51 protein-coding genes (1 of these 51 running past the window's edge) are annotated in these 56,695 nt (G+C 75.8%); 18 read left to right on the top strand and 33 right to left on the bottom strand.

What is annotated here, in order from left to right; all coding sequences use genetic code 11:
- Positions 1-224 precede the first annotated feature (224 nt).
- Positions 225-1,259 carry an NAD-dependent epimerase/dehydratase family protein gene (locus tag ACSUPT_RS01050; RefSeq protein ID WP_361663675.1) on the top strand — a complete coding sequence of 345 codons (1,035 nt, stop codon included), beginning with the start codon at positions 225-227 and terminating at the stop codon, positions 1,257-1,259.
- 110 nt (positions 1,260-1,369) lie between these two features.
- On the opposite strand, the gene ACSUPT_RS01045 is transcribed toward ACSUPT_RS01050, so the two are convergent.
- Positions 1,370-2,251: a VOC family protein gene (locus ACSUPT_RS01045; protein WP_404143928.1), complete on the bottom strand. Its 882-nt coding sequence runs from the start codon at positions 2,249-2,251 to the stop codon at positions 1,370-1,372.
- Between the two features lie 201 nt (positions 2,252-2,452).
- Here ACSUPT_RS01045 and ACSUPT_RS01040 point away from each other — a divergent pair, with 201 nt between their 5' ends.
- Positions 2,453-3,958, top strand: coding sequence for a DUF6056 family protein (locus ACSUPT_RS01040; RefSeq protein ID WP_436943213.1), 1,506 nt, complete (start codon positions 2,453-2,455; stop codon positions 3,956-3,958).
- A gap of 28 nt (positions 3,959-3,986) precedes the next feature.
- Here ACSUPT_RS01040 and ACSUPT_RS01035 read toward each other — a convergent pair whose 3' ends face one another.
- The 4 genes from ACSUPT_RS01035 to ACSUPT_RS01020 form a co-directional block, all read right to left on the bottom strand.
- Positions 3,987-4,961, bottom strand: coding sequence for a glycosyltransferase family 2 protein (locus ACSUPT_RS01035; protein WP_351965265.1), 975 nt, complete (start codon positions 4,959-4,961; stop codon positions 3,987-3,989).
- 354 nt (positions 4,962-5,315) lie between these two features.
- Positions 5,316-5,525 carry a hypothetical protein gene (locus ACSUPT_RS01030; protein WP_351965264.1) on the bottom strand — a complete coding sequence of 70 codons (210 nt, stop codon included), beginning with the start codon at positions 5,523-5,525 and terminating at the stop codon, positions 5,316-5,318.
- 116 nt (positions 5,526-5,641) lie between these two features.
- On the bottom strand, positions 5,642-6,520 hold the full coding sequence (locus ACSUPT_RS01025) for a trypsin-like serine protease (protein ID WP_351965263.1): 879 nt from the start codon (positions 6,518-6,520) through the stop codon (positions 5,642-5,644).
- A gap of 332 nt (positions 6,521-6,852) precedes the next feature.
- Positions 6,853-7,146, bottom strand: a complete 294-nt coding sequence (locus tag ACSUPT_RS01020; protein WP_351965262.1) for a hypothetical protein — start codon at positions 7,144-7,146, stop codon at positions 6,853-6,855.
- Positions 7,147-7,327: 181 nt separating this feature from the next.
- On the opposite strand from ACSUPT_RS01020, the gene ACSUPT_RS01015 reads away from it, so the two are divergent.
- Positions 7,328-8,179 carry a lytic polysaccharide monooxygenase auxiliary activity family 9 protein gene (locus ACSUPT_RS01015; protein ID WP_351965261.1) on the top strand — a complete coding sequence of 284 codons (852 nt, stop codon included), beginning with the start codon at positions 7,328-7,330 and terminating at the stop codon, positions 8,177-8,179.
- 214 nt (positions 8,180-8,393) lie between these two features.
- Here the strand turns inward: ACSUPT_RS01015 and ACSUPT_RS01010 are convergent, their stop codons facing one another.
- From ACSUPT_RS01010 to ACSUPT_RS00995, 4 genes are all read right to left on the bottom strand, one after another.
- Positions 8,394-10,928, bottom strand: a complete 2,535-nt coding sequence (locus ACSUPT_RS01010) for a SpoIIE family protein phosphatase (protein WP_399218128.1) — start codon at positions 10,926-10,928, stop codon at positions 8,394-8,396.
- Positions 10,929-11,042: 114 nt separating this feature from the next.
- Positions 11,043-11,846, bottom strand: coding sequence for a VOC family protein (locus tag ACSUPT_RS01005; RefSeq protein ID WP_399218129.1), 804 nt, complete (start codon positions 11,844-11,846; stop codon positions 11,043-11,045).
- A gap of 244 nt (positions 11,847-12,090) precedes the next feature.
- A complete protein-coding gene (locus ACSUPT_RS01000) occupies positions 12,091-13,791 on the bottom strand; it encodes an FAD-binding oxidoreductase (protein WP_436943211.1) in 1,701 nt (566 codons plus the stop codon).
- Positions 13,792-13,896: 105 nt separating this feature from the next.
- Positions 13,897-15,945, bottom strand: coding sequence for an FUSC family protein (locus ACSUPT_RS00995; RefSeq protein WP_436943209.1), 2,049 nt, complete (start codon positions 15,943-15,945; stop codon positions 13,897-13,899).
- A gap of 184 nt (positions 15,946-16,129) precedes the next feature.
- Here ACSUPT_RS00995 and ACSUPT_RS00990 point away from each other — a divergent pair, with 184 nt between their 5' ends.
- Both ACSUPT_RS00990 and ACSUPT_RS00985 read left to right on the top strand, forming a co-directional pair.
- Positions 16,130-16,339, top strand: a complete 210-nt coding sequence (locus tag ACSUPT_RS00990; RefSeq protein ID WP_403505435.1) for a hypothetical protein — start codon at positions 16,130-16,132, stop codon at positions 16,337-16,339.
- 138 nt (positions 16,340-16,477) lie between these two features.
- Positions 16,478-17,191: a hypothetical protein gene (locus ACSUPT_RS00985; RefSeq protein WP_436943208.1), complete on the top strand. Its 714-nt coding sequence runs from the start codon at positions 16,478-16,480 to the stop codon at positions 17,189-17,191.
- Positions 17,192-17,195: 4 nt separating this feature from the next.
- Here the strand turns inward: ACSUPT_RS00985 and ACSUPT_RS00980 are convergent, their stop codons facing one another.
- From ACSUPT_RS00980 to ACSUPT_RS00935, 10 genes are all read right to left on the bottom strand, one after another.
- The gene (locus tag ACSUPT_RS00980; RefSeq protein WP_351965254.1) at positions 17,196-18,656 is read right to left on the bottom strand and encodes an aminotransferase class I/II-fold pyridoxal phosphate-dependent enzyme; all 1,461 of its coding nucleotides are present in this window, start codon (positions 18,654-18,656) and stop codon (positions 17,196-17,198) included.
- Positions 18,657-18,840: 184 nt separating this feature from the next.
- Positions 18,841-19,137, bottom strand: a complete 297-nt coding sequence (locus tag ACSUPT_RS00975) for a gas vesicle protein K (protein ID WP_351965253.1) — start codon at positions 19,135-19,137, stop codon at positions 18,841-18,843.
- A 104-nt stretch (positions 19,138-19,241) separates the two neighbouring features.
- Complete coding sequence (locus ACSUPT_RS00970) at positions 19,242-19,427, bottom strand: gas vesicle protein (RefSeq protein ID WP_351965252.1); 186 nt, start codon at positions 19,425-19,427, stop codon at positions 19,242-19,244.
- Positions 19,424-20,245 (bottom strand): GvpL/GvpF family gas vesicle protein, encoded by an 822-nt coding sequence (locus ACSUPT_RS00965; RefSeq protein WP_436943207.1) that lies wholly within the window; start codon positions 20,243-20,245, stop codon positions 19,424-19,426. The genes ACSUPT_RS00970 and ACSUPT_RS00965 overlap by 4 nt, the downstream gene beginning before the upstream one ends.
- On the bottom strand, positions 20,242-20,556 hold the full coding sequence (locus ACSUPT_RS00960) for a gas vesicle protein (protein ID WP_351965250.1): 315 nt from the start codon (positions 20,554-20,556) through the stop codon (positions 20,242-20,244). The genes ACSUPT_RS00965 and ACSUPT_RS00960 overlap by 4 nt, the downstream gene beginning before the upstream one ends.
- Positions 20,553-20,789, bottom strand: coding sequence for a gas vesicle protein GvpG (locus ACSUPT_RS00955; protein ID WP_351965249.1), 237 nt, complete (start codon positions 20,787-20,789; stop codon positions 20,553-20,555). Before ACSUPT_RS00955 ends, ACSUPT_RS00960 begins: the two co-directional genes overlap by 4 nt.
- A gap of 2 nt (positions 20,790-20,791) precedes the next feature.
- A complete protein-coding gene (locus ACSUPT_RS00950) occupies positions 20,792-21,517 on the bottom strand; it encodes a GvpL/GvpF family gas vesicle protein (protein WP_351965248.1) in 726 nt (241 codons plus the stop codon).
- Positions 21,514-21,909: a gas vesicle protein GvpJ gene (gene gvpJ / locus ACSUPT_RS00945; RefSeq protein ID WP_351965247.1), complete on the bottom strand. Its 396-nt coding sequence runs from the start codon at positions 21,907-21,909 to the stop codon at positions 21,514-21,516. The genes ACSUPT_RS00950 and gvpJ overlap by 4 nt, the downstream gene beginning before the upstream one ends.
- A gap of 306 nt (positions 21,910-22,215) precedes the next feature.
- A complete protein-coding gene (locus tag ACSUPT_RS00940; protein ID WP_351965246.1) occupies positions 22,216-22,479 on the bottom strand; it encodes a gas vesicle protein in 264 nt (87 codons plus the stop codon).
- A gap of 97 nt (positions 22,480-22,576) precedes the next feature.
- Positions 22,577-22,855, bottom strand: a complete 279-nt coding sequence (locus ACSUPT_RS00935; RefSeq protein WP_351965245.1) for a GlsB/YeaQ/YmgE family stress response membrane protein — start codon at positions 22,853-22,855, stop codon at positions 22,577-22,579.
- 250 nt (positions 22,856-23,105) lie between these two features.
- Between ACSUPT_RS00935 and ACSUPT_RS00930 the strand changes: the two genes are divergently transcribed.
- Complete coding sequence (locus ACSUPT_RS00930) at positions 23,106-23,363, top strand: WhiB family transcriptional regulator (RefSeq protein ID WP_351965244.1); 258 nt, start codon at positions 23,106-23,108, stop codon at positions 23,361-23,363.
- A 162-nt stretch (positions 23,364-23,525) separates the two neighbouring features.
- Here ACSUPT_RS00930 and ACSUPT_RS00925 read toward each other — a convergent pair whose 3' ends face one another.
- From ACSUPT_RS00925 to map, 3 genes are all read right to left on the bottom strand, one after another.
- Positions 23,526-23,963, bottom strand: a complete 438-nt coding sequence (locus tag ACSUPT_RS00925) for a hypothetical protein (RefSeq protein ID WP_361656970.1) — start codon at positions 23,961-23,963, stop codon at positions 23,526-23,528.
- A gap of 73 nt (positions 23,964-24,036) precedes the next feature.
- Positions 24,037-24,414 carry a VOC family protein gene (locus ACSUPT_RS00920; RefSeq protein WP_436943206.1) on the bottom strand — a complete coding sequence of 126 codons (378 nt, stop codon included), beginning with the start codon at positions 24,412-24,414 and terminating at the stop codon, positions 24,037-24,039.
- Between the two features lie 194 nt (positions 24,415-24,608).
- The gene (gene map, locus ACSUPT_RS00915) at positions 24,609-25,391 is read right to left on the bottom strand and encodes a type I methionyl aminopeptidase (protein ID WP_361656964.1); all 783 of its coding nucleotides are present in this window, start codon (positions 25,389-25,391) and stop codon (positions 24,609-24,611) included.
- A 67-nt stretch (positions 25,392-25,458) separates the two neighbouring features.
- On the opposite strand from map, the gene ACSUPT_RS00910 reads away from it, so the two are divergent.
- On the top strand, positions 25,459-25,761 hold the full coding sequence (locus tag ACSUPT_RS00910) for a helix-turn-helix domain-containing protein (RefSeq protein WP_351965240.1): 303 nt from the start codon (positions 25,459-25,461) through the stop codon (positions 25,759-25,761).
- Between the two features lie 138 nt (positions 25,762-25,899).
- Here ACSUPT_RS00910 and ACSUPT_RS00905 read toward each other — a convergent pair whose 3' ends face one another.
- The 8 genes from ACSUPT_RS00905 to ACSUPT_RS00870 all read right to left on the bottom strand — a co-directional run bounded on the left by ACSUPT_RS00905 (position 25,900) and on the right by ACSUPT_RS00870 (position 40,789).
- On the bottom strand, positions 25,900-26,625 hold the full coding sequence (locus ACSUPT_RS00905; protein WP_436943204.1) for a class I SAM-dependent methyltransferase: 726 nt from the start codon (positions 26,623-26,625) through the stop codon (positions 25,900-25,902).
- A gap of 127 nt (positions 26,626-26,752) precedes the next feature.
- The gene (locus ACSUPT_RS00900) at positions 26,753-27,109 is read right to left on the bottom strand and encodes a hypothetical protein (RefSeq protein WP_436943203.1); all 357 of its coding nucleotides are present in this window, start codon (positions 27,107-27,109) and stop codon (positions 26,753-26,755) included.
- Positions 27,110-27,280: 171 nt separating this feature from the next.
- The gene (locus ACSUPT_RS00895) at positions 27,281-29,230 is read right to left on the bottom strand and encodes a hypothetical protein (protein WP_436943201.1); all 1,950 of its coding nucleotides are present in this window, start codon (positions 29,228-29,230) and stop codon (positions 27,281-27,283) included.
- Positions 29,227-33,114 carry a vWA domain-containing protein gene (locus ACSUPT_RS00890; protein WP_436943199.1) on the bottom strand — a complete coding sequence of 1,296 codons (3,888 nt, stop codon included), beginning with the start codon at positions 33,112-33,114 and terminating at the stop codon, positions 29,227-29,229. The genes ACSUPT_RS00895 and ACSUPT_RS00890 overlap by 4 nt, the downstream gene beginning before the upstream one ends.
- A gap of 5 nt (positions 33,115-33,119) precedes the next feature.
- A complete protein-coding gene (locus ACSUPT_RS00885) occupies positions 33,120-34,307 on the bottom strand; it encodes an ATP-binding protein (RefSeq protein ID WP_403505682.1) in 1,188 nt (395 codons plus the stop codon).
- Positions 34,304-39,289 carry a hypothetical protein gene (locus ACSUPT_RS00880; protein WP_436943197.1) on the bottom strand — a complete coding sequence of 1,662 codons (4,986 nt, stop codon included), beginning with the start codon at positions 39,287-39,289 and terminating at the stop codon, positions 34,304-34,306. Before ACSUPT_RS00880 ends, ACSUPT_RS00885 begins: the two co-directional genes overlap by 4 nt.
- Positions 39,286-40,140, bottom strand: a complete 855-nt coding sequence (locus ACSUPT_RS00875) for a DUF4132 domain-containing protein (protein WP_361656945.1) — start codon at positions 40,138-40,140, stop codon at positions 39,286-39,288. Before ACSUPT_RS00875 ends, ACSUPT_RS00880 begins: the two co-directional genes overlap by 4 nt.
- A 169-nt stretch (positions 40,141-40,309) precedes the next feature.
- The gene (locus tag ACSUPT_RS00870) at positions 40,310-40,789 is read right to left on the bottom strand and encodes an Imm63 family immunity protein (protein ID WP_361656942.1); all 480 of its coding nucleotides are present in this window, start codon (positions 40,787-40,789) and stop codon (positions 40,310-40,312) included.
- Positions 40,790-40,855: 66 nt separating this feature from the next.
- Here ACSUPT_RS00870 and ACSUPT_RS00865 point away from each other — a divergent pair, with 66 nt between their 5' ends.
- From ACSUPT_RS00865 to ppk2, 6 genes are all read left to right on the top strand, one after another.
- The gene (locus ACSUPT_RS00865; protein ID WP_436943194.1) at positions 40,856-41,551 is read left to right on the top strand and encodes an acetoacetate decarboxylase family protein; all 696 of its coding nucleotides are present in this window, start codon (positions 40,856-40,858) and stop codon (positions 41,549-41,551) included.
- A gap of 277 nt (positions 41,552-41,828) precedes the next feature.
- Positions 41,829-42,128: a hypothetical protein gene (locus ACSUPT_RS00860; RefSeq protein WP_351965231.1), complete on the top strand. Its 300-nt coding sequence runs from the start codon at positions 41,829-41,831 to the stop codon at positions 42,126-42,128.
- Positions 42,129-42,431: 303 nt separating this feature from the next.
- On the top strand, positions 42,432-43,637 hold the full coding sequence (locus ACSUPT_RS00855) for an FAD-dependent monooxygenase (protein ID WP_399218146.1): 1,206 nt from the start codon (positions 42,432-42,434) through the stop codon (positions 43,635-43,637).
- A 140-nt stretch (positions 43,638-43,777) separates the two neighbouring features.
- Positions 43,778-44,311: a hypothetical protein gene (locus ACSUPT_RS00850; RefSeq protein WP_351965229.1), complete on the top strand. Its 534-nt coding sequence runs from the start codon at positions 43,778-43,780 to the stop codon at positions 44,309-44,311.
- Positions 44,312-44,640: 329 nt separating this feature from the next.
- Positions 44,641-44,811, top strand: a complete 171-nt coding sequence (locus ACSUPT_RS00845) for a hypothetical protein (RefSeq protein WP_436943192.1) — start codon at positions 44,641-44,643, stop codon at positions 44,809-44,811.
- A gap of 168 nt (positions 44,812-44,979) precedes the next feature.
- Entirely contained in the window at positions 44,980-46,038 is a 1,059-nt protein-coding gene (gene ppk2 / locus ACSUPT_RS00840) for a polyphosphate kinase 2 (RefSeq protein WP_436943191.1), read from the top strand.
- Positions 46,039-46,056: 18 nt separating this feature from the next.
- Here ppk2 and ACSUPT_RS00835 read toward each other — a convergent pair whose 3' ends face one another.
- Positions 46,057-46,698, bottom strand: coding sequence for a YczE/YyaS/YitT family protein (locus ACSUPT_RS00835; RefSeq protein ID WP_436943190.1), 642 nt, complete (start codon positions 46,696-46,698; stop codon positions 46,057-46,059).
- Positions 46,699-46,828: 130 nt separating this feature from the next.
- On the opposite strand from ACSUPT_RS00835, the gene ACSUPT_RS00830 reads away from it, so the two are divergent.
- Entirely contained in the window at positions 46,829-48,220 is a 1,392-nt protein-coding gene (locus ACSUPT_RS00830; RefSeq protein ID WP_436943188.1) for a PLP-dependent aminotransferase family protein, read from the top strand.
- A gap of 212 nt (positions 48,221-48,432) precedes the next feature.
- Here ACSUPT_RS00830 and ACSUPT_RS00825 read toward each other — a convergent pair whose 3' ends face one another.
- Positions 48,433-49,662 (bottom strand): glycosyltransferase, encoded by a 1,230-nt coding sequence (locus ACSUPT_RS00825; RefSeq protein ID WP_399218198.1) that lies wholly within the window; start codon positions 49,660-49,662, stop codon positions 48,433-48,435.
- 217 nt (positions 49,663-49,879) lie between these two features.
- On the opposite strand from ACSUPT_RS00825, the gene ACSUPT_RS00820 reads away from it, so the two are divergent.
- The 4 genes from ACSUPT_RS00820 to ACSUPT_RS00805 all read left to right on the top strand — a co-directional run bounded on the left by ACSUPT_RS00820 (position 49,880) and on the right by ACSUPT_RS00805 (position 55,675).
- A complete protein-coding gene (locus tag ACSUPT_RS00820; protein ID WP_399218150.1) occupies positions 49,880-51,052 on the top strand; it encodes a glutamate--cysteine ligase in 1,173 nt (390 codons plus the stop codon).
- 92 nt (positions 51,053-51,144) lie between these two features.
- Positions 51,145-51,291 (top strand): hypothetical protein, encoded by a 147-nt coding sequence (locus ACSUPT_RS00815; protein ID WP_351965223.1) that lies wholly within the window; start codon positions 51,145-51,147, stop codon positions 51,289-51,291.
- Positions 51,279-53,093 carry an N-acetylglutaminylglutamine amidotransferase gene (locus ACSUPT_RS00810; protein WP_436943186.1) on the top strand — a complete coding sequence of 605 codons (1,815 nt, stop codon included), beginning with the start codon at positions 51,279-51,281 and terminating at the stop codon, positions 53,091-53,093. Before ACSUPT_RS00815 ends, ACSUPT_RS00810 begins: the two co-directional genes overlap by 13 nt.
- A complete protein-coding gene (locus ACSUPT_RS00805) occupies positions 53,066-55,675 on the top strand; it encodes a prolyl oligopeptidase family serine peptidase (RefSeq protein WP_436943185.1) in 2,610 nt (869 codons plus the stop codon). Before ACSUPT_RS00810 ends, ACSUPT_RS00805 begins: the two co-directional genes overlap by 28 nt.
- Here ACSUPT_RS00805 and ACSUPT_RS00800 read toward each other — a convergent pair.
- A protein-coding gene (locus ACSUPT_RS00800) for a Cmx/CmrA family chloramphenicol efflux MFS transporter (RefSeq protein WP_403501420.1) crosses the window boundary here: on the bottom strand, positions 55,656-56,695 show its 3' portion. Its footprint extends 112 nt past the window's final position; only the last 1,040 of its 1,152 coding nucleotides appear in the window; the start codon falls outside the window, past its right edge; its stop codon occupies positions 55,656-55,658. The two genes, ACSUPT_RS00805 and ACSUPT_RS00800, sit on opposite strands and share 20 nt — an antisense overlap.

Genomic DNA, 56,695 nt, shown 5'->3' with positions numbered 1-56,695 from the left:
CCGCGCCGCCGATCCGCAGGTCCGGCCCGCGCCGCCGACGCCAAAGGATCATTGCGCCCCGCCGCCGCGCGGAGGTGAACCGGCGCGAACGGGGTACTCGGCACACCCCGCGGCGCGCATCCGCGCGCCGTCCGTGCGCAGGCACGGGAGCAGCCGCGTGGCGCGGGCAGGCACGCGGGACGCGCGGGGGAGCAGAGCCCGGCCCCGACCGAGGAGGAGCATCCGTGACCACACAGCCCGGCAGGAGAGTCGTCGTCACCGGCGCCACCGGCAACGTCGGCACCAGCGTCGTCGCCGCCCTCGCGGACGACCCGCGCGTCGGCTCCGTCCTGGGCGTGGCGCGCCGCCGCCCCGGCTGGTCGCCACCCCGCACCGAGTGGGCGGAGGCCGACATCGAGAAGGACGGCGACCGGGAGCTGACCGCCCTCTTCGACGGCGCCGACGCCGTGGTCCATCTGGCCTGGGCGTTCCAGCCCACCCACGACCCGCTGGCCACCTGGCGGACCAATGTGCTGGGCGGCATGCGGGTGTTCCGCGCGGTCGCCGCGGCCGGGGTGCCCGCACTCGTGTACGCCTCCTCCGTCGGGGCGTACTCGCCGGGGCCGAAGGACCGGCCCGTGGACGAGTCCTGGCCGACCCACGGCTGGCCGCAGGCCGCGTACTGCCGCGAGAAGGCCTATCTGGAGCGCGTCCTCGACGGCTTCGAACCCCGCAACCCCGATGTCCGCGTCGTACGGATGCGCACCTCGTTCCTGTTCAAGGAGGCGTCCGCGAGCGAGCAGCTGCGCATCTTCGCCGGGAACCTGGTCCCCGGACGGCTCGCCGACCCGAGGTTCATCCCAGCCGTGCCCGACATCGAGGGGCTCGTCTTCCAGGCGCTGCACACCGACGACGCGGCCGACGGCTACCGCCGGGCGGTGCTGGACGACTCCGCGCGCGGCGCGTACAACCTGGCGGCCGACCCGCCGGTCAGCGCCGCCGACCTGGCCGGGCTGCTCGACGCCAAGGTCGTCCGCCTGCCGCGCCTGGCCGCGCGGACGGCGCTCGCCGCGGCATGGTCGCTGCGCCTGGTGCCGTCGTCGCCGCATCTGTTCGACGCGTTCCTGAGGCTGCCGCTGATGGACTGCTCGCGCGCCCGCGAGGAGCTGGGCTGGCAGCCCCGGCACACCGCGACGGAGGCCGTCGAGGCGCTGCTGCGCGGCCTGCGGGAGGGCGCCGGCCTGGACACGGCCCCGCTCCACCCCCGCAAGGCCGGCTGAGCGGTGGCGTAGGGCTCTCTGCCGCGTAGGGCCCCTGAAGCGGCGCGCACGGACGTCGCCGGGCCCGGCCGTGCGGGGCATGGCCGGGCCCGGCGTCCCGTACGGGTGCCTCAGTCGGGCGGCTCCATCGTCGCCGCGTCCATGTCGGCCAAGTCGGTGCCGCCGCTCCCGTCGCGCTCGGCGGTGTCCGCGTCCGTCAGGGTGAACAGGCCGCCGTCCGGGTCACGCAGCGTCGCCTGCACCCCCGGGTCGTGGGTGATCACCGTGCCGCCGTGCTGGAGGGCGGCCGTCACCCGCTTCTCGACGTCCGACACCGGGAAGTGCACCTGCCAGCGCGGCCGGATCGCCGGGTCCGGGGCCTCCTCCAGCGCGCCCGAGGACAGCCGGGCCACCGCCCGGCCGCCGCTGCGCAGCACGACCTCGTCACCCTCGTACTCCACGTCGCAGCAGCCCGGCTGCCCGCACGCCCAGTCGAGGACCTCGCCGTAGAAGATCGCCGCCTCGAACGCGTCGCGCGTGTGCAGCCGCACCCACGCGGGGGCCGCCGACCGCCAGCCCTCCCAGCCCCGGGGCAGCTCGCCCTCCCAGATGCCGAACACCGCGCCGTCCCGGTCCGCCGCCAGCGCCCCGCGCCCCATGACGAAGGCGACCGGGCCCACCGCCACCGTGCCGCTGCGCTCGCGGATGCGCCCGGCCGTCACGTCCGCGTCCCGCACCGCGAAGTACGGCGTCCAGGCGACCGCCACATGGAACGCCGACGCCAGCGCGCCGACCCCCGCGACCGCCCTGCCGCCCGACAGCGCCACGCTGAACTCCTCGCCCAGCCGCGCGGGGCGGAACTCCCACCCCATCACGGCGCCGTAGAAGTCGTGCGCGGCCCGCAGGTCGCGGGTCATGAGACTGACCCAGCACGGCGCGCCGTAGACCGCGTCGCTCCCTGCCGCTGCTGCTGCCGTTCCCGATGCCGTGGCAGCCGTCGGTTCTCTGGTCATGTGCCAACCATCCCGGTGTCGCCTCGCCGTCCTCCGACCGCTGTCCATCCTGTCACCATTCACACCTTGAGTGCCCTTTTATCTGTTTTTCATGGCGGCGCGGGTCGTCGGCGGCGCGCCACGCGTCCGGCGGAACGGCGGCGGCGGAAAACCCCTCTACGGTGTCGGATCAGTGGTCTTCCCCGAAAGGCAGTGGTGAGAATGGCCGTCGGCGCGCCCCGCGTCACCGACCCCGACGACGAGGAGACGCCGCGCGGCGACGGCCGGCGCCCCGGGGCGACCGCCGTCCGGGCGGGCGTCCCCGCCCTCGCGGCCCTGCCCCTCGCCCTGCTGGCGGCGGCCTCCGCGCTCGGGTGGTACGTCAGGCCGTCGGCGGACGAGTGGTGCTTCCTGCCGCGGATCCGCGACCACGGCGTCGCGGGGATCGTCGAGCAGTTCTACGCCACCGACAACGGCCGCCTCGCCAACGGCCTGCTGGTCGGGCTCTACGGGAAGTTCCCCGTCGCCGGGCACCAGGCGTACGCCGCCGTCAGCGCCGTGATCATGCTCGGCCTGCTGTGGGCCCTGACCGCCCTGCTGCTGCGCCGCGCCGGCCTGCGGGCGCCGCGCGGCACGGCGCTCCTGATCGCCGGCATGACCTGCGCGGTCTTCCTGCTGGCGACGCCCAACACGTACAAGACCTTCTACTGGCCCGCCGCCTCGGTCTCCCACACGCTGGCCCCGGTACTGGCCGCGGGCGCCGCCCTGCCGCTGCTCGCGGCCCGCTCCCGGCGCGGCCGGATCACCGCCCTGGTCACGGTGGCACTGGCGGGGGCGTTCATGGGCACCCTGTCGGAGGAGGCGTCGGTCGTCGCGCTGGTCGTGCTCGGCGGCGCCGTGGTCCTCGCGCCGTGGGTGTTCGCCGCGCGGGTCCGCCGGACGGTCCGGGTGTGGGCGCTGACGGGCATGGCGGGCATCGCCGCGGGCACGCTGCTGCTGGTCACCTCGCCCGGTTCGCGCAACCGCCGCGAGCGCTACGGCGCCGAGACGGTGTCCATGCTCGCCCCGGACTCGCTGGTCACGTCGCTGAAGCTGTTCGTCCGCATCCTGGAGACCGTCCTCACCACCTGGACCTACGCGGGCGCCGTCGCCGCCGGTGTCCTGCTGGGCCTCCTGGCGCGCCGCCGCCCGGACGCCGGGCCCGCGATCCTCCTGCCGTACCGGCCGCTGCGGCTGCTGGGCTTCGGCGCCCTGGCGTTCCTGGTCTGCGGCTACCTGTGCACGGTGATCACCTACCCCGTGTTCGGCACCCGCGTCCTCACCACGGAACGCACCTGGAACGACTACCTGCTGCTGTACGTCCTGCTGCTCGTCGCCGCCGGCGCCTTCGCCGGCCGGGCGGTGCGCCGCGCCGGGCGCCCGGCGCGGGCCCGCTACGGGTTGGCGGCCGCGTGCGCCGCCCTGTGCGCCGCGACCGTGGCGGGCCTCGCCGCGCCGCTGTACGACCTCGGCGGCGACATGCGGGCCCGCGCCGAGCGGTGGGACCGGCAGGACCGGTTCCTGCGGGAGCGCGCGGAGAGCGGCGCCGAGGCCGCCCCGTACACCCCGAACAGCGTCAGCCGCATGCTGGAGCCGTTCGGCGGGGGCGGCAAGCGGCAGTGGCCGGCCCGCTGCGTGGCCGACTACTACCACCTGGACCGGGTGACCCACGGCCACCGGATCCCGTAGCGCACCCCGGACACCGGGGCCACACGGGTCAGGGGCGGCCCGCACGGGCGGGGGAGCGGCCGGCGGCGGGGCGGCCGGGCGCGTCCCGCTCGGTCTCCCGCACCACGTAGTGGGGGCGCCGCTTCGCCTCGTGGTAGATCCGCCCCACGTACTCGCCGATCACCCCGAGCGTCGCCAGCTGCACCCCGCTCAGCCCGACGATCGCGGTGATCAGCGTGGCGTATCCGGGTGTGTCGACGCCGTTGAGCAGCGCGTTCGCCACGATCCACAGGGCGTAGGCGAGCGCCGACAGGAACAGCCACAGACCCGTGTGGACGGCCAGCCGCAGGGGCCGGCTGTTGAACGACAGCAGTCCGTCGATCCCGTAGTTCAGCAGCCGCCGGCCGCCCCACTTGGACGCGCCCGCCGCCCGCGCCACGTTCGCGTAGCGGAAGGTCACCGTGTCGAAGCCGATCCACGAGAACAGGCCCTTGGAGAACCGGTTGCTCTCCGGCAGCGACAGCACCGCCTCCACGGCGCGCCGCGACAGCAGCCGGAAGTCCCCGGCCCCGTCGGCGATCTCCACCTCCATGAAACGCCGCACAAGCCGGTAGTAGGCGCGGCTGAACGCCTTGCGCACCGCGCCCTCGCCGGACCGGTCCCGCTGCGCCACCACCTGGTCGTAGCCGTGCTGGCGCAGCTCCAGCATGCGCGGCAGCAGCTCCGGCGGGTGCTGGAGATCGGCGTCCATCAGGACCACCGCCGCCCCGCGCGACATCCGCATCCCGGCGAGCATCGCCGGCTCCTTGCCGAAGTTCCGGCTGAACGAGGTGTACCGGACGCGCACGTCGGCGCGGGCCAGCTCCCGCAGCCGCTCCACGGTCCCGTCGCGGCTGCCGTCGTCCACGTAGCAGATCTCGAAGTCGGCGCCCGTGGGTTCCAGCGCCGCCACCACCGCCGCGTGGAAGTCGCCGATCACCTCGCTCTCGTCGAAGCACGGGACGACGACCGAGACATCCACCATTGCCAACCCACTCCATGCACGCCGATGCGGGACGCCCCTCCGGTACCCGCCGCACACGGAAGATGCCGACCCGGCCGCCGAGGTTGCCTCCACCTCGCTACCAGCGCCGCACGGCCAGGACGCGCCCGCCACCGGGGCGGTCCGTACGGGTGCCGGCCCCGCACCGGCGCACGGCGGCGCGGCCCGCCGCGGAACGCGGACCGGTCCCGCGGCCGGAACGCGGACGGCCCCGGTGGCCGAACGTGAACGGCCCCGGCCCCCCATCAGGGGGACCGGGGCCGGGCATCGGCGCTCACGGTGTCCGCGCGGGACGGCGACGGGTCGATCACCCGCCGGCCACCCGCGCGGCCCTCCTCACCGCAGCGCCCGCAGAAGGGCCTCCTCCCGCTCCGTCGAACGGAGCGTGGACTCGGCGTCCCCGGTGCCGGTGTTGCCGTAGGACTGCACGGAGAAGTTGCCGTTCTTCGTGCTCACGTTGCCGTCACCCACGGCGGCCGCCACGGGCGCGCACACGCCCACCGCGGCCGCGGCGACACCGGCTGCCGCCAGAACCTTCTTGATCATGGTTCTTCCTTCTGTGATCGGGAACCCGGTCCCCGGGTCTCCCCTGATCAACCGGAGACCGGGTTCCCCGTCACGGGGCGGGACGGACGGCGCGTCCCGTATTCATCCGTCCGGCCCTACGGGAGGGTCACGAACGGCGCCAGGAACGCCCGCGCACCGGGCGCGTCCAGGCGGTAGGCCACATTGGTCGCGTAGCACGGGCCGTCACCGGTGATGGTCGTCGCCACCAGCGTCCGCTTCCCGTCCAGCACGGCGAAGTTCGGGCCGCCCGAATCGCCGTAGCACGCCCCGCCGTTCCCCTGCGGCGCGGTCATCTGGAGCCGCACCCACGCGTTGTTGAGCGCGTTGTACGTCACCGGTGCCTTCAGCCGCACGCCGCCGCCCGGGTGGGTGTGGCCGCCCGGACCCCGCTGCGACTCCTGCGTGCCGTAGCCGGCGACGGTGAACGGCACGTCCTGCAGCCCCTGCGGCCCGAGCGCGGCGAGCCGGCCCGCCTTCGGCAGCGCCGCCGGGGTGAACGACCAGCGGGCGGCGACCTCGGCGGCCGGCAGCTCGACGACCGAGATGTCCCGGGTGTCCTCGGCGGGGCCGGGGTACTCCGGGTGGTTGTGCGCGGTGCCCTCGACCGCGACCTCGCGGGCGACGGCCGCCGGGTCGCCGGGGTGGCGCTCCGCCGCCGCGTCCAGGGCCCCCTGCACGTCCTGGTCGAGGGAGACGAAGAAGCGGACGTTCTCGGGCCAGTCCGTGGTGCAGTGCGCGGCCGTGAGGAACGTGTCGGCGTCGATCATGGTGCCGGAGCACACCCAGTCGACCCGGTCGGGCGTCGTGGGGTCGTCGTCGTTGTCCCAGGTGGCGACGAGCGCGCCGACCTCGGTGCGCTCGGGCGCCGGGGCCGCGTTGTACGAGTTGATCGCCGAGGACGGCATCGCCGCGCCGACGACCACGGCGCAGGCGACCGCGAGCGCGGCGCTCAGGCGGGCGGGGGTGACGGTCAAGAGAAACCCTTCCGGACGGCGAGTGAACAGGTGCTTCTCCTGCGGGGTGACCGAAAGTGAACCGCGTGTAGCGGGTGCGGGGAAAGAGGGAAACCCCTGGCCCACCCCTACACCCCCCTCGCCGCCCCCGCCCCCACCGGCGCGAAGGCACCCTGACGGGCCCGGCCGCGCGCCCCGCGCGCGCCTCCCATGCGCCCTCGCGCGCCCCTCCCGCGACCCCGGCAGGACGAGGCCCTGGCCGAATATGCCCCAGCGCCCCGCTGCCGGCGGGCCCTGTGTTCGGCGCCTGCCGCACCGGTGCGCACCCTCCCGGGGGCGCGGGGAGCGGGAGGTCAGCCGCCCAGCGGGAGCCCGCCCAGCGGAACCCCACCGGTCGGCAGGCCCCCGGCCGGGAGCCCGCCGAGCAGCCCGCCGCCGACCGGAAGCCCCGCCGGCCGGCCCTCGCCGCGCCCCTTGTCCTGGTCCTGCGAGCCGAGCAGCCCGGTCGTGTTGAGGTTCGAGACGACCGGCGCGCCGACCGAGGCGGGCGGTGCGTCGGCGGCGGTGGCGGGGACGGCCGCGGCCATCCCCGCGCCCGCGATGCCGGCGCAGACCGTGAGGAGGCGGGTGCCGGTACGGATGGTCATGTGTGACTCCTGACATGAAGGGTGAACGGCTGCGTTCCAGCCGCTCTGAGCAACGACACGGGCCCCGCGGCGACACGGCGCGAAGTCGCCCCGCACCCCTTGAACTTGGTCTAGTCCAATGCCAAGCTGCTTGCGAGCCGCCCGACTTGAGTCCCCACCCAGAGGAAGGGACAACCCCCACATGTCATCGCGCAAGACCATCCGCACGGCCGTTGCGGCAGCCGCCGCCGCACCGCTGCTCGTCGTCCTGACCCCCACGCAGGCGACGGCGCACGGCACCATGTACGGCCCGGTCAGCCGGGTCGCCGCCTGCTACGCCGAGGGCCCGGAGCACCCGGACACGCAGGTGTGCAAGGACCTCATCGCGACGAGCGGCACCCAGCCGCTCTACGACTGGAACGAGGTCAACATCGCCAACGCCAACGGGCAGCACCGCCAGCTGATCCCGGACGGCAAGCTGTGCTCGGCCAACCGCGAGAAGTACAAGGCGCTCGACTGGGCCCGCACCGACTGGGCGGCGACACCCGTCACCGCCGGGCCGCTGCGCTTCAAGTACCGCGTCACGGCACCGCACCCCGGCACGATGACCGTCTACATCACCAAGCAGGGATACGACCCGAAGCAGCCGCTGAAGTGGTCGGACCTCGAGCCGGCGCCGGTCGCCGTGGCCAGCGTGGCCAGGACCGCGCCGACGGGCTGGTACGAGTTCGACGGCACCCTGCCGCAGCGGACCGGCCGGCACATGCTGTACAAGATCTGGCAGCGCAACGACAGCCCCGAGGCGTTCTACAGCTGCTCGGACGTCACGTTCTCCTCCTCCGCGGCGGCCACCGCCTCCGCCCCGAAGGCGCCGACCGAGCAGCAGATCCAGGCGGGCCTGTCCAAGTCGACCGTCAGCCACCACGGCCACGGCGGCGACACGACGGCCCAGGAGCGCAACGTGCTGCCGCAGACCCTGGCCAGCGTGGCGGCGGCGGGCCTCACCGCCGCCTGCTTCCTGACCAGCCGCCGCCGGAGGTCCTCGGCCTCCTGACGGCGCCGACACCGGCCCGGCGCGACGCCCACCGGCCCGCGCCGGGCCACCCCTTCTCGACGCGGAGCCACGCCCTTCTCGACGCGGAGCCACGCCCTTCTCGACGCCGGTCTGCCCCTTCTCGACGCGGGGTCACCCCCTTCTCGGCGCCGGGCCCGGCCCGCACCCCGCACACATGCCCCGACCCGCGCCCGCGCCGACCACCGCGCCGCGTCTACCCCATGCCCGAGCCCACCGGCGCGCGCAGGCCCGGCAGGCCGTCCAGGGGCTGCTCCGTCCACACCGTCTTGCCGTCGCGGGTGTAGCGGGCGCCCCAGCGCTCGGTCAGTTGCGCCACCAGGAACAGACCCCGGCCGCCCTCGTCGGTGCTACGGGCCCGCCGCAGATGCGGGGCCGTCGTACTGCCGTCGGACACCTCGCAGATCAGCGACGAGTGCCGGATGAGCCGCAGGTGGACCGGCCCGGAGGCGTACCGGTAGGCGTTGGTGACCAGTTCGCTGACGATCAGCTCCGTGGTGAACACCAGGTCGTCGAGCCCCCACTCCGCCAGCTGGTCCGCCGTCAGCCGGCGCGCACGCTGCGCAGCCGTCGGCCCCGCCGGCAGCTCCCAGCTCGCCACCCGGTCGCCGGCGAGGACCCGCGTCCGGGCCAGCAGCACCGCCACGTCGTCGGTGGGGTGCTCGGGCATCACCTTCCGCGTCACCTCGGCGCACAGCGCGTCCAGGTCCCGGCAGGGGCCGCTCAGCACCTCGTACAGCAGCTCCAGGCCCTCGTCCACGTCGTGCCGGCCCGACTCGACGAGGCCGTCGGTGTACAGCGCGATCAGACTGCCCTCCGGCAGTTCGAACTCGGCGCTCTCGAAGGGCAGTCCGCCGAGCCCCAGCGGCGGCCCCTCGGGCAGCTCGGCGAGGACGGGCCGTCCGTCGGGCCGCACCACCACCGGCGGCGGATGCCCGGCCCGCGCCAGCGAACACCGCCGCGACACGGGGTCGTACACCGCGTACAGGCAGGAGGCGCCCACGATCTGCTCGCCCGTCACCGGGCCCGTCGCCTGCTGCTCCCCGGCGATCCGCCCCACCAGGTCGTCCAGCTGGGACAGCACCTCGTCCGGCTCCAGGTCCAGTCCGGCCAGGGTGTGCACGGCCGTGCGCAGCCGCCCCATCGTCGCCGCCGCGGGCACCCCGTGCCCGACGACGTCGCCCACCACCAGCGCGACCCGGGCGCCCGACAGCGGGATCACGTCGAACCAGTCGCCGCCCACCTCCGTCGCGCCGCCCGCCGGCAGGTAGCGGTGCGCCACCTCCACGGCCGGGTGCTCCGGTACGTCCGCCGGCAGCAGGCTCCGCTGGAGCGAGAGCGCCGCCGTGCGCTGCTGGGTGTAGCGGCGGGCGTTGTCGATGGAGACGGCGGCCCGCGAGGCGAACTCCGCCGCCAGCGTCAGGTCGTCCTCCTCGAACGGCTCGGGCCGGTACGCCCGCCACAGGCTCACCACCCCCAGCACGGCCCCGCGCGCGCCGAGCGGCACCACCATCAGCGAGTGCGCGTCCGCCTCCGGCGGCCCCGCGGCGCCCGCCACCCCGCCCGCGGCGGGCCGCCCTCCCCCTCCCGGCACCCCGCCGGCCCCCGCCGCCGCTCCGGCGCCGGCCGTCCCGCTCGCGACGCGCGCCGCGCCGAGGTCCGTCTCCAGGACCGGCCGCCGCTCCCGCAGGCACCGCGCCTGCGCCGGGTCCGGCGCGAACACCACCTCGCCCTCGGGGCGGCGCGCCGAGGGCGGCGGCTGCTCGGTGACCCCCGCCTGCGCCGCCCGGTACAGCCGCCCCGACGCGTCCGGCGACGGCTCCCCGCCCAGGACGACCGGCTCCAGCAGGTCCACGGCCACGCAGTCGGCGAGCCCCGGCACCGCGACACGCGCCAGCTCCTGCGCCGTACGGGTGACGTCGAGCGTCGTTCCGATCCGCTCCGACGCGTCGTTCAGCAGCGCGAGCCGCCGCCGGGCCCGCTCCCGGTCGGTGACGTCCTCCACGATCTGCGTGACACCCAGCACCTCCCCGGCGGGGTCCTGCATCCGGAACGCCGACACGGCCACGATCCGCTCGCGGCCCGGCGGATCCGTCCGCAGCCGGGCCGGCTGCTCCGTGAAGATCAGCGGACGGCCGGTCTCCACCACGGAGCGCAGGGCGCGTTCCGCGGTCCGCGCGTCCGGCGCGATGAGGAAGTCGTCCATCCGCGCCCCGCGCAGCGCCTCCACGGGCGCGTCGGCGAAGCGGGCGATGGCCCGGTTCACCCGGAGGATGTCCAGGTCCGGGCCGTGCACGGCGATCCCGATGGGGCAGCGGCGGAAGATCCCGTCGAGCAGGGACCGGTCGGTCTCCCACTGGATCACCTCGTCGGCGGGGGCACCGACCAGGAACCACTCGTCCTCGCCGCGGGCCCGTACGACGAGCCGCGCGCGAAACCCCATCCGCAGCGTCCGCCCGTCGGCCCGGCGCACCGGCAGCACACCGAACCAGCCGCCCGCCCCGGCGCACGCCGTGACCGCCTCCAGCGCGGCCTCCCGGTCCTCCGGGGCGATCAGCGCCTCCAGCGCGCGGCGGCCGATGACGTCCTCGGGCCGGAAGCCCAGCAGGTGCTCGGCCAGCACGCTCCATCCGACGACCGCGCCCCGCGCGTCCAGGACGGCCGTCGCCGCCCGGTGAAGGGAGAACGGGTCTTCCGGGCTCTCGGTGAACGTTCGCAGCGGCGTGTCCATCGCCATCACCCTCGTACGGGAGGACGGCCCCGGCAAGCGCTGCCGGGGCCCGGAGCCCGGCCGAACCGGGCCCCGGCGCGGGGCGGGCCGGGCCGGAGCACGGGGTCGCCCCGCTCAGCCCTGCGGGCCCGGCGCGGGCGTGAGGACGACGAAGTCCGCGCCGGCCGGGTCGACGCAGACCGCCAGCCGTCCCACGTCCGGCGCGTCCTCGGGACCCATCTGGACCCTGCCGCCGCCCGCCTGGACCTTCTCGACCGTCGCGTCGCAGTCCGCCGAGCCGAACACCGGGTGCCAGTACGGCTTGCCGCCCGTCAGCTCCAGGTGCTCGGAGGGCAGTTGCATCATGCCGCCGTGCATCCGCTCGTCCGGCTGCCCGGCCGGGGTGATCAGCGCGTACGTGCCGCCGCCGCCCGGCAGGTCCACGTCCTGCGTCCGCCAGCCGAAGAGGTTGCCGTAGAACTCCTTCGCACCGGCCATGTCCGTGGTGTACAGCTCGGTCCACGACAGGGTGCCGGTGTCGTCCACCGCGTCGACGCCCTTGGTGGAGCCCGGCTGCCACACGGCGAACTGGCCGCCCTGCGGGTCGGTGAACTGCGCCATCCGGCCCTCGCCGCCCGCGTCCATCGGGGGGACGCGGACCGTGCCGCCCGACTGCCGCACCGTCTCGGTCGCGGCGTCGGCGTCCGGGACGCAGAAGTAGATCATCCACGCCGGGCGGGCGCCCTCCTCGGTGAGCTTCCCGAGCCCGGCGACGGTCTTCCCGTTCAGCCGGAAGGCCCCGTAGTCGTCCGAGTCGGGGCTCATCGGCTGGTACTCCCAGCCGAAGACGGAGCGGTAGAACTCGGCGGCCGCCTTCACATCGGGCGCGCCGAGGTCCAGCCAGCACGGCGAGCCGGCGACGAAGTCAGTGGTGATCACGCGCTTTCCTTCGGTCGGGTGGGCGTGCCCGGCCGGCCGGGCACCGGGTCCGGGCGGGGCGTGGGCCCCACGGCAAGCGTGGCACCCCCGCCCCGCGGCCGCCCGCCCGTGACGGTCGAACCGGTGAACACGCCGCCGCCGCGCGGGGCCGCGCCCGCGGGCGCCCGCCTGCCCGGCGCCCCGCCGGAGCCCGCCGCCCCCGCACGGGCCCGCGCCCGCCGGAAGCCGCCCGTCCGGCGGGCCGTCAGAAGGAGTGCGGGTGGCGGAACAGCCGCCCCGGGTCGTACGCGGCCTTCACCTTCGCCAGCCGCGTGATGTTCGCCCCGTAGTAGGCCCGCCGCCAGTCGCGCAGCGCCGGGTCCGTGTAGTTCTGGTAGGCCTGGCCGCTCGCCCACGGCCGCATCGCGTCGTACGTGCCGTCCAGCCACGCCCGGTGCCGGGCCACCGTGCCGGCCGTCGCCCGGTCCGGCCACGACACGATGTACTGCGCGAGGAACAGCGCGTTCCGGTGGACGAACGCCGTGTCGCCGGGCCGCACCCGGTTCACCGCGCCGCCCATGGCGTCCAGGGCCACGCTGCCCGCCCCGCCGCCGGTCAGCCGGGCCAGCCGCTCCACCCGCGCGATCAGGGCCCGCACCCCGTCGGCCGGGACGGGCCGCGTGTAGAAGTCGGAGCGGGCCGCGTACGACTCGCGCGCCACCCGCCCGCGCGGGTTCCGGCCCGGCAGCGTGCCCTTCTGGTGCGCCTCCGGGACCGGCCAGCCCGACACGCCGCCCATCACCTTCATCGCGTCCATGAACGACCGGGTGCGCACGGACGCCGAGCGGGGCGCCGCGCCGATCCGGTCGGCGAGCCGGTCGAGCCGGTTCTCCAGATCGGCCCGGCCGGTCAGCGCCAGGCCGCCGGCCCGCACCGCGCCCGGACGGCCGCCGACCGGCGCGGACAGGTGCAGATTGGCCCAGATGCCGTCCGGCGCGGTGGGCGCCCAGCGCTGCCACTCCCGCACGACGGCCGCCGCCCGCGCCCACGGCCAGCTGAGGAAGAACGTGGTGCACGAGGGCGCCGGATGGGTCCGCATCCGCAGCTCGGTCACCACGCCGAACTGCGCGTTGCCGCCGCCGCGCAGCGCCCAGAACAGGTCCGGGTCGCGCCGGGCGTCCACGTCGCGTATCCGCCCGTCGGCCGTGACGATCCGCGCGCCCGTCAGACTGTCGCTGGTCAGCCCGTACGCCCGGCTGACCACGCCGATCCCGCCGCCCAGCGCCAGACCGGCGACGCCGACGGTCGGGCACGAGCCGGCCGGCACGGTCCGGCGGCGGGCCGTCAGCCGGTCGTACACGTCGATGAGTTTCGCCCCGGCGCCGATCTGCGCGGTCCCGCCGGGCGACATCGACACGGACGCCATCGGCTGCACGTCCACCACGAGCCCCGGCCCCGACGACCAGCCCGCGTACGAGTGGCCGCCGCTGCGCACCGACACGGGCACGCCGTGGCGGCGGGCGAACTCCAGGCAGGTGCGCACGTCCTCGGGGCGGGCGCAGTACGCCACACCGGCCGGGCGCAGCCCGTCGAAGCGCGGGTTGAACAGGGTGCGCGCCGTGTCGTAGTCCCGGTCGCCCGGCCGCACCAGCCGCCCGTCGAGCCCGCGCGCCAGCGCCGCCCAGTCGCCCGCGCGCGGCGCGCCCTTCGGCGGGGGAGGGGCGGACGCGGCGGGCTTCCGCGCGGGCGGCGTGGAGGCGGCGGGCTTCGGCGGGGTGGCGGCCGCGCCCGTGAGGAACGCGCCCGTCACCGCGGCCGCGCCCGCGCCGAGCAGCCGCCGCCGCGAGGCACCCCCGCCGCCGTCCGTCCGCACGCCCCCGCCCGCCGGGTCCGTCCGCCCCTGCGCCGTGCCCGGGTCCGTGCCCGTCCCCGCCGTCGCCCCGTACGCCCGCGTCCGCTCCGTCATCCGTATCCCCACCGCTCCGTCCGGTCTGCCTGCGGTGGGGAGGATGAGCGCAACGGCCGCCGGGTTCCGCTCCGGTGACGGCTCATCGCCGCTCCCGGTCGGTGACTACTCGCCGGCCAGCGCCTCCGCCAGGTCCTCCAGGGCCGCGACCATCTGCCGCGCCCCCGCCCGTACGACCGGATCGGCCGACGCCTCCGCCGCGTCCAGCGCCGCCCGCACGTCGTCCCACCGGGGCACGCGCCGCTCCCGCACGTCCGCGGCGCCCCGCTCCACCGCCCCGCGCAGCGCCCCGGCCAGCGCGGCGGCCCCCGGCGAAGGGGCGGCCGACCGGTCCGGCAGGTGCGCCTCCAGCACCATCGCGGCCCGCGCGAACCGGCCGACCGCCGCCCCCGCCGCGTCGGCCGCCGCCCGCGACAGCCCCCGGTGCCGCACCGGTTCGTGCGCCGCCCGGTCCACCGCGTCCCGCCACGCCGCACGGGCGGCCCGCGCGTCCAGCAGCGCCTCGCGCACCGCGCCCGTAGGCGGCCGGCCCGGCCGCGCGTACCGCTCCAGCACCTCGTCGGCGTACCGCGCCGCCGCCGCCAGCCAGTCGGCGAGCCGGCCCCGCAGCCGCGGCGTCTCCCACGCCGGGTACAGGGCGTACGACAGCATCGCGAGGACCCCGCCCAGCAGCGTCAGCACCACCCGCTCCGGGACGGTCTGCGTCCACTGCTCGCCCGCCATGCCGAGCAGGAACACGACGTACGCCGAGAGGAACACCTGCATCGGCGCCTGCCCGGCCCGCAGCAGCAGGTACGTCAGGAACGCGGCGCCGATCGCCAGCCCCGCCGACGTGTACGCGCCCGGGTCCGCCAGCCGCAGCACCCCCGTCGCCAGCGCCACCCCCACGAGCGTCCCGGCGAACCGCGCCACCGAACGGGCGTACGTCTGGCCGAAGTCCGGCCGCATCGACATGACGGCGGCGAGCGGCGCCCAGTACCCGTGCCCGAACGGCAGCACCGTCCCCAGCAGGTACCCGGCCGTGGCCACCGCCGCCACCCGCACCGCGTGCCGCAGATACGGCGAGTCCGGGCGCCGCGCCTCGGCCCTGATCTCCCGTACGGCGCCGGGGACCAGGCTCCACAGGCGCGGCTGCGCCCGCAGCTCCTCCGGCCCCGGCCGCCTCCCCGTGGGCGTCGCCGTCTCCATGACGTCCTTCAGGAGCGCGGCGAGCCGGGCGGCGGCCCGCCGGGCGGGTGCCGTCTCCAGGACGTCCGCGGTGTCCGGGGTGCGCAGCGCGGCGAGGGCGCCGGGCGGCACGTCGAGCCCCTCGCCGCGCCGTACCGCGCGGGCCGCCGCGTCCAGCACCGCCCCGGCCGCCTCCAGCAGCTCCCACACCCGGTCGCGGCCGGGGCCCTCCGGGGGCACGCCCACCGCCGGGTCGGCCAGCGAGGCCAGGACGGGGCGGATCCGCTCCGCCAGCCCGCGCGTGCCGTGCAGCTCGCCGGGGCGGCGGCGGGCCTGCCGGGGCGTGACGGCCGCGGCGCTGCGGGCGGTCATCAGCGGGACCGGGTCGAACGGCGCGTACGGGTCCTGGCGCAGCCGCCGCGCGTAGTCCGCGACGGCCGCCAGCGCGTCGGCGAGCGCGTCCCGCTGCGGGCCCCAGCGCCGTACGGGGAAGAGCACGATCAGCGCGGCCTGCACCACCCCGCCCGCCGCGATCACCGCCGCGTGCACGGCCGCGTCCCCGACCGAGGTCGGCAGGGTCACCGTGACCAGCATGATCGCCACATTGGACGAGGCGATCAGGCCGACGGCCGGCCCCGCCGTCCACGCCAGACCGGACAGGAACGTCCACACCCCGAGCAGCGCCAGGAACCACACGAGGTGGCCGCCGCACACATAGCCGAGGAACGTGGAGACGGCGAGGGTCAGCCCGGAGACCAGCGCCAGCGTCGGGCGCGGCCGCCAGGTCCGCTGGAACGTGGCCATCGCCGCCTGGAACGCGCCGAACGCCGAGCTGGCCGCCATCGCCGGACCGCCCAGGGCGGCGCTCACCAGCACCACCAGCGCCAGCCCCGCGGCGGCGCGCAGGGCGACGAGCGGCTCCAGCCGCCGCCGCTCGACCGCGAGACCCGTGCGGGCGGTCTCCTTCAGGGCGCGCAGCCAGGTCATGGCGCCGAGAGTAGGCCGTCCCCGCGCCCCGGCCGGGTCGTCGCGCCGGGGTGTGTCGTGCGCCGCGTCCGGCGCGGGGCCCCCGGGGCCCGTGGCGGCGGGGCGGCCGGGCCGGGGCGCCGGGCGGTACACGCGCCGGTCGGCGGGTACCCGGATCGCCCATCGCACCGACCTGGGAGGCAGCATGAACGACCGGACGTCACGCGACCGTGCCCGCGAGCGGAGCACCGAGGCCCCCGGCGCCGGTTCGGGCACCGAGGACACCGCGCACCACCGCGACGTGCCCGGCACGGCGAGCACCGCGGAGGGCTACCGGCCCGACGAGGGCACGGCGGCCGGGGAGCAGCTCGCCGGCGTCGAGAAGCAGCCGGAGGACGACGACCGGGAGGCCTGAGGGGCCCGGGCGGAACTTCCGGCTTTCGCGTGCGGAACGCGGAGAACCGGCGCGGAAAGCGCGAAAACGCGGCCGGGGCGCAACCTTTCGCGGTCCGGGGCTGTCGAACCCCGTGACCGACGAAGGGGGACCTGAGGCATGATCACTGTCCGGCGCCGGCCCGCCATGCTCGCGGCGGGCACGGCCGCGCTCGCCGTGTTCGCGGTCTGCGTCCACGCGGCGGCCTCGGAGCGGTCGGAGCGCGTCGACACACGGGGCTACCGCCTGGCCCCGCCCCGCTCGGTGGGCGGGATGCCGCAGAAGCGGAGCTTCGGGGACACCTACGTCGGCGTCGTGGACTGCGAAGGCCAGCCCTCCGACGCCGACTGCCACCAGGCGCAGACCGAGGTGTGGGGCATCGGCATCACCCCGCGCGACGCGCACCGCATCATCGCCGGGGCCACCGGCACGGGCGCCGACTACCGGCGGGGGGAGCCCGGCGCGGTGGGCAGCCGGTACCTCGCCTTCCGAGGACTCCAGGGGCCCGTGCCCGACCCCGAGGCGGCGCTGCGCCGCATGGTCCTGTCCATCAGCCGCGACGAGCAGCCGGTCTTCGGCGACTACGGCGTCCGGTGGGCCGGCCCCTTCCGGCCCTTCCCGCTGAGCGGGTACGACAGGGCGGTCATGGAGTGCCGTCAGGGCGAGTACCGGCACACCAGCGTGTACGACGGTTCCGTCACGCGGATCCCGCGTTCCCTGTGCGTCTGGGCCGACCGCGGCACCGTCGCCGCGACGGAGTCGAACGTGTCCGTGCGGGAGCTGGCGAAGCTGACGGCCGAACTGCACCGCACGGCACGTGTGAAGGGGAAGTGACGGCCTAGCGGGCCGTGACCCTGAAGGTCTCCAGGGACCCGTCGGCCGCGTCGGGCACGAGCATGCCGGCGGCGACCCCGCTGCGCAGGTAGTCGACCACCTCGCGGGTGATGACCTCGCCCGGCGCGACGGCCGGTACGCCGGGCGGGTAGGGGCTGATCGTCTCGGCGGAGATCCGGCCCGCGGCCTTCTCCGCCGGCACGTGCTCGGCCTCCCCGAAGAACGCGTCGCGCGGCAGCATCGCCTGCTCCAGTTCCAGCGCGCCGGGCTGCGGCAGCGCCACCGGGTGGGGCCGCTCGATCGTGCCCGCGCCGTCCACGAGGGCGCGCAGCGCGTCGCACAGCACCTGCTCGGTCCGGTCGTCGTCCGCGTGCGTCAGGATGGCGCTGATCCGGCAGGTGTCGGCCGCGCCGATGTCGACATGGCGCTCGGCGCGCAGCCACTCGGCGGCCTGCATGCCGCTGACGCCCAGCTCCCGCACATCGATGGTGATCTTCAGCGGGTCGATCTCCGCCGCGAGGCCCTCCCGGACGATCTCGTCGCCCATGAGCCGCAGCCCCGGCAGGCCCGTGACCAGCTCGCGCACACGGCCGGCGCGCCGCAGCGCCGCCTCCAGCAGGTCATGGCCCTGCTCGACCATCTGCCGCCGCCACCCGTCGAGCGTCGCGTACACCAGCGACGACGAGCTGGTCGTGCCGAGCAGGTCCTCCCGCTGCTGGAGCACCTCCGGCGACACCCGGTCGCCCTGGAGGTGGAAGACGGAGCTCTGCTCGATCGCGCCGCCCATCTTGTGGACGCTCGTGACGACCAGGTCGGCTTCCGCGTCCATGCCCCACGCGGGCAGCGCCGGGTGGAACGGCAGATGCGCGCCCCACGCCTCGTCCACGATGAGCGGCACGTCACGGTCGTGGCACACCTCCGCCACGCCCCGGATGTCGGCGCACGAGCCCCAGTCGGTGGGCGTGATCAGCAGCATGCCCTTGGCGTCGGGGTGGGCCTCCAGGGCGCGGCGCACGTCGTCGGGCTCCGGCGGGTGGGCCAGGTGCCTGTCCGCGTCCCACTTGGGGTGGACCCACACCGGCTGGACGCCGTTGACGATCACCGCGGCGATCACCGACTTGTGGGCGTTGCGGGAGATCAGCAGCTTCTCGCCCGGCCCGGCCACCGCCAGCATGGCCGTCTTGACCGACAGGGAGCTGCCGCACGTCGAGAAGAACGCGTGGTCGGCCCCGACGGCGTCCGCCATCAGCTCCTGCGCCTGCGCCAGCACGCCCTGCGACTCGCGCCGGTCGTCCAGCCCGTTCAGCGACAGCACGTCCGCCCGGAACAGCCCGTCGCCGAGGATCTCCCGTACCCGCGGGTCCGTCCCGCGCCCCTGCTTGTGCCCCGGCGGGCCGTACACGACGTCCCCGCGCCGGCGGAACTCCTCCAGCGCCTCCAGGACCGGCACCCGAGAGTGATCCATGAGCCGTCTCTCCTTGTCCGCGTTCGTACGGGTCCCCGCAGGGGTCCGTGTCTTCCTCAGGCCGCTCCCGGCGGCGGGGAGGTCGCCTCCGGGTACCCCGATCCGGCCGGTCCGTGCCCCGGCCCGGAGCCGGCCCCGCGGCCGGTCCTGCGGTCGGCCCCGCGGCCGGTCCCGGCGGGGGCCGTCACAGAAGGGGCCCGAGCGGCCCCAGGTCGATGTTCAGATCCTCCGGTTCCAGGCCGAAGCGGGTCCGCAGCACCTCCATGCGGTCCTCCAGCAGCATCAGCGTCATGCCGATCCGCTCCTCCTGGTCCTCGGTCAGCTCCCCGCCCTCGACGCGGCGCAGCGCCTGCCGTTCCATCAGCTGCCGCAGCAGCTCGATCACGGTGAGGACGAGCCGGGCGAGGTCCCGCTCGACGGAGTCGGGGTCCAGCTCGACACGCCGGCGCGGCTCGTTCTCCGGCCGGCGGCGTGGCTCCACCTCCTCGTGGTCCTCCCCGGGGCGGCACGGCTCCTCGTGGCGGCCCGGACCGGTCGGCGCGGGCGGCCGCGGGGGACCGGTCCGCGCGGACTGTTCGCCACCGTTCACACCAACCGCCCCCACGGCGCGGGCATCTCGTCGTCGACAGCGCTGATCAGCGCCTTCAGATCGACGCGTACGAGGTCGACGTCCGCGATGCTCAGCGTCAGATCGCCGGTCAGGACGACCCCGCCCGCGAGCAGCCGGTCCAGCAGGTCCACGAGGGCGACCCTGCGGTGCTCATCGCTCACGCGGCGCCCTCCTCCCGCCGCTCCCGGTCCCGCGCGGCGTCCTCCTCGGCGATCCCGGCGAACGAGTACGCCGCCCACGGCCCGGTCAGCTCGACGCGCACCCCGTCCGCCTGCGCCATGTCGCCGGTCAGCGCCACGAACCCCTCGGCCCGCTCGCGCGGCACGAGGTAGGCGGCGTTCAGGACGTTCACCCCGCCCGTGTCCCCGGCCAGCCGGGGATTCTGCGGCGGATGGAGGACCGCCGCCTCGGCGTACCCGGACAGCCGCTCGTGGAGCGTCCGGCCCACCTCGTCGGCGCGGCGCCGGCCCTCCTTGCGGCCGTCGCGCTCCCGCAGCCTGCGCCGCAGGTAGTCGCGCCCGCCGACCGCGCCGGACGCCGCCTCGGAGGAGGCCGGACGCCGGGCGGGCGGCTGCTCCGCGTACACCTTCACCCCCCACTCGACCCGTCCGTCGATCCGCTCCAGGGCCCGTACGAACCGGTCGTGGCCCTCCTCGAGGAGGCGCCGTACACCGCTGTCGTCGCGGCACACCGTGGCGAGCCGCAGCGGCAGGGGAGAGGTGAGGGCGGTGAGCGACGCCAGCACGGCGTCGTGGCCGCGCGCGGTGGCGGCCAGCCAGTCGAGGTCCTCCAGCCGGGCGCGCAGCGGGCCCTCGTCGAATGCCTCGGCGGGGACCGCGTCCACCACGGCGACCAGGTCGCCGTGGTGGAGCAGCCGGGGCGGTTCGCCGGTGATCCCGGCGGCGCCCTCGGGGAGGACGCCGTCGAAGGGACGGCACACGGCGTACACGTACCGCAGGGGCGCGGGGGTGGTGGTCATGCCGTACGCTCCTCCAGTTCGGCGAGGCGGCGCCGCAGTTCCTCGTTCTCGCTCGCCAGCGAGTCCCGGCGGGCGTGCGAGGAGAGCGCCGGGTCGTGGCGCCACCAGTCGATGCCCATCTCCTCGGCGCGCTCCACCGAGGCGACGACGAGCCGCAGTTTGATGGTCAGCAGTTCGATGTCGAGCAGGTTGATGCGGATGTCGCCCGCGATGACGACGCCCTTGTCGAGGACGCGTTCGAGGATGTCCGCGAGGTTCGCGCCCCCGCCGCCGGACGCGTACGGTGCGGGTGTGGCGCCTGGGGTCGTCATGGGCCGTCGCTCCCTTTCTCCAGTCGGTCGAGGAGTTCGTCCTCCAGCCGGTCGAACGTCTCCTCGTCGATCTCGCCCGCCTCCAGCCGCTCGGTGAGGCGGGCGAGTTCACGGCGGACGGCGGCCGGGTCGTAGTACTGCCGCTCCGCCTCGTCCACCACCTGCCGCAGCACCCAGGCGGTGCCGCGCAGGGGTGCGGCGGGCAGCAGGAGCAGCTCTCCCAGCAGGCCCACCGCTACTCCACGAAGCTGTACGGCGGGAGCGGCCCGTTCACCTGCAGCACCAGATGGCCGTGCTCCTTCGCGAGCGCGTCCACCGCGTCCGTGAAGTGGCCGGCGCGGTCCCGCTCGACCAGGAACGACAGGTTCGCCAGCCGGCCGCTGCCCTCGGGTCCGGGCCGGCACTCGACCGCCGCCTTCTCCAGGGCCTCCTGCACCAGGACCGCGTCCCGCGCCTCCCGGTGCTTCACGGCCGCCGCGACCCGCTCGCCGAGCGCGAGCTTCTGCTCGTACGTGCCGCCGCCGCCCGCCCGCTGGTCCTGGCTCAGCGCCCGCAGTTCCGGGTTGTCGATGAGCACCTGGTGCAGGACCGCCTCCTCGTCGTGGACGGCCTTCACGTTGTACTCGGCCTTCCCGTCGAGGCTGTCGAGCCGCTCCAGGTAGTGCGCCTCACGCTCGCGCAGGACGGCCCGCACGGCGTCGTCGTCGGAGGAGACCCCGCCGAACCGCAGGGGCAGCACCGTGCCGTCCTGGCCGGCCGCGGCCAGCACGTTCTGGTGGGCGAGCAGGTCGCGCCGCTTGGGCCGCAGCTCCTCGGGCGCGTCGCTGACGATCGCCGCCAGCCCGCCCTCGGTGAGGACCCGTACGGTGCCGGGCGGGTCGCCCACCCCGTCGGCCTTCTCCGGGAGCGCGGTGAGCCCCGGGTGCGAGGCGCGGGTGATGCCGTAGACGTAGGTGCTCACTTCTCCTGCTCCTCCTCTTCCTTCTTCTGCTGCCGGGACGACGAGCGGCCGAGCGTCTCGGACACCGTCTGGGCCGCGCCCTGCAGGGCGCCCTTGGTCTTGCCGCGCGCGCCGGACTGGCTCACGCCGTCCACGACGTCGGTGAGCTGGGCCGGGGCCTTGCGGCCGGATTCGAGGTCGAGGCGGTTGCACGCCTCGGCGAAGCGCAGATACGTGTCGACGCTGGCGACGACGACGCGGACGTCGACCTTGAGGATCTCGATGCCGACGAGCGAGACGCGGACGAACGCGTCGATGACGAGCCCGCGGTCGAGGACGAGTTCCAGGACGTCGTACAGGCCACTGGTGCCGCCGGAGCCTCCCGACGTGGCGCGGGTGGTCTCAACGGTCATGATGTACCGCCTTTCTGACGTAGGGTCAGCGGTCGGATCGTTCGTGCTCGTTGTTTCGGTCGCCCCCGTTGCCGGGTGCGCTGCCGCGCGGCTGTCCGATGGCGCGGCGGACCCGGTTCATGCGGTGGGCCCGGTTGTGTGCGGGACCCGGTTCGTTCGGTGGCTCGGTTCGTGCGGTGGGTCCGGTTGTGCGGTGGACCCGGTTCGTTGGGGGGCCCGGCGGCCGGTCGCCCGGTCGTCGGGGTGGGCCCGGTGGTGTGCGGCGCGGACCTGGCCGGAGGACGTCCGGCGGCCCGGCCGCACCGCTCAGCGGGCCCGGTCGTCCGCGCGGCCGCGCTCGTAGCGGCGCACGCGGCGGTACCCGGTGAGGGCACCGTCCTCGTCGAGCTCCACCTCGTACGAGGCGAGCAGGCTCGTCGTGTCGGGGATGCGGGCCAGCTCGACCACCTCGACGGTCAACCGCCAGCCTTCGTCCAGCCGTTGGAACGAGGACACCGACTCGGGCTCGCGCCCGGTGAGTTGGGCGAGCTGCTCGCAGGCGAGCCGCAGGGTTTCGGTTGCGTTGGCCATGACCGCCTCCGGGTTGCCGTACTCCTGACGCGCGAAACATGGGGGGTGACGCAGAGGCGGCGGCATCCCCTTCGGGGAGCCGCCGCCGTTGGGTGCGTCAGGCGTGTCGGCGCGGTCGGTCGGCGCCGGTGAACAGCCGGTACAGGGCGAGGAGGATCACCGAACCGATGATGGCCGCGATCCAGGTGGAGAGGTCGAAGAACCCGTCGATGGAGTCGACACCGAAGATGACCTTGCCCAGCCACCCGCCCAGGAGACCACCGGCTATACCGATGAGCATCGTGATGATGATGCCGCCCGGGTCGCGACCCGGCATCAGGGCCTTGGCGATCATGCCGGCGAGCAGGCCGATGAGAATCCACGCGATGATGCCCATGAGGGCCTCCTACCGTCGTTTGCTGACAATTGCCTCGTAACCCCCGCATTTACCGATCCGGCGATTCCAAACCCTTGGCCAGAGGAACGGTCTCTTACCGCACGACTGGCTGGCATGTGCCTCTTTGGGCACTTTCGGCATGCGGAGCCGTCGGGACCGTTTCAATGCGGTGGTGACGGTCAGGCGCATTCAGTACGCGGTCGTGCGTACCGGAGGACCGTGTACCCAGCGACGAGCGAAGGAGACTTCCGTGCAGGACTGGCGACAGTCGGCCGCGTGCCGAGACGAGGACCCGGAGCTGTTCTTCCCCGTGGGCACCAGCGGGCCCGCCGTGATGCAGGCGGAGGAGGCCAAGCGGATCTGCGCCCGCTGCCCGGTGCGCGAGCAGTGCCTCCAGTGGGCGCTGGACGCCGGGCAGGACTTCGGCGTGTGGGGCGGCACCAGTGAGGACGAGCGCCGCACGCTGCGCCGCCGCGCGGCCCGCGCCGCCCGCCGGACGGCCGGTTGACCGGCCGGCCGGACCGCGCGGCGCGGCCCGCCGGCCGGGCCGAGGCGCGCCGGAGCGCCCGGCGCGGCGACGGCCCGGCGGCACGAGCGGTCCTGTGGTGCGGCGGCAGGCCGCGAAGACGGGCGGCCGGTCAGCGCGGCGCGGCCCGGTGCGCCGTACCGGTCAGGCCGGGGCGAGGGGCAGCGCGGCCGCGACCGCGTTGCGCTCCTTGCGGCACATCAGCGGGAAGATGATCCGCAGCCCCTCGTCGCTGTCCGGGGAGGACACGACGAACGACGAGTTCAGGACACGTTCCTTGATCTCGGACCGTACGAGACCGGCGCGGGGCACCGTCAGCACCAGCCCCTTGGGCTTGGCGAACACCGGGTCCGCCTCGAAGACGAACAGGCGGTGGCCGGTCATCCCCAGGTACATGGGGACGCGGGCCGGTACCACCGCCATGGCCCCGCCGCTCACCAGCGCGGACGCAGCCGCGAACGCCGCCGTGCGGCGCACGGACACCGGGTTCAGATTCACGATGGCCGTCACCTCGACCCGCTCGCCGGGTTCGAGCAGGGGGTCGATGGCGGCCAGCAGCAGCCGGCGGCGCTTTGCGTTCACGGGGTGGTGCTCCTCGACAGGGGGCCACGAGTGGCTGAAATGCGTCGGCACACCCTGCCACACCGTCACCGGGTCAGTGTGACCGGGTGACGCAGAACGGCTGGCCCGACGGGTCGAGCAGTACCGTCCATCCGTCACCGCCCGGCTGGAAGTCGGGCTTCGTCGCGCCCAGCGCGAGCAGCCGCTCCACGGTGGCCGGGATGTCGTCGAAGACCAGGTCGAGATGGAACGGCAGTTCCTCCCGCGGCCAGTCGGGGCACCGGAACGTCTCAGCGGTGTGGAAGAAGCACGTCGTCTCGCCGACCGGGAGGAAGACGGCCCTCACCTTCCCGCTTTCGTCGGCGTACTCCTCACCCACCTCGCCGCCCAGCGCCGCCGCGTAGAACCCGGCCAGTTCCTTGGCGTCCGGCGCCCAGATGGCGGGTCCGCCGATCCTTCCGAGAAGCCCCATGACATACCTCCTGACAGTGCACCAACAGAGTCGAGGGGCGGCGCACGCGTCGGGCACCGCCCCGCCGGGGAACGTAAGCGCCGTTGCGGTCAGCCACTGTCCTCGACCTGTCGAGCGCGGGCAGGGACATGGGGGAGCGGCCCCAGGTGCGCGCGTCGGCCGAACAGTCCGCGCGAAGCCCGCATCCGGGGCCCTTACGGCCGCGCGTGCCCCGGCAGGGTGAGGATCTCGGCCCCGTCCTCGGTGATGGCGATCGTGTGCTCGCTGTGGGCCGTCCGGCAGCCCGTCGCGCTGCGCAGCGTCCACCCGTCGGCGTCGGTGACGAGTTGAGCGGTGTCCGCCATGACCCACGGTTCCAGCGCGAGCAGCAGACCGGGCCGCAGGGTGTATCCGCGGCCCGGCCGTCCGGTGTTCGCGACGTGGGGGTCCTGGTGCATCGTCGAGCCGATGCCGTGGCCTCCGTACTCGGTGTTGACCTGGTACCCCGCCTCGCGCAGCACCGTGCCGATGGCGTGCGAGACGTCGCCGACCCGCGCCCCGGGCCGGGCGGCGGCGATCCCCGCGGCCAGCGCGCGCTCGGTCGCGCCGATCAGCGCCACGCTCTCCGCCGGCCTCGCGGCGCCCACGAGGAAGCTGATGGCGGCGTCCGCGGCGACTCCGCCCCGGGAGACGGCGAGGTCGAGCGTCAGCAGATCGCCGTCGGCGAGCGTGTAGTCGTACGGCCGTCCGTGGAGCACCGCGTCGTTGACGCCGGTGCAGATGTAGTGGCCGAACGGTCCGCGGCCGAAGGACGGGGCGTAGTCGACGTAACAGGACGTGGCGCCCGCCTCCAGGATCATCTCCTTGGCCCACCGGTCGATGTCCAGCAGGTTTGTGCCGACCCGGCTGCGCTCCTCGAGCGCCTGGAGGATGTCGGCGACCAGCGCGCCGGTGTCCCTGGCGCGGGCCAGCAGGGTGGGGTTCAGGATCTCGATCACGGGCGTGCCCTTCTCATGCCGCCAATAAAAATACCGGCCATACTGTACCGGTACTAGAATCGGGGTCATGGTCAGGCTGCCGCTCACCGCCGAAGAGATCGAACGAGGACAGCGCCTCGGCGCCCTCCTGCGAAGGGCCAGGGGGGAGCGCTCGATGCTGGACATCGCGCTCGCCGCGCGCGTCTCACCGGAGACGCTCCGGAAGATCGAGACGGGTCGCGTCGCCACACCCGCCTTCCCGACGATCGCGGCGATCGCCGACGTCCTCGGCCTCTCCCTCGACGCGGTGTGGGCCGAGATCAGCCGCCCCGAGCACGGCAGCGCCCCGTCAGCGCCGGACCACCGCGCACCGGAGCGGCTGGCCTCCTGACCGGCTCCCGCCTCTAGCGGCACCTTGCGAGCGAGCGACGCCGCCGATGGGGGAGTCCTGACCCGCCCCCGCGACGACACGGCAGCCGAGGACCTGCGGAAGTCCCGGCCGCGGTACGGATCCCGGGAACGGACCGGCTCAGGGCCGGCGGGCGATGAACACGAACTCGCGGCCCGGCCGGTCAGGCGCGTCACGCACCTCGTCCACCACGAACCCCGCAGCCAGGAGGTCCGCCTCCACCTCCGCCCGCTCCCGGAACCGCAGCGTCGAATCCGACGTCAGGACGTCCCCGTCCACGCCCAGCACGGCCGTCCACCGGAACGTCACCAGCGGCAGGTCCACGGAGAGCAGGTCCAGCCAGCTCTCCACCGGCCCCACACCGGGCACGTCCGTCACGCCGTACGTGGCCTGCCGGTTCCACCCCTCCCAGGCGCGCCGGGCCGGGACACGGGTCTCGAACACCAGCCGCCCGCCGGACCGCAGCGCCGCGTACGCCCCGCGCAGCGTGCCCCGCCAGTCCACCGGGTCCACGATGGCCTGCGCGACGTTCGCCGTCATCGTGACCAGGTCCACCCGAAGCGGCGGCAGGGCCGTCGCGTCACCGTGGAGCCACCGCACCCGCCCGCCGCCCGCCTTGCCGCGCGCCACGGCGAGGGACGCCTCGGCGGGATCCACCCCCACCACGCCGACACCCCGGTCGGCCAGCATCAACGCGAACACCCCGGTACCGCACCCGATGTCCAGCACCCGCCGCGCCCCGAACTCCTCGGCGATCCGGACGTACACGTCCAGGTCGCTCCGGTCGGGGTCGAGCGGGTCGTACAGCGCGGCGAGCCGCGGATTCTCGAACGCCTCGTCAGCCATGCCCGCGACGCTACGCACCGGCGCCAGCGAGGCCAACGCGTTTTCCGGCGCGGCACCGGACCCGCGCCCGCACTGCCCGCACCGGCCCGGTGGCGCGAGCCGGTGCGCTCCTGCGCCCCGCGCCGCGTCACACGCGGTCGAAGCGGCCGATGACCTGCCGGAGTTCCCGGGCGCTGCGACGTGACAAGGCGTGCGTCACGGCGTCGAGGAGAGCGCGGGCTTCGAGCGGGTCGCCGCAGCAGTACCAGTGCGCGTTCCCGTACGCGTCGTCGTGCCACAGCTCGCGTTCGGGACGGCGCGCGTAGTCCTTCCAGAGGCGCAGGGCCGCGCCGACGTCTCCGGGTCGCAGTTGACCGCGGGTGCGTTCGAGGCGGGAGATCTCGGACAGCGCACGCGAGGACAGGCCGTCGACGACGGGGCTCGCATCTGGCGTCCGGTGGCGGGGCAGGCCCGCCCGGACGCGTCCTGGCCGCCTACGCGGCATGGGCCTTTCGGTTCATCGTCATGCGGCACATGGTGCCACCGAATCACACAGTGCCTCGAACGGAATTCGCCGCTCGGGCGTACCAGGGGCGCCGTCCCCTGGCACCGTCCCCTGCGCAGGCGGGCTCCCACGCGCCCGCCGCGGACCGGCCCCGCCTCAAGGCCCGCACGCCTACACGCCCTGACGCGGCGAGGCCGCCGGTACGGGCGGGCGGTTGCCCCACGCGGCCGCGCACAGGGCGCGGTCGACCTCGTCGGTGTAGACGGCCGCGGCGAGCCACGCCCGGGCGAACACCCGCGGGTCGGCGGCCTCCAGCCTGCCGAACGGGTCGCGGGTGCGGGACGCCGCGGCCGTGTGGAGGTGGTCGAGGAGCTCCGCCGCCGTGCCGAGGCCATGGGCGCGCAGCCGCCGTGCGTCGGCGCCCGTGTCGACCGGAAGCGCGAGGACCCGCCGCCCCGCCGACACCGCCTGGTGGACGCGCCGCCGCAGCAGGTGCACCGGCGCCTGGTCCCCGGTCGGAGCGCCCTCCGACCCGCCCCGCGCCCCCGCCGCGGGCAGGTCCGCCCGCTGCAGCCGGTCGAAGCCCAGGTCGACGCGGGCCGCCGCGTCCACGGGGTGGCTGACGGCCAGAAGGCGGGCACGCGGGTGCGGGGCCGGGTCGAGCCGCGCCACGGCCCGCAGCCGTATGCCCGGCGTGGACGCGAGGAGCCGCAGATTGTCCCGGTACGGCAGCGCGGGATCGTCGTGCGCGGCCGTCAGCCGGACCGTCAGCCCTCCGCAGTCCGCGACCAGGCAGACACCGGCCGCCTCACGGACCGTTCCCAGCACCGTCACGTCCAGGAACAGCAGCCCGTTCCCGGTCTCTCCGCTGTCCAGCGCGCGCGCCGCCTGCTCGGCGGCGGGCACCGCCCACAACCGGTCCAGCGGGTCGGCGTCCCACGCGGCGCCCGGGGCCCGTACCGCGCGGACACCCGCCCCGGCGCCGAGCCTGCCGTCCTCGGAGACGGTCGCCCCGGACACGGCGAGACCCGCCCGCGACAGCTCCCGGTGCGTCAGGGCGGTGTCGCCCACGCGTACGGTGCGGTCGGCCGCCCCGGTCGCCCGCCCCGGCCCGCCCGGCGCCACGTCCGACACGCTGTAGAGGCGGCCTCGCGCGTCGGCGGTCCACGTCACGGCACCGGCATAGCCGCTCGCGGTCAGCACCGGCTCCGAGAACAGCCCGTACAGGCGCAGCGAACCGTCCGGCGCGTACGGCCGGCGGGCGGTGCCCCGCAGCGCGACCAGCTCCGCGCCGGACGCGACCGGAACCCGGTGGGCGACCCGCAGCAACTCCATGAGCCGGCCGGACAGTTCGTCCAGCCGGTACGCGGGGTCGGCGGAGCGGGCCGCCCGCAGTCCGGTCACCACCGAGACGGCCGCAGCGGCGGCGCGGGGCAGCCCCGCCAGCCGCGCCGTGTGCGCCGCCCGCAGCAGCTCCGCCTGGACCACCGCGCCCGCCCCGTCCGTACCGGCCTCCAGCACCGCGGCGGCGGCCCGCGACACCGCGTCGGCGGCGGCGCACTGCCCGGGCGTGGCTCCTTCGACGGCGTCGGGCGCCTCGGGAGCCCCGGCACGGGGGGTCCCGGCGGGAGGCCCCGCCGGGGCGGCCGCGCCACCGGCACCCCCGCCACCCGGCCCGCCGTCGCGGGCGCCAGCCGCCGCGGCCGCGTCCGGCGTCGCGCCCGCACCCACGCTCGGCGCCGCGTCCGCTTCCGGTGCCGTGCCCGCACTCGGCGTCGCGTCCGCGTCCGGCGTCGCACCCGCGCCCGGCGTCGCGTCCGCTTCCGGCGCGGCTTCGGCGACCGGTGCCGCCGACGCCGCGGCCGCCCTGTGCAGGCAGGCGGGGGCGAGGAGGCAGCCGCAGCGGATACCGTCCGCCGTGCTCACCACACCGCCCGGCGCGTGCAGTTCCAGCTCTGTGTCGTCGTCGATCGCGATCCGCACGACGTCGCCGTCCACGACGGCCGGACGCGCCGCCAGCTTGGCGACCCCGGCGTCCAGCCGCTTGAGCAGCCTCGGCGGGAGGGCGCCGACGAGTTCGGCCGTCACCGAGGGGGCGACCGGAGGAAGCGGCTGGCTCACGAGATCTTCTCCCCTACCCAGTGGGCGAGTTCGAGCGGGCTGAGGGCGGCGACCGGCATGCCCGCGGCGACGAGCTGCGCCGCGACGCCGGTCGAGTAGCGGGGCCGGCCGGAGTCGTCCAGGCTCGCGCAGCCCAGGACATGGCACCCCGCGCCGACGAGGGCGCGCACCTCGGAGAGCAGCCCGCCCAGCGGATAGCCCTCCTCGAAGTCGCTGACGACCACGACGAGCGTCCGGGACGGCACGGTGACCAGCTCCCGCGCGTGCCGCAGACCGGCGGCGATGTGCGTGCCGCCGCCCACCCGCACCTCCAGCAGGAGCGACAGCGGGTCGTGGACGTGGTCGGTGAGGTCGATGACCTCCGTCGAGAACGCCAGGAAGTGCGTGGACAGCGTCGGTACGCCCGCCAGGACGGACGCGGTCAGCGCCGTCCAGATGGTCGACGCCTCCATGGAGCCGGACACGTCGGTCACGAGGACGAGCCTCCAGTCCGCGCTGCGCCGCGCCCGCGTGCGGAACACGGGCCGCTCCGGGATGACGCGGACCGCTCCGTCGGGGCCGGGGAACGCGGTGGCCAGGTTGGCCCGCAGCGTACGGGCCAGGTCCAGGCCACCGCCCGGCCGCCGCGACGGACGCGGCAGGGCCGTGCCGTGCAGGGCGGGGCGCATCCGGGTCGCGAGCTGCCGCGTCAGCGCGTCGACCAGCCTGCGTACGAGCGGGCGCAGCGCGGCGATCCGCGCCTCCGGCAGCCCGCCCGCGTGCCGCAGCACGGTCCGCAGCAGGTCCACCGACGGCCGCACCCGGTCCGGGTCCAGCTCCGCCACGACGTCCTTGCGGCCCGTCGCGGCGGCTGCCGCCAGCACCTCCTCCCGCACGCCGGGCCCGAACAGCGCCGCCAGCTCCTGCGACCACTCGCGGACCGTCGGGTACGGCGCCTCCCGGCCACCGCCCGACCCGCCACCGCCGCCGGGCAGACCGCTTCTGCTGCCCTCCCCGCGACCGGCGCCGTACAACTCGTCCAACGCCGTCGCGAACGGCACGGCGGACCGGGGCAACCGGTTGGTGCGGCGCCCGAGGACCAGCCGCCACCGGTCCCCGGCCGCAAGCCTCCGCGCCCCACCCGCTCTCGAACCGGTCACCGGCGACCCGGCCCCACCCGCTCCCGAACCCGCCACCGGCGACCCGGCCCCACCCGCTCCCGAACCCGCCACCGGCGACCCGGCCCCGCCCGTGGCGCCACCGTCTCCGGGCCCGCCGGCGCCCGCGCCCACCGGGTCGCCGCCTACGCCGGCGGTCGCCGCCCCGGCATCGCACGCGCCCCCGGCCCCCGCCCCGACCCCGCTGTACGGCTCCGCTTCCCCGACGCCCCGCGCTCCCGGCAGCAGTCCCATGCCGTCCAATGCCGCCCTGGCCGCCAGGTCCGCGCCGGTCCACACGGCGAGCGCGGCCGGGTCCACGTCGCCCGTGTCACCGAACGGCCCGGTGCCGAGGCGTTCCTCGACCGCCGACAGCAGGCGGTCCCGCGCGGCCGGGCTGAGCGTGTCGAAACCGCCCCGCAGCGCGGGAAGCCGCTCCAGGAACGCCGCGTCGGGCATGTCCGACACCCGGTCGATCAGGGGCTCCAGCGCTGCGGCGGCCGTCTCCAGCAGCGGACCGGCCGCCGTCAGCAGCCCGGACAGGCGCGCCGTGAGCGCCGCCCGCGATCCGGCATCCCGCGCCGAGTCCACCCAGGAGGCGGCGCGCCCGCCGAACTCCTCGGGCGCCTCATGGCCGAGCAGGACACGGACCGCCCCGGCCGCGCCGCGCATCAGCGGCGACCCGTCGGCGGCCAGCCGCGCGAGGGCGGCGGTGAGCCGCACCCCGCCCACCAGGTCGGCCCGGTGCGCCAGTTCGACCAGGGCCCGCGCGTCGGCGGGGTCCTCCGAACCGGTCAGGCCGTCCACCTGCCGTACCGCAGCCGAGGTCAGCGCCTCCACCACGGCCCCGGCACGCCGGGCCCGGTCCTCGTCGGCGCCCAGACCGGGAATGTGACCGGCGCGGATCCGGTCCACCAGCGCGAGACCGGCGAGCAGTTCGGGCAGCGTGCCGATCGACGGCAGCTGCTCCCCGACCTCGTCCAGCCAGGTGTCGGCGAGCTCCGTGAGGCCGCACTCGGCCGCCTGCTCCAGCCCTCGCAGCGACTGGGCCGCCGTCGGCCCGCCCTCGGCCGCCTCGGCGCGACGGCGCTCCCGCAGGAATCCCTCGGCGGCCTGCGCGGCGGTGACCCCGCGTACCCCGGCCGCCGTCAGCACGGCGGCGGTCGCCGGTGTCCAGCGCATCTCCCACCGGGAGGTCAGGGCCTCGGCGCCGCCGGCTCCCGCGACTTCCTTCGGCTCCGCGTACGGCACCCCGCACACCGTCAGCCGGCGCAGCAGCAGTTCACGCCGCCGGTCGAGGTCCGAGCGCAGCGGGTCGAGCCGCAGATCCCGCGCCGCCGAGGCACCGGCGGCGGGGCCGCCGGCCGTCCGCGTCGCGTCGGCCGTGTCCGGTCCCGGCAGTCCCAGCGCGACCAGCTCCGCCTCGACAGCCGGTCCGAGACCGCTGCGGGGCGCGCCCGGTGCCGGGCTGCCCGCGCGGGAGCCGACGAGGACCCGCTCCATCGCACGGGCGACGGCCCGCCCCCTCCCGTACGGCTCACCCTGCGCCAGGACGGTCTGCACCGCCTCCACCAGTTCGCCGCGCCCCGCCGCCGGCAGGCCGCGCAGCCGGGCGAGGTCCCCGGCCAGCCGGCTGATCTCGCGCGCGTCGGCGGGCCCCGACGGATGGCCGAGCGCCCGCAGCTCCGCGCAGATCCGCACCGCCGTCCGTGTCAGCGCGTCCCCCAGCGCGACCGGGTCCCCGGCCGCCTCCAGGACGAGCTGCTGCCACTCCGGGTCGCGGATGCCGGCCGGGTAGCCCGACCGCTCGTCCAGCAGGGCGTACGTGTACGGGATGAGGGACGTCGTCCAGTCACGCCCCCCGCCCTCCTGCGACCGCGCACCGCCGTCGTCCCCGGTCCCGGTGCGGGCCTCGCCACCGGCACGGGCGGAGCCGTCGGGGGAGGGGGCCGCGCCCCGCCCGGCGCCGTCCCCGCGACCCGCCCCGGTCACGAGCGCCGGTGCGTGGAACGCGCCCACCACCACGGCCGCCCGCTCGCCGCTCGCCGTGGCCGACGCCAGCGCCGAGCGCATCCACCGCTCCCGCCGCAGGTCCAGCTCCGGCACGCCGCCCGAGGCGACCGCGTCCCGGCGCAGCGCCCACCCGGTGAGGAGGGCCGCCCGGCGAAGGGCCTCGGGCGGGGAGCCGGGCGCGGCCGCCTCCACCAGCCGGTCCCACAGGTCGTCCCCCGGGCGCCCGGTCAGACGGGCCCGCAGCGCGTCGTGGAGGCCCGGCCCCGAGCGCCGCGCGGCGGGCTCACGCCCACGGTCCCACGCCTGGTCCGCGAGCGGAAGGTCGCACGCGACCACCGGCACGCCCCGCCGCTCCGCCCAGCGCAGCGCGGCCAGTTCGGGCGAGAAGTCGGCGAACGGGTAGAACGCCGGGCCCGCCCCCTCGTCGCCCGTCGCGGCGGCGAGCGCGACCGGCGCCCGCGTCTCCTCGTGGGCGAGCCACGGCAGCCACTCCTGCATCTCGGCGGGCAGCTCCACGAGGACGACGTCCGGCCGGGCCGCCTCCAGCAGCGCGGGAACGGCCGCCGCCAGGGACGGGGCGTGGTGGCGGACGCCGATCAGGTACGGCCCCGCAGGGTCGGTCAGCAGGGCGGCGGCCTCCTCCGGCGACAGGGCCGGCGCGTCGGCGCCGTCCGACGCGGGGGACAGCCGGGCCTGTCCAGGCGGGGCGGCGGGGTGCTCGGTGCTCGGTGCCACGGCCGTCAGGCCTCCAGCACGGCGCGCAGGTCCCACAGGGTGCGCCAGGTCGCGGAGCCCTGCTCGGCGCGCCGCCGCACGGGCCCGTCCCAGTAGCCGAGCAGCCGGGCGGCGTCGGCCGGGTCGTCCTTGCGTACGACACCCAGCAGATGGCCGGGCAGCAGCGACAGCACGTCCCGGTCGCCCGGGAAGTAGGCGGCGGCGAGCGCCAGCGCCCCGGCGACGGAGACGGCCTCGGCGGTGCTCATCACCGTGGACGGCCGCTCCACCTCCCAGCCCTCGGCCGAGCGGCCCTCCCGCAGGTCGCGGAACGCGGTGACGAGCGCCTCCAGCACCGCGTCGTCGACCTGGAACGCCGCGCCCGCCCGCTCGACGGCGGCCCGCGACTGGCGGCGCACCAGCGCGGTCTCCGCCTCCAGGTCGCCGATCGGGCCGACGGTCTCGAAGTTGAAGCGGCGCTTCAGCGCGGCGGACATCTCCGAGACGCCCTTGTCCCGCAGGTTCGCCGTGGCGATCAGGTTGAACCCCGGCGCCGCGTGCTCCAGCGCGTCGTCGCCGCCCGCCAGTTCGGGGATGGCGACGCGGCGTTCGGAGAGCAGCGACACGAGCGCGTCCTGCACCTCCGGCAGGCAGCGGGTCACCTCCTCGACCCGGGCGACGGCGCCGCGCGTCATCGCGGTCAGGACCGGCGACGGCACGAGGGCCTGCCGGCTCGGACCCTGCGCCAGCAGCAGCGCGTAGTTCCAGCCGTACTTCAGCTGGTCCTCGGTCGTGCCCGCCGTGCCCTGGACCACCAGGCCGCTGGTGCCGCACACGGCGGCGGACAGCAGCTCGGACAGCATGGACTTGGCGGTGCCCGGCTCGCCGACGAGGAGCAGGCCGCGCTCCCCGGCGAGGGTGACGACGCACCGCTCCACGAGGGCCCGGTCGCCGACGAACTTGTCCTCCACGACGAGCCGGCGCGGCACCCCGTCCGGCACCTCGGCGCCGTCGGGGAGGCGCAGCGCCCGGCCGTCGCTGCCCATGACGAACGTGACGACGGCACGCGGGGTGAGCCGCCAGGCGGGCGGCCGCGGCCCGGTGTCGTACGCGGCGAGGAACGCCAGCTCCGTGGCGTACCGCTCCTCCGGTGGCACGATCTGGCGGGCCGGACCGGGCGGGCGGGTCGGTTCGGGGGTGAGGACGGTGCTCATCGGCGGCGGCCCTTCCGGGTGGCTCGGGTGGTCAGTTCTTCGAAGGCGGGCGCGTCGCCGTCGCGGACGCGGGCCCAGGCGCGGGCGAACAGCTCGGGAACCGGCAGCAGCGGCACGGCGCGGGACCGGTCGCGCACGGGGTAGAGGCGCTCCTTCCACGTCTCCACCGGCAGCGCGGGCGCCTTGAGGTCGCGCCAGCCGCACGGCAGGAACAGCGAACGGCCGGCCCGTGACCGCTTCGCCTCCACGACCAGCGGTGTCGCGGCGAGCTCGGAGCGCGCCTTGCGCATCCGCGTGGGCTTCCACCCGGTCCACGCCGCGCACGCCCGGTCCGTCGGATCGGGCAGCGCGAGCAGCTGGAGGTACAGCACGGCCGCGTCCTCGCTCAGCCCGTGCGCGGCCGCCACTTCGGCGACGAGCCCGGGCACGCTCACCGACGGGTCGTGCGGCTGACCGGCGGTGTCGCCGCTGGTGCTGCCGGCGGCGACCGTGCGGGCGAGGTCGTCACCCAGCACGGCCCTCAGCGCGTCCACCCCCGCGGACCCGCCGGCGCCGACGAGGCCCTCCAGCAGGCCGAGCACCGGGTCGTCCGCCCCCGTCAGGGCGGCCGGGCGCAGCAGCACGGCCTCCGTGTCGCCGTACCAGGGGCGCAGCACCAGCGCGTCGCCGACGGTGGTGAGGCCCTGGGCGCCGGTGCCGCCCGCGGGCGGCAGCCCGTACGCCTTGCGTATCTGCGCGGCCGTCGACGTGCCCTTCTCCGTCCACGACAGGTCCAGGTCCAGGAGCAGCCCCGGATCGGCGATCCGCCGCCGCAGCGCGGCAAGGCCCTCGGGGAGGGCGGCGCGCAGCGGATGGCCGTACGGCAGCCGGTAGGCGAGCGCGGCCAGCGCGTACACGGCGTTCGGCACCTCGTACCGTCCCGGCACGGCAGCCGGGTCGTCCGCGACGAGGTTGCCGTCCTTGCCGGTCCGCTGGGTGGTCGTGCGGCTCAGCCACGGGGTGCGTGCCGGGTTGAACAGGGCCTGCGCGATGTCGGCGGGCACACCGGGCAGGTCCGCCGCGACGTCCTCGGGCAGGCGCACCAGCGAGCCGAAGCGCGCCTCCCACTCCCGCCCCGCTCCCGCCGTGTCCGGACCGGCCGTCCACAGGTCCGCCGGGTCCTCGGGCAGCAGCGCCCCGACGAGCGCCGCCTGCTCCGGCACCCCGAACGACTGCAGCAGCGTCCGGCCGAGGTCGCGCTGACGCGGCTTCAGCCCCATCAGGGCGAGGGCCGCCGCGTCCCGGTCGGGCGGCAGCGCCCCGACCAGCAGGGCGGCCTGCACGGGGCCGAGGGCCCCGCCGGTGGCGGCGGCCAGCGCGTCGGGCGCGTCCGTCCACCACGGCGCCGCGCCCTTGTCCCGGACCAGCCGCGCCACGGCGGCGAGCCGCTCGACGGGGAAGTCGGACGTACGCGGCTTCTCCTCCGCCAGCGTGAAGTGGGCGACCGGCCCGAACCGCCCGGCCGGGTCGTGGTCGAGGGCCAGCCACGTGGTGCCGTCACGCGCGTCGGAGCCCTGCGCGGCGATCACGACGACCGTGCGGCCCTCGCGGCGCAGCACCTGCCCGACGCGGTTGCGGTTGCCGTACTCCTCGCGCAGCACGATCTCGCGGACCTGCCCCTCGGGCGCGGCGAGGGGACCTTCGAGGAGGGCGTCGAACAGCAGGAGCAGCGCCTGCCGCTGGGCGACGGGCAGCGCGGGCGAGGCGGCGCGGTAGGCGAGCGGCCGCAGCACGGACAGCATCGGCAGCCAGTCCACGCCGGTGCCGGGAACGGTGTGGGTGTCGCTCACCCAGCCGTCCGGGAGGCCGGTGCCCAGCGCCGGGTCGGGCAGCGGCTTGCCCTCGGCGGGCTTGCCGGACAGCACATATCCGACGGCGCGGATCTGCCGCAGCGCGCTCCACCGCGTCGACGGGCCCCACCACAGGTAGCGGGTCCGCCGGGAGATGCCCGCGACGGCGTCCACCAGCGTCGCGTCGTCGCCGTCCTCCGGGCTGTAGTCCGCGAACATGTGCTCGACGCGCCGGGCCCGGTCCTGCCGCCTGTCCGGGGGCGCCACGAAGCGGGCGGTCCCCTCGGCGAGGCGCAGCGCCACCCGCACGATGGCGGTGACCCCCGTCAGCAGCCGCTCGTCGGTGACCTCCGGGAGCGCCCCCGCCACGGCGTCCCGCGCGACCTCGGCGGACGACGGGCCGGTGTAGACGGTGCCCGCCGCCTCGGCCTCCGCCCGGTGTGCCGCGAGCGCCCGCGCCACCGTCTCCAGCAGCCCGGCCGCCTGCTCGTCCGTCAGCTTCCGCAGGGCCAGGGAACCGGCCTCGTCGCGCGGACGCAGCGCGTGCCAGAACGCCACCGTCGGCACGAACCGCGTGCCGGCGCAGAACTCGCCCTCCCGCTGCGCCAGGACGCACGTCCCGAGCTCGCCGGCGACCGACGTGTCGTCCTCGGTGAAGAGGGTCACGGTGTTGCGCGAGCGGACGGCCACCGGTGCGGCGCCGCCGGGCATCCGCAGCGCGCCGAGCGGCGTCACGTCCCGCCCGCCCAGCAGCGCCGGAACGGTGACCGTGCCGCCGTCCGGCGTGCCGGCGGTCAGCGTCGCGCCGGGGCCCTCGCCGTCGCGGCGGACCCACCGGCCCAGGACCGCGCCGTCCGTCCCGAACGGGCTGTGCTCCAGGCCTGGCTGCAGCGGCAGCACCTCGCAGGCGTGCTGGACGAGCCGCGCCCCGTCCCGGATGCCGTCGCGCAGGAACGCCGGCAGCGACGCGCGCCCGTGCGCGCCCGACACCGGGTCGTACTCCAGCCAGACGTCCTGCTGGTTCTGCCGGCCCTGCCGCCAGTACGCCGTGCCGTCGCCGAGGACGGGGCGGCTCGGCGGCAGGGCCGTGTCACCGGCGTGCAGGGCGCGCCCGCCGGTCGCCCTGCCCCCGCCCGGCAGCGGGATCGACGCCGTGCCGAGGTCGCCGTGCCACCAGGTGTGCTGGTCGCGGCCGACGGTGAACACCTCCGACGGACGGCTCGACCAGTAGCCGTGGAGCCTGCCCTCCTGCCACCACAGCACGAGCAGTTCGCCGTCGACGTACCGGAAGTCCGGCCGCGCCCACTGGTCGACGCCGTCGGGGAGGCGCAGCTCGTGCTCGAGGAGCACCCCGTCGGGGCCGACGACGACGGCCCTGTCGCCACGGGCCAGGACCAGAGCCGGCCACGCCTCGGTGACCTGGAGCGGTTCCCGCCGTCCGCGGCCCTGCGCGGGCTGCTCGGAGAGCGCCTCCACGGCTTCGTCGAGCGCGGGCCAGCCGAGCTCGTCCAGGACACCGGCCCTGAGGGTCCGGCCGAGGAGCGGCGCCGTCTCGTGCGCGGCGACCACGGCCAAGGCCGCCGGACTGACCTGCTCGACGACGCCCCGGAACGGGCGCATCGCCCGCAGCGCCGCCAGCCCGGCGGGCAGGCCCCGCGCGTTCGCGACGGCGGCGGCCGCGTCGTCCAGCCACTCCCGCAGGACGCCTCCGAGTACCGGGTGCGCGGCCGCGTCGGCCAGCAGCACGTCCGACGTCCGCTGCTCGCCCAGAGCGCCCACGGCCCGGTACAGCAGCGGCCGGAAGCGGGGGTCCGCGCCGACGGCGGCGAGGTCGCGGCGTCCGTCCTCGCCGTCCCTCAGCCAGTGGTGCAGGCCCAGGCCGGCGTCGTCCACCGGCTCGACGAGCGGGACCCCCTCGGCCACGCACAGGTCCAGCAGGTCGATGTCGGCGGCGGACCGGCGGCGACGGGAGAACAGGTCCACGGGCCGCCCGTCGGCGCGCAGCCTCGGCGCCATCCGCTCCACCAGGGCGAGCGTCGCGGCGGACCGGTCCGAGGACTGACCGCCGTACTTGCGGTACGCGGCCCAGCGGCCGAGCCACTCCGCGGCGTCCACCCCCGAGTCACCGCCCGCGGCCTCGTCGGCCTCACCGGTCAGCAGCCGGTCCGCGCCGGCCTCCACCAGCAGCTCCAGCCACCACTCCTGGTCGGCGCGCGAGCGGCCCAGCTCGGTCGGCATGATCTCCAGCAGCCGCGCCTGGACCTCCCTCCGCTCCCGCCCGAGGGCGACCAGCACGGGCCGGTACGCCGTCCAGAACGACTGCGGCGCCCGCACGACGGCCGGCGACGCGACCAGGTCCGCGACGAGCGCGCCCTCCTCCGCGGCCCGGTCCAGCCCCGCGGCCTTGATCAGGCTGCGGGCGTCCTGCGGCAGCGACGCGTACGGCGGCATGCCCGCCGCGCAGCGCTCCACGGCCAGCTGGCGGAACTGCGCCCACGCCTCGGCCGGGTCGAGCCGCCGCGCGAGGTCCTTCACATACTCCTTGAGCGCCTTGACGGTGAGCGCCCCCGCGAAGGCGAACTCCAGGAACACCGCCCGCTGCCGCGCCTCGTCGACGGCCAGCCCGTGGACCCGCTCCGCCTCGCGGGCCTTGCCGAAGAACGCCGACGCGTACGTCGTGTTCTCGTGCTGGAGGAAGGCGCGGGCCGCCTGCTCGTAGAACGTCGGCAGGAAGTGCGGGACGGCGCGGCCGAGGCGCTCCCCGAGCGCCTCGAAGCCCTGCTTGGCCGCGCCCGCGCGGGACTTCGCCTGCCGTGCGAGCCGCTCGACGTCCTTGACGAGGGCCAGCGCGTGGTGGCCGTTCGCCGGGTCGTTCACCAGCGCCCAGGCGGGGAAGCCCAGGGTCTCCCGGCGCACCTGGCCGACCTCGGGGGCCTCGCCCTCGCGGACGAGCCCGAGGAAGTCCAGGGCCAGGTCCTCCGCCTCGCCGAGCGTGCCCGGCACGAGGCGGACGATCCTGCGGCCCTCCAGCGCCGGGTGGGCGTACGTCCGGGCGGTGAGGGTGTCGGCGTCCTCGCGGCTCGACGTCCCCGGCGGCAGGACCGCGCCCGCGTCGAGCAGGGCGGCCGATGTGGTCTGTCCGTGTGCGCTCATGCCGCGCGCTCCTCTTCCTCGATGTCCCGTCCCGCGTACAGCGCGGCCGCCATGCGCATGCCCTCCGACCAGGCCACGGGTCCCACCCGGCCCAGGCTCAGCGTCCCGCCGGAGGGGTCGGACCAGGTCAGCGGACCGGTCTCGGTGTCCATGTAGCCGTCGTAGTCGCCCACCCAGACGCGGGCCTCCACCAGCCGGCCGTCCTCCAGCACCGGGCACACGGCGTACCCGCCCCGCACCCGGTATCCGAGCTGGGCGGCCCGGCCGTGCAGGAACCGCTGCTGCTTGAACGCGCCGCCCGCGAAGTCGTCCACGCTCGTCGCGCCCGCGTCCCGCCCGGCGGGCCGGGTCCACACCTCGCGGAACAGCTGCTGGGCACGCTGCCCGACACCCAGCTCGACGGCGAACTCCCGCAGCTCCCCGAGGTCTTCCAGCAGTACGGGATGGGGGATGCGGACCAGGTCGGGGCTGATGCGCACGGTGTCGCCGTCCAGGTCCACGAGGCCCAGGCCCCGCCCGGGCCCGGCGTCCCGCAGGAACCCGGCGACCTCCCCGTCCGCCCCGGACACGACGAGGTCCCGCAGCACGGCCTGCCACGCCTCGTCCGCCCACACCCGCTCGACCACGGCGAGCGGCACCGGCAGCGAGCGGACCATCCACCGCTCCACGGTGTCCAGGCACTGCCTCTCGTGCCGCTCCAGCCACTCCACGAGCTGCCGCAGCCCCACGACCGCCGGATCATCGGCGATCTTGGCCGGCACCGACTTCAGCCGACGCCCCGCGGCATTCCGGCACACGACCTTCCCGCCCTCCAGAGCGACTTCATAGCCGCCCGCGGCCACCCACCCCATGCGCGCCTCCCAGCACCGCGATGATCACGTGGGTCGAACGTTAGATCAGGCCACTGACAACGCGCTTCCAGCCCCCGTTCCACCTGTGGAAAACTCGGGAAACCCCAGGCCGGAGCGGGTGCGGCGGTCCATGTGCACGACAGGCCCCGGCCATGCGCGCCGACCGCTGCTACCCCTCCGGGGGCAGCGGGAGTCCGGGGACGAGACGGATGTGCGCGGGGTCGCGCAGCGACGCGACGAGCTCCTCCCGGCGCCGCCGCGCCCACGCGGGCCGCAGGGTGTGCAGCATCGCGAACTGCCGTCGCCACAGCGTCACGCGGTACTCCTCGCCCTCCCTCGGGTGCCGGCTCGCCCAGACGCCGGCCGCCTCGTACGTGGCGTCCCTGAACGCCCAGTACAGCAACTCCTGCGGATCGCGGGTGCGGAGGTCCAGGACCTTCCGGCCGCGCTCGTACGCCAGATAGCGCAGCTCCCCGTCCCGGCCGACCTCGATGAACGGATACGCGCCGTCGCGGTTCTCGAACCCCGGGAGCCGTTCGGCGGGGAGCTCCGCCAGCCGCCCCAGCTCCGCGATCCGCTCCGCCACGTACCGCCGCACGCGCGCCTGCTCGTCACCGGACACGCCGGCCACCGCCTCCCGCTCCGCCACCGATTCTCGTCGCCCTGACGCTAACAGGGGGGTGCGGGTCGGCCCCGCGCGGGGAACACGCCCTGTGTGAACGCCCCCTACCCGCCGCCCCCCTGGCACCTGCGCGGAACCCTGCACGCCGCCCTGTGGCCCGTGCGCGCGGACCGTCTGCCGCCATGGCCGCTGCCGCCCGGCGTACGGCCCCTGCGCCTCGGACGGCGCCGCGCCGTGGTGACGTTCTGGGTCGACTACCGGCCCGGCGGCACCCTGGCCTACCGCGAACTGCTCGTCGCCCTCGCCGTACGCGGTGGCGGGTCCGTCGGCGCCTGCGCGGTCGAGGCATGGGTCGACGACCCCGCGTCCGTCGCGGGCGGCCGGGCCCTGTGGGGCATCCCCAAACATCCGGCGGCCTTCGTCCACGACAGCCCGGAGCCCCGGCGGCTCCGCACGGGCGTTCTCGTGGACCCCGCGCCGACGGACGCCCCAGACGCCCCGCACGCCCCACGTGCCCCGCTGCCGACCGCGCTGCACCAACCGCTCCTACGCCTCCCCGGCCGCGTCCCGCTCCGGGCCCGCCTCTTCCAACCGGCCCTGCCCGAGCGGCCGCACCCCTGCGAAGTGCCGCTGCGCCTCACCGGGGCCGTCCGGCTCACCCGCACCCGCCTGCGCACCGCCCCTGGCGCGCCGCTCGACTACCTGGCGGGCCTGCGCCCCCTGGCCGCCTGCGCCCTCGAGGACTTCCGCTTCACCATCGCCCCGGCCGAGCCCTCACGGACGGCGTGACCGGCCCGGGGCCCGCGGCACACCGCCCCGCACCGCGTCGATCCGGCCGCCTTTCGGCGACACCGGAGCCCCGCGCTGCCCCTCCGCCCCAACCCGCCGCGCCCACCCCCGAAACGGAGCCCCGAGGGCGCGGCCGACCCCCCGGAACGCGGTGGCCTGAAGGCGGCCACTCACTCGTGTGACCCGCGCATGGCGCGGCCGTCCGCCGAGCAATTCCCCTCCGGTCGCCGCGAAGGCGACGGCGACGCACTCACCACCGCTGACCGGAGGACAAGTCATGAGCATGACCCAGACCGGCAAGCTGACCCTCGGCTCGGAGCACCCCGTCGAGACCCAGGGCGGTGACATCTCGACCTTCACCCGCGTCACCTTCCCCAGCCCCTTCCCGCCGGGAAGCGAAGTCATCGTGCTCGCCCAGGTACAGACGTTCAACGGGCCGGACACCCCCGGCGTGCGGATCGCCAACGTCACCCGCACCGGCTTCCTCATCCGCCTCAACGAGCTGTACGGGGCCAACACCCTCAGCGACGGCGTCCACGCCCAGGAGACCGTCGGCTGGTTCGCGTCCACCGTGTGACCACCGGGCCGGACGCGGTCCGGGCAAGCCCGGCCGGCCCGCGTCCGGCCCACCGCGCCCCACTCGCCGCCCGCGCCCCCTCCGCCCACGAGCCCCCACCCCCGAAGCTCGGCCCACCCGCCACGAGCCTCGCCCTCCCCAGGCGCCCAGCCTGTCCGCCGGGCGCGCCCGAACCGCCGTCCACGAGCCCCCGCCCCGCCGCCGTGACGCCCCCACCCGCCGTGTCCCTCCGCTCCACCATGCGTACAAATGCTACTTTTCGCCGCAAACGGGACAGCTGTCGACGGTTGGGAGAGTGCGTACGTGAAGGTCGTCTGCGTCGGCGGCGGGCCCGCCGGGCTCTACCTGTCCATCCTGCTCAAGCGGCAGAACCCGGACCACGACATCACCGTCTACGAACGGAACCCGGCCGGTTCCACCTACGGCTGGGGCGTCACCTACTGGGCAGGACTGCTGGAGAAGCTCCACACCTACGACCCGCCGTCCGCCCACGCCGTCAGCGCCGCATCGGTGAGCTGGACCGGCGGCACCGCCCACATCCACGGCACGACGACGACCCGCCCCGGCGACCAGGGCTTCGGCATCGGCCGCCAGCGGCTGCTCGGCATCCTGGCCGACCGGGCCGGCGAACTCGGCGTGCGGATCGAGTACTCCCACGGCGTCGACCACGCGGACCGGCTGCCCGACGCCGACCTGGTCGTCGCCGGCGACGGCGTCCGCAGCGCTCTGCGCGACCGCCACGCCCACGACTTCGGCACCAGAGCCGCGGAAGGCCGCAACAAATACGTGTGGCTCGGCACCACCAAGGCGTTCGGCACCTTCACCTTCGCCTTCACCGAAACCCCGCACGGCTGGATCTGGTGCTACGCCTATCCGTACGCGCCGGACCGCAGCACCTGCGTCGTCGAATGCTCACCGCGCACCTGGCAGGCCCTCCACCTCGACCGCATGGACCACGCGGACTGCCTCACCGCCCTGGAGGGCCTCTTCGCGAAGCCCCTCGACGGCCACCGGCTGATCGGCCGGCCCCGTCCGGACGGCCGCGCCCCGTGGCAGACGTTCCGCACCCTCACCAACGAGCGCTGGTTCCGCGGCAACCTCGTCCTCATCGGCGACGCCGCCCACACCACCCACTACTCCATCGGCGCCGGCACCACCCTCGCCCTCGAGGACGCCATGGCGCTCGCCGACGCCCTGCGCGCCACCCCCACCCCGCGCCACGCCCTCGGCCGCTATCAGCGCGAACGCACCGCCGCGCTGCTGCCGCTCCAGAGCGCGGCCCGCTACAGCGCGCAGTGGTACGAGAACCTGCCCCGCTACGCCCGCCTGGAGCCCCGGCAGATGTTCGCGCTGCTCGGCCAGCGGCACTCCCCGCTGCTGCCGCACGTACCGCCGCAGCTGTACTACCGCCTCGACCAGGCCGCCCACCAACTGGAGCCGCTGCGCAGGCTCAAGCGCTGGCTCGGCCCCCGGGTCGCCCGCACCCTGGAGGCCGGCCGCTCCCGCTGAGCCGCACGCGGGCGGGCCTCCGCGGCGGGTCCCGCGGGGGTCGGGACCTCCGGGCGGGGGCGGGGAGGGCTGCGCATAGGGTCGTGGGTGTGCTCCCATCGCGGACCACGTCCGTCCCCTTCGACCCTGGAAGGCGCCACGTGTACCGAGAACGGCTCCCCAAGACCTGGACGCTCGTCTGTGTCGGCATCTACCTCGCACTGGTCGTGAAGCTGGGCATCGACGCCATCCCCGAGGACACCGGTCTGTGGCTGATCGTCTCCGCCTCGTTCCTCCTGGTGCTCGCGCCCGCCATCGCCGTACCGGTGTCGAAGGCCATCTACCACCGCATCGTCATCGACCCGGAGCGGGGCGTGCTGCGCGTCGGACGGGAACGCCTCGCCCTCGCCGACATCGACCCCGCGTCCGTCCACGCCGCCCTCGGGGAGCCCGCCCCCGGCACGGTCGCCCGCTATGTGACGTCCGCTCAGACCATCGACGCGCCCGTACGGGGCCTGCGCGCCAAGGACCTGGGCGCTCCCCGTCTCGTCGGCGGCGGCTGGGGCGCCCCCATGGGGATGTCCGTCGTCGTCATCGCCACACGCGGCGGCGAGGCCCTGTCCATCGCCACCCACGACCGCGCCGCCTTCCTGAACGCCCTGGCAGCGGCCCTCCCCGCCGAGCCCCGGCCCTGACCGCCGGCGCCGGGGAACGCGGCACCACGGAACCCGGCACCACGGCACGCCCGGGGCGGGACCACCCGGGCGGCCGGGCGGTCGCCGGAGCCGTCGACGCGCGGATCGCCGGAGTCCGGCGGGGCGTCGCGAACGGACGGCCGCCCGGCCTGACCGGTGACGGGCGGGTTCGTACGCCGATGCCCGCGGCGGCCCGCGGCCCGGCGGTGTGCGTTACCTCTCGTTCCGTGACCCGCTGTCACCGCTTCCCTCTAAGCTGCCCGGAGACATCACCGCGGGCGGACCGTCCGCGGCCACGGCAGAGGCGCTACAGAAAGCAGAGTCAGCTTGTGTTCCAGGAGACCCCGATCTACAGCCGGCTGGTCGAGGAGAGAGGTGACGTCCCCCAGGTGGTGCGCGGCGAGGCCGAGCGCATACAGCGGGACCTCGGGCGACTGATCGCCATGGCCCCGCAGCCCCCGGCCGGCGGCCAGCACTACCGCCCCCAGGGCCCGCACTAGCCACCGACGCCACCGCCCGCGTGCGGGGCGCGCAAGGACTTCGGGGGAGGGCCCGTGCGGCCCTCCACGACGCCCGCCGCGCGCAGGGCACCCGGTCGGGGGCGCATCCGGCGCGGACAGCGGCATTTCCGTGAGCGGGTCGGCGCGGATCCGGGGAAGGTGGGTGGTGTGAACGGTGAGGAAGACAACGACCGGTCGGAGGCGCTGCTCGACGGACTGACCGTCGACAGCAGCAGGCCGGAGCAGCCCATCCTGCTGGACGGGGCCGGCGAGGCCATCGAGACCTGGCGGGAGAACTACCCGTACGCCGCGAAGATCCGCCGCGGCGCGTACGAGCGGCGCAAACGCGTCCTGCAGATCGAGATGCTGAAGCTCCAGCGCTGGGTGAAGGACACCGGGCAGCGGCTGGTCGTCATCTGCGAGGGGCGCGACGCGGCCGGCAAGGGCGGGACCATCCAGCGGTTCATGGAGCGGCTCAACCCCCGGGGAGCCCGCGTCGTCGCGCTGGACAAGCCCACCGAGAAGGAGTCCACCCAGTGGTACTTCCAGCGGTACGTGGCGCATCTGCCGTCCGCCGGTGAGATCGTCTTCTTCGACCGCTCCTGGTACAACCGGGCCGGCGTCGAACGCGTCATGGGCTTTTGCACCCAGGAGCAGTACGACCTCTTCCTGCGGCAGTGCCCGGTCTTCGAGCGGATGCTGGTCGAGGACGGCATCCTGCTGGTGAAGTTCTGGTTCTCCGTGTCGCGCGCCGAGCAGCGGACGCGGTTCGCGATCCGCCAGGTCGACCCGGTGCGGCAGTGGAAGCTGTCGCCGGTGGACCTCGAATCGCTGGACCGGTGGGACGACTACACCGCCGCCAAGGTGGAGATGTTCCGCGCCACCGACACCCCGCACGCCCCGTGGACGGTCGTCAAGAGCAACGACAAGCGGCGCGGCCGGCTGGAGGCCATGCGCAGCCTGCTGTGGCGCTTCGACTACGACCGGAAGGACGAGGAGGTCCTCGGCGAACCGGACCCGCTGATCGTGGGCGCCGCCGACACCCTGCTGGAGGCGGGGGAGGAGAGCGCCAACCTTTCCCCCACGCCCCTCGCCTACCCGGCGGGCCGCCCCGGCGTCCACCCGGGCCGTCCCGAGGAGCGCGAAGGCGACCCGGCGGCCCCGGAGGACGGCCCGCCGCACGCGCCCGGCCAGGACCGGCGGGAAGGCGGCGCGGCGGGCACCTGACGGCCGTGGCCCCCGGGGTCACGGGGTGCCCCGTACGGGTGCCGGAACGGGGGGAAGCCGGACCGTCACGAGCGGCAGCAGGAAGCCGACGAGGGGACCCATGGACAGGGCGACGAGCACGGTGCCGACTCCGACGGTTCCCCCCAGCAGCCAGCCGGCGCAGCAGACGGCGACGTCGATGGCGGTGCGCACGACGGCGACGGGCAGGCGGGTCAGCCGGACCAGTCCGGTCATGATCCCGTCGCGCGGTCCCGGCCCGAAGTGCGCGCCGAGGTAGAGCGCGTCGAAGAACGCCAGAGCGACAAGCCCGAGGACGAGATATCCGACCGCGGCGAGTGGTCCCCGCGGGGCGGGGAGCACCGCCGCGGTGGCATCCGCGGCGAAACCGACGAGCGCGACGTTGAGCAGCGTGCCGAGACCGGGCGGTTCCCTCAGGGGGATCCACGCGATGAGCACCAGCAGCGAGATCAGGTTGGTCGCCCAGCCGAAGGAGATGCCGAGGGACGCGGCGGTTCCCTCGGTGAGTACGTTCCAGCTCGCCGCACCCAGTCCGGACTGTACGAGCAGCATGACGGCGGCCCCGTACCCCAGCAGTCCGAGCAGCAGCTGCGGCACCCTGCGGGCCTTCCGGGCCGCCCGGACCTGGGCGAACGCGTTCATGCGTGGGAGCAGGCGCGGGTCGTGGCGAAGAGCGGCAGGGGTCGGTGCCGTGGAAGCGGGAGGAGTCATGCGGCGAGTCTGCGGGCCGTCTGGACCCGGAATCGATGGCCAGATTGACTACGCTGGTCCGGTGAAGATCAGCTCGCACGCGGTGGCACGGATGCTGGGGACCTGGCGGGAGGGGCCGGGACCGGCGCATCAGCGCCTCTCCGACAAGCTGCGTCTGCTCATCCTCGACGGACGGCTCCCGCTGGGCGCGGCCCTGCCCAGTGAGCGGGATCTGGCTACCGGGCTCGGCACGAGCAGGACCACTGTCGGCGCCTCGTTCCGCACCCTGGCCGAGCACGGATACCTGGCCACGCGAGCGCGCACCAGGGCGACGGTACGGCTCCCGGGTGGCACCGGGTCGGAGCGCCCGGCCGGCAGGGAAGCGGAGACCATCGACCTGTCCTTCGCGGCGCCGGCCGCGCCCGTGGAGATCCTTCACGCCCCCTTCGCGACCGCCCTCGAACAGCTGCCGCGGCACTTCGAACGGCACGGCTACGACCGCTACGGCACCGCGGAGCTGCGCGAGGCGATCGCCCACTGGTACCAGCGGCGAGGACTGCCCACCCCGGCCGATCACATCCTGGTCACCAATGGCGCACAGCACGCGCTCGCCCTTCTGACCCGAGTCCTCCTGTCGCCACGCGGCAGGGTCCTCATCGACCATCCGACCTACCCGCACGCGATCACGGCGTTCACCCAGGCCCGCGCCCGACTGCTACCCGTCGCCGTGACGTCGTCCGGTTGGGACACCGATCAACTCCAGGAGGCCGCGAAGACCGCGGACCTGGCCTACCTCATCCCCGACTTCCACAACCCGACCGGGATGTGCATGCCCACGAGCGTGCGCCGGCGGCTCAGGTTCGCGTGTCCCACGGTCGTCGACGAGACCATGGCCGATCTTGCTCTGGACGTCCCCAGCCCCGAACCCCTCGCGCTGCACATGCCGGCAGCCGTCAGCATCGGTTCCGTGTCCAAAAGCGTCTGGGGCGGCCTCCGTATCGGCTGGATCCGCGCGCTCCCCTCCCTCCTGGAACGCGTGGAGCAAGCCCGTCCCACCACGGACCTCGGCACACCCGTCGTCGAACAGCTCGCCGCGGCCGCGCTCCTGAACGAGCACCAGACCCGGCGCCCCGAGGCGCTCCGGCAACTCAGGGCCCAGCGGGACGCCCTCCTGCACGCACTCGGCGAGCACCTGCCGGAGGTCGACGCCCTCCAGCCGGTCGGCGGTATGACGCTGTGGGCAACGTTTCCCGCGCCCATCAGCTCACGGCTGGCCGCCGCGGCGCCCGACCACGGAGTGACCATCGCGGCCGGACCGCGATTCGGGATCGGCGGCGCGTTCGAACGCAACATCCGGCTGCCGTACACGCTCCCCGCGAGCCGACTGCGTCAGGCCGTCCGCAGACTCGCGCGGGCACGGCAGGCACTCGCCCAAGGCACCGGCGGAACCCACACCCCCGCACCCCTCGCGTGACCGCCACGCGGGCCTGCCGCGTGATACCCGGCGCCCCGGGCCGGGTGCGTGAGCGGCGTCCCGGAGCGCCCCGCCGTCCGGCCCAGGCCACCGTGCCGCGCGCCCCACGGCCCCACGGCGGTACGCACGGCCCCGCGGCCTGTACGCATGTTCCCACCGCCGGTACGCACCGCCCCAAGGCGGTACACGCGGCGCGCGGCCGGTAAGCGCGCTCAGCCCGGCAGGCGGTCCAGGGCCGCCAGTACGGGGGCGACGCCGTCCTCGCCCGCCAGGGCGGCGGACAGCGCGCGGGCCCGCTCGGCGTACGAACCGTCCCGTGTCGCGCGGCGCAGCGCGTCCGCCAGCGCCGCCGCCGTCAGGCGCCGCAGGGGTACGGCCGTCGGGGCGGTTCCCAGAGCGACCAGCCGGGACGCCCAGAAGTGCGCGTCGAACTGCACGGGCACCGGCACGCTCGGCACGCCCGCCCGCAGGGCGGCGCCCGTGGTGCCCGCCCCGGCGTGGTGCACGACGGCCGCCATCCGGGGGAACAGCAGCACGTGCGGCACCTCGCCGACGGTCAGCACGTCGTCGCCGTCCGCCGCGAGCCCGGCCCAGCCCCGCTGCACCACGCCCCGCAGCCCGGCCGCCCGCAGCGCCCCGACGATCCGCCGGCTGACCCGCTCCGGGTCCGGCACGGTCGCGCTGCCGAGCCCCACGAACACCGGCGGCGGCCCGGCCGCCAGGAACGCCTCCAGCTCATCGGGCAACCGGTGCCGCGTCTCGTGCGGCCACCAGTACCCGGTGACGTCCAGTCCCGGCCCCCAGTCGCGCGGCCGGGGTACCACCCGCTCGCTGAATCCGTTCAGCACCGGCCATCCGCCGCGCTCCCGCGCCCGCCGCGCCGCCCCCGCACCGGTCACCCGCAGCCCGTACCGCCGCCGCAGCGCCCGTACGGGACCGGTGGCCACCCGGTCGACGGCGGCGCCGACGACCAGGCCGCTCAGCCGGTTGCCGACGGCGCCCACCGAGCGCGCCGCGACGACCGGCGCCGGGAACTCCCGTGTGGGCCGCAGCGGTTGCAGGTGCAGCCCCATGCTGGGCACGCCCAGGCCCTCGGCGATGGCGTACCCCAGGGGCTCCAGCGCTCCGCCGACCAGCAGCACGTCGCCCTGTCGGGACACCTCCACCAGGGCCGCCGTCATCTCCTCGGCCGCCGCCCGCGCCAGGGACACCAGCCGTACGAGCTTGCCCGCGCCGGTGCGGCTGTCGTGCAGCCGCCGGCCGCGCCCCGAGCGGAGCTCCGCCCGCGGGTCGACGGGCAGCGGATGGAATCGCACCCCCGAACCGGCCACCAGTGGCTCGAACACCGCGTGCGCGGCGAGCGTCACCTCGTGCCCGCCCCGCACCAGTCCGGCCGCCAGGCCCGTGTAGGGCGCCACGTCGCCGCGCGAACCCGCCGTCATCATCACCACGCGCACACGGCCAGTGTGACGCCGGGCGGCGCGGCGGGACAGAGGGCATGCCGTGCCGGGGCGTACCAGACCCAGCCCGCCGATGCGGTCATGCGCGGAATATTGATTCCGGGATGTGGAATGAAATGGTCCAGGCGTGTGGCGGGATCTTCCGGGCATTCGGAGAGTGCGAGCGCGGTCGAGCCGCGCACTGGCCTGAGGAGTGACGGTGACACTGGCTGTCGGAGTGGAGGAGGAGTTCCATGTCCTCGAGGTGGAGACCGGGATGCTGGTGCCGCGGGCCGGAGACGTACTCCAGGGCCTGCCCAAGCGCCGCTACACCACTGAGCTGCTGCAGTCCATCGTCGAGTCGAACAGCGACGTCCACACGACGATGGACGCCCTGTGGGCCGACCTGACCCGCTCCCGCGCCCGCCTCGGCGGCAGCGCGGCGGGCAGCGGTCTCGCGGTCGTCGCCGCGGGCACCGTACCGTTCACGGACCACGGCGCCGGCCGGGTGACGCCCGACCGCCGCTACCGGCACATGGTGTCGGAGTACCGGCAGATCGCCGACGAGCAGCTGATCTGCGGCACCCACGTCCACGTCGACGTACCCGACCGCGACACGGCGGTCCAGATGATGTGCATGATCTCGCCGTGGGCGCCCGTCCTGCTGGCGCTGTCCGCCAGCTCCCCCTTCTGGGCCGGCGCGGACACCGGCTACGCGAGCTGGCGCACCATGCTCTGGCAGCGCTGGCCCACCGCCGGACCGGCCGGCTGCTTCGCCGACGCCGCCGCGTACGACTCCGCCGTGAACGAGCTGATCGCCTCCGGCGTGGTCACCGATCCGGGAATGATCTACTACGACCTGCGCCCCTCCGACCACCAGCCCACGCTGGAGCTGCGCGTCTGCGACTCCTCGCCGAGCGCCGAGACCGTCGTCCTGATCGCGGCCGTCTTCCGCGCGCTGGTCATGCGGGCCACCGCCCGCATCGCCGCCGGCGGCCCTCCGCGCTGCGACGGACGGCACGAGTGGCTGCGCGCGGCCACCTGGAGGGCGGCGCGCTCGGGCCTGGAGGGCGATCTGATCGACCCGGTCTCCCGCCGCCCGGCCCCCGCCGCCCGCGTCGTGCGGACCATGCTCGCCCGGCTGCGCCCCGAACTGGAGGCGTGCGGAGACTGGGCGACCGTGCGGGAGCTCACCGAGAAGGCACTCGCCGAGGGCAGCGCCGCGCACCGGCTGCGCCGCATCGCCGCCCGTGAGGACATGCTGGCCTGCGTCGACGAGCTGATCGCGCTGACGCGCGGCCCGGGCGACCGCGCGGGACTCCTCCACGCCGCCGAAGCGGCCCCCGGCGGCGCCGGCGTCCGCCGCGACCCCGTGGAGCCCATCGGCGGCTGAGCCGGGCCGCGCCGACGACGGCCCGCACCGGCGGCACGCCCCCGACAGGGCCGCCCACCACCCCACCGGCACGAGGCCGGACAGAAGACCCCATGAAGCTGGACAGAACCATGAAGGAGGACCCCATGTGCGGCGACACCACACGCGCCCGCCATGCGGATGCCCCGGCCACCCGGCCGCGCGGCGACGAGGAGGACGAGGCCCTGCGCGCCGGAGGTGACCCGCGATGTGCGGCCTGAGCGGCGAGATACGGTTCGACGGCGGACGCCCGGACACCGACGCGGTCCGGCGGATGAACGACCGGCTGGCACCGCGCGGCCCCGACGGCGAGGGCCTGTGGGAGCGGGGGCCCGTCGCCCTGGGCCACCGCCGGCTGAAGATCATCGACCTGTCCGAGCGGGGCGCACAGCCCATGACCGACAGCGGCGGCCGGACCGACGGCGCCGCCGCGGGCGACGGCACCGTCACGGGCGTCTTCAACGGGTGCCTGTACAACTACCGGGAACTGCGGGAGGAGCTGCGACGCCTCGGTCACCGCTTCGTGTCCACCTCGGACACGGAGGTGCTGATCAAGGCGTACCTCCAGTGGGGCACGGCGTGCGTCGACCACTTCTACGGGATGTTCGCGTTCGCGCTCCACGACCACCGCACCGGACAGCTGGTCCTGGGCCGCGACCGGCTCGGCATCAAACCCCTGTACCTGTCCGCCGCGCCCGGCCGGCTGCGGTTCGCCTCGTCGCTGCCCGCGCTCCTGGCCGCCGGCGATGTGGACACCTCCGTCGACCCGGTCGCCCTGCACCAGTACCTGACCTGGCACGCGACCGTCGCGGCGCCCCGCACCATCCTGCGCGGCGTCACCAAGCTGCCCCCGGCGACCGTCCGCGTGATCGAACCGGACGGCACCCACCGCGACCACCGCTACTGGCAGCCCTCGTACACCCGCCGCCCCGAGCACCACGGCATGAGCCCCGACGAGTGGCGGGACGCCGTCCTGGAGGCGCTGCGCGTGGCCGTACGCCGCCGCATGGTCGCCGACGTGCCCGTGGGTGTGCTCCTCTCCGGCGGCCTCGACTCCAGCCTGATCGTGGCGCTCCTCGCCGAGGAGGGGCAGCGCGATCTGGCGACGTTCAGCGTCGGCTTCGAGTCGGGCGGCGGCGAGTCGGGCGACGAGTTCCACTACTCGCGCCTCATGGCCGGGCAGTACGGCACCGACCACCACGAGCTGATGGTGCCGTCCACCGAGGTGTCGGACGCGCTGGACTCCGCCGTCGCGGCGATGGCCGAGCCCATGGTCAGCCATGACGTGATCGCCTTCCATCTGCTGTCGCGGCAGGTCGCCGAGCACGTGAAGGTCGTCCAGAGCGGCCAGGGCGCCGACGAGGTGTTCGCCGGCTACCACTGGTACCCGAAGCTGGCGGTGCCCGAGCGGGAGCGCGCGGCGGAGGCGTACGCGGACGCGTATTTCGACCGCACACACGACGACCTGACCCGTATGGTGCAGCCCCATATGCTGCCCGGCGAGGACGTGTCGGGCCGGTTCGTACGGGACCACATGGCGGCTCCCGGCGCGGAGACCGCGCTCGACGCGGCGCTGCGCCTGGACACCCACGTCATGCTGGTCGACGACCCGGTCAAGCGCGTCGACAACATGACGATGGACTGGGGCCTGGAGGCCCGCGTCCCGTTCCTCGACCACGAGCTGGTCGAGCTGGCCGCCGCCTGCCCGCCGGAGCTGAAGCTCGCCCACGGCGGCAAGGGCGTCCTGAAGGAGGCCGGGCGGAAGCTGCTGCCCGCCGAGGTCGTGGACCGGCCCAAGGGGTACTTCCCCGTCCCGGCGATCAAGCACATGGCGGGTCCCGTCCTCGACCGGGTCCGCGACGCGCTCCACGCCCCCGAGGCGAAGGCGCGCGGCATCTTCCGGGAGGAGTACGTCGCGGAGCTCCTGGCGGCACCCGACGAGCACCGCACGAGGCGAGGGGCGAACGGCCTGTGGCAGGTAGCGTTGCTGGAGCTATGGCTGCAGAAGCACGGCATCCACTGACCGGCACGCCGGCGGCCGGGGCCCCTTCGGCGGAGCCCCGGCACAGCCCGCCGGCCGGTCCCCGGTACGACGGCCCGGAGGCGCCGCCGGTCGCGGCGCCTTCGGCGCTCCCGCTGGCGCCCGCCGAAGGCGCCCGCGACGAACCCGTCAGGCTGACGGCCCACGGCTGCTGGTATCCGTCGGTGGACCCCTACGGGGCCCGCGTCGCGTTCATCTGCGACCGCGGCGGCGTGCCGCAGCTGTGGACCGGGCCGGTGGACGGCGGCGACGCGCACCTCCTGGACGCGGGCCCCGACCCGGTCTCCGAGGTGGCGTGGTCGCCGGACGGGCGGTGGATCGCGTACACCACCCGGCCGGGCGGCGGCGAGCACTCGCGGGTGCTGTGCGTACGGCCCGACGGCACCGACCGCCGCGTCATCGCGGGCGCCGAGCCCGGCACCTCCGCCTACCTGGGCTGCTGGCTGCACGACGGGTCCGCCGTCGCGGTCACCGTCGCCGCCCCCGCCGCACCCGGGCCCGGCCCGGCCGCGCCGGGGCTCCTCCTGCCGGGCGACACGGCGGAGCCGGGTGAGCCGGGCGAGCCGTACTCGGCCGGCCTGCCGGCGGGCTGGAGCGAACGCGACGGCCACGCCGTCCTGCTGGGCGGCGCGCACCGGGGCGACGTCGACCCGGCGGTGCGAGCGCTGGGCCACGGCGCCGACGGCGCGGCGGGAACCCCCGGGCGGCCGGACGCCGCGGGGAGCCGCCTTTTCGGGACGGCCGGACCCGACGGGACGCCGGCCGGTCTGCGGCCGGGACCGCGCGCGCCGCTCCCGGAGCCGCCCACGGTGCGGGCGGGCAGCGGGCTCGCCGCGTACCTGATCGACCCCGACGGGGTGGCCGCGCCCGTGCTGGTCGCCGTCGAGCAGACCGCCGCGACGCTCCGGGTCTGCGACGTCAGCCGCGACGGCCGTCTGGCACTCCTGCGGCGCGGGCCGCGCAACCGGCGGGAGGCCGTCGTGGTCCGGCTCGCCGACCTCGCGGCGCCCGCCGCCGTGCCGGTGGCCGACGGCGACCCGTGGATCGGCGCCTTCTCACCCGACGGGCGCCGGCTGTGGCTGCGCAGCGACGCCGACCGGGAGTTCGCCGCCCTGCTGGCCGCCGACCTGGCGCCCGACGGGACGATCACACGCCTGTCGGTGGCCGCGGAACGGGACGGGGTGGGCCTGGAACTGCTGGCGGTCGGCCACGAGGGGCGCGGCGCGTTCCTCTCGTGGAACGACGGCGGGGTGAGCGAGCTGGAGTTCCGCCCCCTTCCGGCGGGCCACGCGCCGGACGCGCCCGACGGGCTCGACCTGCGGGACGCGCCCGGCGCGTGGGAGGCGCAGGAGGGGCGGAAGGCGCCCGATGGGCTCGCCCCGCGGGAGGCGCCCGACCTGCCGGACGCGGCTTCAGGCATCCACGCGCCCTACGGCGTCGGGGCCCCCGCAACCCCGCACGGCGCCGACGGCCACGACGCTCCGGGAGCCCCGCGAGCCCCGGGCACCGCACACGACCCGGAAGCCCCGGAGGGCGCCATCCCGCCCGTCGTGGAGGCGGGCCGCGACGTGCCGCTGCCGCACGAGGTGGCCACCCGCGTCGCGCCCGCCGGGCCCGGCGGGGCGGCCCTGGCCCTGAGCGGGTCCCAGCGGCGCCCCGGCATCTGGTGGCTGCCCGGCGCCGGGACGCCGGTCATGACGCCCTGGTCGTCCCGGGACGAGGACGCCGTGCCACCGGGCCGGCGCCCCACCCGGCCGGTCCGGCACCGGTTCACCGCGCGCGACGGCACACCGCTGAGCGGCTGGTACTACCGCGCGCCCGGCAGGGCCCCCAGCCGCCCCGCGCCGTGCGTCATCCACCTGCACGGCGGCCCCGAGGAGCAGGAACGCCCGGTACTGGAACCGCTGTACCACGAACTGCTGGGCCGCGGCTTCGACGTGTTCGCGCCCGATGTGCGCGGCTCGTCGGGGCACGGCCGGTCGTTCGTCGACGCGGACCTGGGCACGGGCCGGTTCGCCGCCATCGAGGACGTCGCCGACTGCGCCGCACACGCCGTGCTGGCGGGACCGGCGGACCCGTCGCGGCTGGCGGTGATGGGCCGCTCGTACGGCGGTTACCTCGTCATGGCGTCGCTGGTATGGCACCCGGAGCTGTTCCGCACGGGGGTCGCCGTGTGCGGGATGTCGGACTTCCAGACCTTCTTCGCCGGCACGGAGCCGTGGATCGCGGAGTCGGCCGCGCACAAGTACGGCCATCCTGAGCGGGACCGCGACCTGCTGCGGGCGCTGTCGCCGCTGCACCGGGTGGACGCCCTGCGCGTACCGGTCCTCGCGGTGCACGGGGAGTACGACACGAACGTCCCGCCGGGCGAGTCCGAGCAGTTCGTACGGGCGGCCAGGGAGAGGGGCGTCCCGGCCGAACTGCTCACCCTCCGCGACGAGGGCCACGACTTCCAACGGGCCGACAACCGGCGCCTGTTCCGCCGTACCGCGGCCGACTGGCTGGAGCGCCACCTCATGGGCGGAGGCGGCGGCCCCGCGCCCTTCACCCCCGGCGAGGACTGAGCCGCGTGAGCGCCGCCACCGCGACCGCCCCCGCGGCGGCGGCCGCGCTGACCCACGCGGCGTCCCGGTGGTCGCCCGTCACACCGGTCGCCGCGCCCGCCAGCAGGGGCCCCAGGAACGCGCCGGTGTTCAGCGCCACCGTCGCGAAGGAGCCGCCCATCGCCGGCGCCCCCGACGCCACGTGCATGACCCGGTTGACCAGCGCCGTGCCGATGCCGAACGACAACGCCCCCTGCACCACCGCCAGCGCGAGGAACAGCGCCACGGACCGCGAACCGGCCGCGGCCAGCATCGCCCATCCGGCGGGCAGCGCCCACAGCGCCGCGACCAGGCCCCGCCCGAGCCGCCCGTCCGCGACGCGGCCGGCCAGGGTCACCCCGGCGAACGCGCCCGCGCCGAACCCGGCGAGCACCCCCGGAACCGCCGCCTCCGGCAGTCCGACGACGTCCGTGGCCAGGACGGCGAGATAGGCGAACGTCGCGAACGTCGCCCCGTTGACGGCGACCGCCAGCGCGAGCGCCACCCGGACGGGCCGACCGCGCAGCACCCGCAGTTCGCGTCGCACCGAGAGGTCCGGCCGGTCCGCCGCACCGGCCGGGGCGGACCGGAACACGAGCGCCAGCGCCGGCAGGCACAGCGCGGCGACCGCCCAGAAGGCCGCCCGCCACCCGTACGCGTGGCCGAGCCAGGCCCCGGCCGGCACCCCGGCCACACACGACAGGGTGACCCCGGACAGCAGGACGGCGGTGGCCCGCGCCCGCCTGCCCGGCTCCACCAGCGAGCCCGCCACACTCATCGCGACGGCGAGGAAGCCCGCGTTGACGACGGCGGCGACGATCCGGCTGGCGAAGAGCACGGCGAAGTCCGACGTCACCGCTCCGACGACGTGCACGGCGACGAAGGCGGCGAGGAAGCCGGCGAGGGCGCGGCGCCGGGGCCAGCGGGCGGAGAGCGCGGCCATGGCCGGCGCCCCCGCCATCATGCCGACGGCGTATGCGGAGGTGAGGCTCGCGGCGGCGC

Source organism: Streptomyces sp. SudanB25_2051 (assembly GCF_964272635.1).
Lineage (GTDB): Bacteria > Actinomycetota > Actinomycetes > Streptomycetales > Streptomycetaceae > Streptomyces.
The sequence above is the reverse complement of the archived record's forward strand: the minus strand, read 5'-3'. Positions and strand labels throughout refer to the sequence as shown.

Excerpts from the sequence above, each read along its gene's own strand:
- ACSUPT_RS01045 (WP_404143928.1), bottom strand. The coding sequence starts at position 2,251 with ATGACCAGAGAACCGACGGCTGCCACGGCATCGGGAACGGCAGCAGCA.
- ACSUPT_RS01040 (WP_436943213.1), top strand. The coding sequence starts at position 2,453 with ATGGCCGTCGGCGCGCCCCGCGTCACCGACCCCGACGACGAGGAGACG.
- ACSUPT_RS01035 (WP_351965265.1), bottom strand. The coding sequence starts at position 4,961 with ATGGTGGATGTCTCGGTCGTCGTCCCGTGCTTCGACGAGAGCGAGGTG.
- ACSUPT_RS01030 (WP_351965264.1), bottom strand. The coding sequence starts at position 5,525 with ATGATCAAGAAGGTTCTGGCGGCAGCCGGTGTCGCCGCGGCCGCGGTG.
- ACSUPT_RS01020 (WP_351965262.1), bottom strand. The coding sequence starts at position 7,146 with ATGACCATCCGTACCGGCACCCGCCTCCTCACGGTCTGCGCCGGCATC.
- ACSUPT_RS01015 (WP_351965261.1), top strand. The coding sequence starts at position 7,328 with ATGTCATCGCGCAAGACCATCCGCACGGCCGTTGCGGCAGCCGCCGCC.
- ACSUPT_RS01010 (WP_399218128.1), bottom strand. The coding sequence starts at position 10,928 with ATGGACACGCCGCTGCGAACGTTCACCGAGAGCCCGGAAGACCCGTTC.
- ACSUPT_RS01000 (WP_436943211.1), bottom strand. The coding sequence starts at position 13,791 with ATGACGGAGCGGACGCGGGCGTACGGGGCGACGGCGGGGACGGGCACG.
- ACSUPT_RS00995 (WP_436943209.1), bottom strand. The coding sequence starts at position 15,945 with ATGACCTGGCTGCGCGCCCTGAAGGAGACCGCCCGCACGGGTCTCGCG.
- ACSUPT_RS00990 (WP_403505435.1), top strand. The coding sequence starts at position 16,130 with ATGAACGACCGGACGTCACGCGACCGTGCCCGCGAGCGGAGCACCGAG.
- ACSUPT_RS00985 (WP_436943208.1), top strand. The coding sequence starts at position 16,478 with ATGATCACTGTCCGGCGCCGGCCCGCCATGCTCGCGGCGGGCACGGCC.
- ACSUPT_RS00980 (WP_351965254.1), bottom strand. The coding sequence starts at position 18,656 with ATGGATCACTCTCGGGTGCCGGTCCTGGAGGCGCTGGAGGAGTTCCGC.
- ACSUPT_RS00965 (WP_436943207.1), bottom strand. The coding sequence starts at position 20,245 with ATGACCACCACCCCCGCGCCCCTGCGGTACGTGTACGCCGTGTGCCGT.
- ACSUPT_RS00960 (WP_351965250.1), bottom strand. The coding sequence starts at position 20,556 with ATGACGACCCCAGGCGCCACACCCGCACCGTACGCGTCCGGCGGCGGG.
- gvpJ (WP_351965247.1), bottom strand. The coding sequence starts at position 21,909 with ATGACCGTTGAGACCACCCGCGCCACGTCGGGAGGCTCCGGCGGCACC.
- ACSUPT_RS00940 (WP_351965246.1), bottom strand. The coding sequence starts at position 22,479 with ATGGCCAACGCAACCGAAACCCTGCGGCTCGCCTGCGAGCAGCTCGCC.
- ACSUPT_RS00935 (WP_351965245.1), bottom strand. The coding sequence starts at position 22,855 with ATGGGCATCATCGCGTGGATTCTCATCGGCCTGCTCGCCGGCATGATC.
- ACSUPT_RS00920 (WP_436943206.1), bottom strand. The coding sequence starts at position 24,414 with ATGGGGCTTCTCGGAAGGATCGGCGGACCCGCCATCTGGGCGCCGGAC.
- ACSUPT_RS00910 (WP_351965240.1), top strand. The coding sequence starts at position 25,459 with ATGGTCAGGCTGCCGCTCACCGCCGAAGAGATCGAACGAGGACAGCGC.
- ACSUPT_RS00905 (WP_436943204.1), bottom strand. The coding sequence starts at position 26,625 with ATGGCTGACGAGGCGTTCGAGAATCCGCGGCTCGCCGCGCTGTACGAC.
- ACSUPT_RS00900 (WP_436943203.1), bottom strand. The coding sequence starts at position 27,109 with ATGCCGCGTAGGCGGCCAGGACGCGTCCGGGCGGGCCTGCCCCGCCAC.
- ACSUPT_RS00885 (WP_403505682.1), bottom strand. The coding sequence starts at position 34,307 with ATGAGCACCGTCCTCACCCCCGAACCGACCCGCCCGCCCGGTCCGGCC.
- ACSUPT_RS00880 (WP_436943197.1), bottom strand. The coding sequence starts at position 39,289 with ATGAGCGCACACGGACAGACCACATCGGCCGCCCTGCTCGACGCGGGC.
- ACSUPT_RS00875 (WP_361656945.1), bottom strand. The coding sequence starts at position 40,140 with ATGGGGTGGGTGGCCGCGGGCGGCTATGAAGTCGCTCTGGAGGGCGGG.
- ACSUPT_RS00860 (WP_351965231.1), top strand. The coding sequence starts at position 41,829 with ATGAGCATGACCCAGACCGGCAAGCTGACCCTCGGCTCGGAGCACCCC.
- ACSUPT_RS00835 (WP_436943190.1), bottom strand. The coding sequence starts at position 46,698 with ATGAACGCGTTCGCCCAGGTCCGGGCGGCCCGGAAGGCCCGCAGGGTG.
- ACSUPT_RS00825 (WP_399218198.1), bottom strand. The coding sequence starts at position 49,662 with ATGACGGCGGGTTCGCGCGGCGACGTGGCGCCCTACACGGGCCTGGCG.
- ACSUPT_RS00815 (WP_351965223.1), top strand. The coding sequence starts at position 51,145 with ATGAAGCTGGACAGAACCATGAAGGAGGACCCCATGTGCGGCGACACC.
- ACSUPT_RS00810 (WP_436943186.1), top strand. The coding sequence starts at position 51,279 with ATGTGCGGCCTGAGCGGCGAGATACGGTTCGACGGCGGACGCCCGGAC.
- ACSUPT_RS00805 (WP_436943185.1), top strand. The coding sequence starts at position 53,066 with ATGGCTGCAGAAGCACGGCATCCACTGACCGGCACGCCGGCGGCCGGG.